Annotated in this window: 49 protein-coding genes; 21 read left to right on the forward strand and 28 right to left on the reverse strand. The window is 69.1% G+C overall.

All coding sequences use genetic code 11. From position 1 onward, the window contains the following. The first annotated feature begins 510 nt into the window (after nt 1–510). Nucleotides 511–1275 carry a methyltransferase gene (locus IZR01_RS16125; protein WP_228559603.1) on the forward strand — a complete coding sequence of 255 codons (765 nt, stop codon included), beginning with the start codon at nt 511–513 and terminating at the stop codon, nt 1273–1275. 83 nt (nt 1276–1358) lie between these two features. Here the strand turns inward: IZR01_RS16125 and IZR01_RS16130 are convergent, their stop codons facing one another. Further along, the gene (locus IZR01_RS16130; protein ID WP_194892739.1) at nt 1359–3431 is read right to left on the reverse strand and encodes a LuxR C-terminal-related transcriptional regulator; all 2073 of its coding nucleotides are present in this window, start codon (nt 3429–3431) and stop codon (nt 1359–1361) included. 224 nt (nt 3432–3655) lie between these two features. Next, a complete protein-coding gene (locus IZR01_RS16135; protein ID WP_194892738.1) occupies nt 3656–4201 on the reverse strand; it encodes a GNAT family N-acetyltransferase in 546 nt (181 codons plus the stop codon). A 384-nt stretch (nt 4202–4585) separates the two neighbouring features. On the opposite strand from IZR01_RS16135, the gene fusA reads away from it, so the two are divergent. Further along, nucleotides 4586–6598 carry an elongation factor G gene (fusA, locus tag IZR01_RS16140; protein ID WP_194892737.1) on the forward strand — a complete coding sequence of 671 codons (2013 nt, stop codon included), beginning with the start codon at nt 4586–4588 and terminating at the stop codon, nt 6596–6598. A gap of 80 nt (nt 6599–6678) precedes the next feature. On the opposite strand, the gene IZR01_RS16145 is transcribed toward fusA, so the two are convergent. The 3 genes from IZR01_RS16145 to IZR01_RS16155 all read right to left on the reverse strand — a co-directional run bounded on the left by IZR01_RS16145 (nt 6679) and on the right by IZR01_RS16155 (nt 8434). After that, nucleotides 6679–7212: a hypothetical protein gene (locus IZR01_RS16145; RefSeq protein ID WP_194892736.1), complete on the reverse strand. Its 534-nt coding sequence runs from the start codon at nt 7210–7212 to the stop codon at nt 6679–6681. A gap of 49 nt (nt 7213–7261) precedes the next feature. After that, complete coding sequence (locus tag IZR01_RS16150) at nt 7262–7855, reverse strand: hypothetical protein (protein ID WP_194892735.1); 594 nt, start codon at nt 7853–7855, stop codon at nt 7262–7264. Between the two features lie 174 nt (nt 7856–8029). Continuing rightward, complete coding sequence (locus IZR01_RS16155; RefSeq protein ID WP_194892734.1) at nt 8030–8434, reverse strand: nuclear transport factor 2 family protein; 405 nt, start codon at nt 8432–8434, stop codon at nt 8030–8032. Nucleotides 8435–8726: 292 nt separating this feature from the next. Between IZR01_RS16155 and IZR01_RS16160 the strand changes: the two genes are divergently transcribed. After that, nucleotides 8727–9578 carry a terpene synthase family protein gene (locus tag IZR01_RS16160; protein WP_194892733.1) on the forward strand — a complete coding sequence of 284 codons (852 nt, stop codon included), beginning with the start codon at nt 8727–8729 and terminating at the stop codon, nt 9576–9578. On the opposite strand, the gene IZR01_RS53285 is transcribed toward IZR01_RS16160, so the two are convergent. The 4 genes from IZR01_RS53285 to IZR01_RS16180 all read right to left on the reverse strand — a co-directional run bounded on the left by IZR01_RS53285 (nt 9550) and on the right by IZR01_RS16180 (nt 14965). Beyond that, complete coding sequence (locus tag IZR01_RS53285) at nt 9550–10761, reverse strand: cytochrome P450 (RefSeq protein WP_194892732.1); 1212 nt, start codon at nt 10759–10761, stop codon at nt 9550–9552. The genes IZR01_RS16160 and IZR01_RS53285 overlap by 29 nt on opposite strands. Next, complete coding sequence (locus IZR01_RS16170) at nt 10758–12320, reverse strand: prenyltransferase/squalene oxidase repeat-containing protein (RefSeq protein WP_228554145.1); 1563 nt, start codon at nt 12318–12320, stop codon at nt 10758–10760. The genes IZR01_RS53285 and IZR01_RS16170 overlap by 4 nt, the downstream gene beginning before the upstream one ends. A 67-nt stretch (nt 12321–12387) precedes the next feature. Further along, the gene (locus tag IZR01_RS16175) at nt 12388–13422 is read right to left on the reverse strand and encodes a family 2 encapsulin nanocompartment cargo protein polyprenyl transferase (protein WP_194892731.1); all 1035 of its coding nucleotides are present in this window, start codon (nt 13420–13422) and stop codon (nt 12388–12390) included. Nucleotides 13423–14134: 712 nt separating this feature from the next. Continuing rightward, the gene (locus IZR01_RS16180) at nt 14135–14965 is read right to left on the reverse strand and encodes an oxidoreductase (RefSeq protein ID WP_194892730.1); all 831 of its coding nucleotides are present in this window, start codon (nt 14963–14965) and stop codon (nt 14135–14137) included. Between the two features lie 98 nt (nt 14966–15063). Between IZR01_RS16180 and IZR01_RS16185 the strand changes: the two genes are divergently transcribed. Then, on the forward strand, nt 15064–15636 hold the full coding sequence (locus tag IZR01_RS16185; protein ID WP_194892729.1) for a TetR/AcrR family transcriptional regulator: 573 nt from the start codon (nt 15064–15066) through the stop codon (nt 15634–15636). Between the two features lie 134 nt (nt 15637–15770). Then, nucleotides 15771–16331 (forward strand): GNAT family N-acetyltransferase, encoded by a 561-nt coding sequence (locus tag IZR01_RS16190; RefSeq protein WP_194892744.1) that lies wholly within the window; start codon nt 15771–15773, stop codon nt 16329–16331. Between the two features lie 49 nt (nt 16332–16380). Here IZR01_RS16190 and IZR01_RS53290 read toward each other — a convergent pair whose 3' ends face one another. Further along, complete coding sequence (locus IZR01_RS53290; RefSeq protein WP_323747023.1) at nt 16381–17388, reverse strand: PDR/VanB family oxidoreductase; 1008 nt, start codon at nt 17386–17388, stop codon at nt 16381–16383. A gap of 284 nt (nt 17389–17672) precedes the next feature. Here IZR01_RS53290 and IZR01_RS16200 point away from each other — a divergent pair, with 284 nt between their 5' ends. The 5 genes from IZR01_RS16200 to IZR01_RS16220 all read left to right on the forward strand — a co-directional run bounded on the left by IZR01_RS16200 (nt 17673) and on the right by IZR01_RS16220 (nt 23385). Then, on the forward strand, nt 17673–18851 hold the full coding sequence (locus tag IZR01_RS16200; RefSeq protein ID WP_194892728.1) for a Rieske 2Fe-2S domain-containing protein: 1179 nt from the start codon (nt 17673–17675) through the stop codon (nt 18849–18851). Nucleotides 18852–18900: 49 nt separating this feature from the next. Next, nucleotides 18901–20013: an ABC transporter substrate-binding protein gene (locus IZR01_RS16205; RefSeq protein WP_194892727.1), complete on the forward strand. Its 1113-nt coding sequence runs from the start codon at nt 18901–18903 to the stop codon at nt 20011–20013. A gap of 45 nt (nt 20014–20058) precedes the next feature. Beyond that, complete coding sequence (locus tag IZR01_RS16210) at nt 20059–21843, forward strand: ABC transporter permease (RefSeq protein WP_194924336.1); 1785 nt, start codon at nt 20059–20061, stop codon at nt 21841–21843. Between the two features lie 21 nt (nt 21844–21864). Next, nucleotides 21865–22572, forward strand: a complete 708-nt coding sequence (locus tag IZR01_RS16215) for a class II aldolase/adducin family protein (RefSeq protein WP_194892725.1) — start codon at nt 21865–21867, stop codon at nt 22570–22572. A 75-nt stretch (nt 22573–22647) separates the two neighbouring features. Then, nucleotides 22648–23385, forward strand: a complete 738-nt coding sequence (locus tag IZR01_RS16220; protein ID WP_194892724.1) for a class II aldolase/adducin family protein — start codon at nt 22648–22650, stop codon at nt 23383–23385. A gap of 119 nt (nt 23386–23504) precedes the next feature. Here IZR01_RS16220 and IZR01_RS16225 read toward each other — a convergent pair whose 3' ends face one another. The 3 genes from IZR01_RS16225 to IZR01_RS16235 form a co-directional block, all read right to left on the reverse strand. Continuing rightward, nucleotides 23505–24317 carry an IclR family transcriptional regulator domain-containing protein gene (locus IZR01_RS16225; RefSeq protein WP_194892723.1) on the reverse strand — a complete coding sequence of 271 codons (813 nt, stop codon included), beginning with the start codon at nt 24315–24317 and terminating at the stop codon, nt 23505–23507. 116 nt (nt 24318–24433) lie between these two features. After that, entirely contained in the window at nt 24434–25630 is a 1197-nt protein-coding gene (locus IZR01_RS16230) for an ABC transporter ATP-binding protein (RefSeq protein WP_194892722.1), read from the reverse strand. Nucleotides 25631–25734: 104 nt separating this feature from the next. Next, a complete protein-coding gene (locus IZR01_RS16235) occupies nt 25735–26889 on the reverse strand; it encodes a DODA-type extradiol aromatic ring-opening family dioxygenase (RefSeq protein WP_194892721.1) in 1155 nt (384 codons plus the stop codon). 236 nt (nt 26890–27125) lie between these two features. Here IZR01_RS16235 and IZR01_RS16240 point away from each other — a divergent pair, with 236 nt between their 5' ends. From IZR01_RS16240 to IZR01_RS16250, 3 genes are read left to right on the forward strand one after another with little or no spacing between them, the layout of a single operon-like run. Beyond that, nucleotides 27126–27821: an alpha/beta fold hydrolase gene (locus IZR01_RS16240; protein WP_194892720.1), complete on the forward strand. Its 696-nt coding sequence runs from the start codon at nt 27126–27128 to the stop codon at nt 27819–27821. Nucleotides 27822–27866: 45 nt separating this feature from the next. After that, nucleotides 27867–28226: a muconolactone Delta-isomerase gene (locus IZR01_RS16245; RefSeq protein ID WP_228559605.1), complete on the forward strand. Its 360-nt coding sequence runs from the start codon at nt 27867–27869 to the stop codon at nt 28224–28226. Beyond that, nucleotides 28210–28962, forward strand: coding sequence for a GntR family transcriptional regulator (locus tag IZR01_RS16250; protein ID WP_194924337.1), 753 nt, complete (start codon nt 28210–28212; stop codon nt 28960–28962). The genes IZR01_RS16245 and IZR01_RS16250 overlap by 17 nt, the downstream gene beginning before the upstream one ends. A gap of 17 nt (nt 28963–28979) precedes the next feature. On the opposite strand, the gene IZR01_RS16255 is transcribed toward IZR01_RS16250, so the two are convergent. Genes IZR01_RS16255 through IZR01_RS16275 form a run of 5 tightly spaced genes read right to left on the reverse strand, consistent with a single transcriptional unit; the run spans nt 28980 to nt 33249 of the window. Then, the gene (locus tag IZR01_RS16255; RefSeq protein ID WP_194924338.1) at nt 28980–29744 is read right to left on the reverse strand and encodes a DUF1932 domain-containing protein; all 765 of its coding nucleotides are present in this window, start codon (nt 29742–29744) and stop codon (nt 28980–28982) included. A 39-nt stretch (nt 29745–29783) separates the two neighbouring features. Continuing rightward, nucleotides 29784–30764: a VOC family protein gene (locus IZR01_RS16260; RefSeq protein WP_194892716.1), complete on the reverse strand. Its 981-nt coding sequence runs from the start codon at nt 30762–30764 to the stop codon at nt 29784–29786. 19 nt (nt 30765–30783) lie between these two features. After that, on the reverse strand, nt 30784–31812 hold the full coding sequence (locus tag IZR01_RS16265) for a PrpF domain-containing protein (protein ID WP_194892715.1): 1029 nt from the start codon (nt 31810–31812) through the stop codon (nt 30784–30786). Further along, nucleotides 31805–32518 (reverse strand): 4-carboxy-4-hydroxy-2-oxoadipate aldolase/oxaloacetate decarboxylase, encoded by a 714-nt coding sequence (locus tag IZR01_RS16270; RefSeq protein WP_194892714.1) that lies wholly within the window; start codon nt 32516–32518, stop codon nt 31805–31807. The genes IZR01_RS16265 and IZR01_RS16270 overlap by 8 nt, the downstream gene beginning before the upstream one ends. Beyond that, nucleotides 32515–33249 carry a PIG-L deacetylase family protein gene (locus IZR01_RS16275; RefSeq protein WP_194892713.1) on the reverse strand — a complete coding sequence of 245 codons (735 nt, stop codon included), beginning with the start codon at nt 33247–33249 and terminating at the stop codon, nt 32515–32517. The genes IZR01_RS16270 and IZR01_RS16275 overlap by 4 nt, the downstream gene beginning before the upstream one ends. 176 nt (nt 33250–33425) lie before the next feature. Here IZR01_RS16275 and IZR01_RS16280 point away from each other — a divergent pair, with 176 nt between their 5' ends. Then, a complete protein-coding gene (locus tag IZR01_RS16280; protein WP_228554142.1) occupies nt 33426–34730 on the forward strand; it encodes an ROK family transcriptional regulator in 1305 nt (434 codons plus the stop codon). Nucleotides 34731–34771: 41 nt separating this feature from the next. Here the strand turns inward: IZR01_RS16280 and IZR01_RS16285 are convergent, their stop codons facing one another. Next, nucleotides 34772–38413 (reverse strand): discoidin domain-containing protein, encoded by a 3642-nt coding sequence (locus IZR01_RS16285; protein ID WP_194892712.1) that lies wholly within the window; start codon nt 38411–38413, stop codon nt 34772–34774. Between the two features lie 284 nt (nt 38414–38697). Here IZR01_RS16285 and IZR01_RS16290 point away from each other — a divergent pair, with 284 nt between their 5' ends. Continuing rightward, on the forward strand, nt 38698–39912 hold the full coding sequence (locus tag IZR01_RS16290; protein WP_194892711.1) for a cytochrome P450: 1215 nt from the start codon (nt 38698–38700) through the stop codon (nt 39910–39912). A 109-nt stretch (nt 39913–40021) separates the two neighbouring features. Here IZR01_RS16290 and IZR01_RS16295 read toward each other — a convergent pair whose 3' ends face one another. The 6 genes from IZR01_RS16295 to IZR01_RS16320 form a co-directional block, all read right to left on the reverse strand. Next, the gene (locus tag IZR01_RS16295; protein WP_194924339.1) at nt 40022–40669 is read right to left on the reverse strand and encodes an MBL fold metallo-hydrolase; all 648 of its coding nucleotides are present in this window, start codon (nt 40667–40669) and stop codon (nt 40022–40024) included. Nucleotides 40670–40693: 24 nt separating this feature from the next. Next, nucleotides 40694–41794: an alcohol dehydrogenase catalytic domain-containing protein gene (locus IZR01_RS16300; protein WP_194892709.1), complete on the reverse strand. Its 1101-nt coding sequence runs from the start codon at nt 41792–41794 to the stop codon at nt 40694–40696. Beyond that, complete coding sequence (locus IZR01_RS16305) at nt 41791–42783, reverse strand: hypothetical protein (protein WP_194924340.1); 993 nt, start codon at nt 42781–42783, stop codon at nt 41791–41793. Before IZR01_RS16305 ends, IZR01_RS16300 begins: the two co-directional genes overlap by 4 nt. Nucleotides 42784–42888: 105 nt before the next feature. Beyond that, nucleotides 42889–43851: a TAXI family TRAP transporter solute-binding subunit gene (locus IZR01_RS16310; RefSeq protein ID WP_194924341.1), complete on the reverse strand. Its 963-nt coding sequence runs from the start codon at nt 43849–43851 to the stop codon at nt 42889–42891. After that, nucleotides 43848–44693 (reverse strand): fumarylacetoacetate hydrolase family protein, encoded by an 846-nt coding sequence (locus IZR01_RS16315; protein WP_194892706.1) that lies wholly within the window; start codon nt 44691–44693, stop codon nt 43848–43850. Before IZR01_RS16315 ends, IZR01_RS16310 begins: the two co-directional genes overlap by 4 nt. Before the next feature lie 54 nt (nt 44694–44747). Continuing rightward, on the reverse strand, nt 44748–46358 hold the full coding sequence (locus IZR01_RS16320) for an FAD-dependent monooxygenase (RefSeq protein ID WP_194924342.1): 1611 nt from the start codon (nt 46356–46358) through the stop codon (nt 44748–44750). Between the two features lie 132 nt (nt 46359–46490). On the opposite strand from IZR01_RS16320, the gene IZR01_RS16325 reads away from it, so the two are divergent. The 4 genes from IZR01_RS16325 to IZR01_RS16340 all read left to right on the forward strand — a co-directional run bounded on the left by IZR01_RS16325 (nt 46491) and on the right by IZR01_RS16340 (nt 50052). Further along, nucleotides 46491–47279: an IclR family transcriptional regulator gene (locus tag IZR01_RS16325; RefSeq protein ID WP_194892704.1), complete on the forward strand. Its 789-nt coding sequence runs from the start codon at nt 46491–46493 to the stop codon at nt 47277–47279. A gap of 186 nt (nt 47280–47465) precedes the next feature. Next, complete coding sequence (locus tag IZR01_RS16330; RefSeq protein ID WP_194924343.1) at nt 47466–47687, forward strand: ferredoxin; 222 nt, start codon at nt 47466–47468, stop codon at nt 47685–47687. Next, nucleotides 47687–48868: an NAD(P)/FAD-dependent oxidoreductase gene (locus IZR01_RS16335; RefSeq protein ID WP_194924344.1), complete on the forward strand. Its 1182-nt coding sequence runs from the start codon at nt 47687–47689 to the stop codon at nt 48866–48868. Before IZR01_RS16330 ends, IZR01_RS16335 begins: the two co-directional genes overlap by 1 nt. Further along, entirely contained in the window at nt 48868–50052 is a 1185-nt protein-coding gene (locus IZR01_RS16340) for a cytochrome P450 (RefSeq protein WP_194924345.1), read from the forward strand. The genes IZR01_RS16335 and IZR01_RS16340 overlap by 1 nt, the downstream gene beginning before the upstream one ends. Nucleotides 50053–50104: 52 nt before the next feature. On the opposite strand, the gene IZR01_RS16345 is transcribed toward IZR01_RS16340, so the two are convergent. The 3 genes from IZR01_RS16345 to IZR01_RS16355 all read right to left on the reverse strand — a co-directional run bounded on the left by IZR01_RS16345 (nt 50105) and on the right by IZR01_RS16355 (nt 52319). Further along, entirely contained in the window at nt 50105–50908 is an 804-nt protein-coding gene (locus tag IZR01_RS16345) for an IclR family transcriptional regulator (protein WP_194924346.1), read from the reverse strand. A gap of 72 nt (nt 50909–50980) precedes the next feature. Further along, the gene (locus IZR01_RS16350; protein ID WP_194924347.1) at nt 50981–51475 is read right to left on the reverse strand and encodes a VOC family protein; all 495 of its coding nucleotides are present in this window, start codon (nt 51473–51475) and stop codon (nt 50981–50983) included. A 157-nt stretch (nt 51476–51632) separates the two neighbouring features. After that, nucleotides 51633–52319, reverse strand: coding sequence for a TetR/AcrR family transcriptional regulator (locus IZR01_RS16355; RefSeq protein WP_194924348.1), 687 nt, complete (start codon nt 52317–52319; stop codon nt 51633–51635). Nucleotides 52320–52516: 197 nt separating this feature from the next. On the opposite strand from IZR01_RS16355, the gene IZR01_RS16360 reads away from it, so the two are divergent. Further along, nucleotides 52517–53953, forward strand: a complete 1437-nt coding sequence (locus IZR01_RS16360; RefSeq protein ID WP_194892697.1) for an MFS transporter — start codon at nt 52517–52519, stop codon at nt 53951–53953. A 160-nt stretch (nt 53954–54113) separates the two neighbouring features. Continuing rightward, complete coding sequence (locus tag IZR01_RS16365) at nt 54114–54554, forward strand: SRPBCC domain-containing protein (protein WP_194892696.1); 441 nt, start codon at nt 54114–54116, stop codon at nt 54552–54554. The last annotated feature ends 12 nt before the right edge of the window (nt 54555–54566 follow it).

Below are 54566 nucleotides of genomic sequence, written 5' to 3' on the forward strand. Positions count from 1 at the left end.
ATGCAAACGCCAGCGGTTATCCACTCATTCGCGCGCGTGCGACGATCAGTGACGTGACCGCGGTGACTAGAGTGATGGTGCGATGAGCACGCGTGGCAAGCTGCGCGTATACCTGGGTGCGGCCACCTGGTCCTGCCGACGCACCGCGGCGTGGGGTTTCCGGCCTACGTCCGGCGGGAGAACGGATCCGCGGAGGGCGAGCCGCTGGTCCACGTCCCGCTGCCGGGGCGCCAAGGTGCGGAGTCGCTCTGTGACGACCGGCTCGTCGCCCCGGAGTTCGTGGCGGGTCTCCGGACTTACTGTTCAGCGGGGTGGCGTTCTTCGCTGAGCGCGGCGGCGAGCTGGTCAACAACATAGCTGGCCGACGAGGCGACTGCCGTGTGGGGCGGCGAGTCGCTTGCGAGCGGCCAAACCTGGGCGCCGGCCGTACGGGCCGGCGCCCAGGCATACATACCGGGACCGAGCGCCTGAGGGCGTCCGCGCCCACCCCCACGAAACGAGGTCGAGACGATGTGTGATCGGACCAGGTTCGCCGAAGCGGTGCGGACGGTCCAGACGGTACGGACGGTACGGATCACCGAGCCGATCGGCTACAGCCCGCCGATGGCCGCCGGTGCCGCCCTGAGCGACCGGCACGCCGCCGTCGAGGGCCGGCCGGAGCAGTTCGACCTGCTGGGCCGCACCTGGACCCTGCTACCCGGGGTGTTCGCCCCCATCCACACCACCACGACGGAACTATTCTCCAGCTGGCTGCCATTCCCGGTCGGCGGCTCGTTCCTGGAGATCGGCTCCGGCGCCGGGGTCACGGCCGTGACCGCCGCGCTCACCGGCTGCGCGCGGGTCACCGCCCTGGACATCTCCTCGGCGGCGGTCCGGAACACGGCGGCGAACGCCGAGCGGCACGGCGTGGCCGACCGCGTCCGGGTCCTGCGCAGCGATCTGTTCGACGCCCTGGACACCGACGGGCAGTACGACGTCATCTACTGGAACTCCAACGTCATCGACGCACCGCCGGAGTTCGAGTACCTGGACGAGCTCCAATGGGCCTTCTTCGACCGCGACTACGCCATCCACAGCAGATTCCTGAGCCAGGGCCCGAAGCTACTCACCCCGCACGGCCGCATGTTCCTGGGCTTCAACACCCTCGGCAACAAGGAACGGCTGCGGGTCATGGCCGACGGGCTCGGCCTGGAGCTGACCACGTTCCGGCGGCAGGCCGGCGAGGTCGGCGGGATCGGGGTCGAGCTGTGTCTGCTGGAGGTTTTGGTCGGCTGACGGCGGCGGGTCCTTTGCGCCGGGGCCCTTGTGCGCAACGGTTTCGAGCCTTGCCCCTACCTCGGTGCCTCCACCTCGGCGTCCTACCTCGGCCCGCTGGACACGAGTACGAACCGGGCGATCTCCACGCGCGACCCGATGGCCAGCTTGCGGAAGATGTTCCGCAGGTGGAACTTCACCGTCTCCGGCGAGCACCGGATCCGCTTGGCGATCTGCTGGTTGGTCAGGCCTTGCACCACGAGCCGGGCCACGGTCTGTTCGCGGCGGCTGAGGACCGACCACTTCTTGGCCGCCGCGGCGTCGGGTTCGGGCATGGGCACGGCGGGCGAGCCGGGTTGTGCCTCGCCCTGCGGCTGCTCGGCGGTCAGGAGCGCGGCGTCGGCGTCCAGGCGTTGCTCCAGTGTTTCATTGAGATCAGCCCACAGCGACAGGTACTTCTCCGACGTCGCGGTGTCCCCGAGGGCCAGCGCGATCCCGGCCAGGCAGCGATAGGCCGCGGCCTCTATCTCCTGCCAGCCCGCGTTCAGGCCGAGCGCGACAGTGCGCTGATAGTGGTCCTCGGCCTCGGCGAGCCGGTCGGAGGCGAAGGCGGCCATGCCCAGGCTCAGGTGCATCGCGGCCTGGGCCCGCAGGTTCCGCGCGCCCTGTGCGGCGGCCAGCCCGATCTCGGCCATCCGGATCCAGTCGCGCAGGCGGCGGCGTTGCTGGTAGTAGCCGCGCAGGGCGTCCGGGACGGTCCAGCACACGGCCGGGTCGCCGAAGCGGCGGTGGTGCCGGACCAGGGCGAGCAGGTTGTGGCGCTCGGCGTCCAGCCAGGCCAGGGCGGCTTCGCGGTGGGCCGGGGCTGGGGTCGGGACCGGGACGGTGTCGCGAGGGCTTCTGGTCGTCCGGCGGTGGTCGGCGATCGACGGTGTGGCGGTGTGTCCAGTCACGGTCGCAATCGCGGTCTCGCCGGTCCGCTCGGTCTCGCGAGCCTCGCCGACGCCGTCGGGCCCAGCGCCTTCGCCAGAGGCCGCGAGCGCGCCGGCGTCACCGATCTCGGCGGCCGGCAAGCGGACCATGGCCGGATCCACCAGATCCGCCGCGGCCCGCACCCGGCCCAGCAGCCAACGCAGATGCCCGGCCTCGGCGGCGCGGACCGTATCAGCGTCCTCATCGGCGGCCAGCCGGTCGGCGGCGAACAGCCGGGCCAGCGAGTGCAGGCTGTAGCGGCCGGGCTCGGATTCGGCGCGGACCACGCTGCGGTCGGCCATCCGGTCCAGCGCCTCCTGCGCCTCCTCCCGGGTGATCCCGGCGACCCGCGCCGCGGCCTCCGGGCAGAAGTCGTAGCCGCGCAGCAGCGCCAGGCGCCGGAACACCTCGCGGTCGGGGCCGTCCAGGGCTTCGTAGGAGGAGGTCAGGACGCCCTGCACGGTGATGTCGCCGGCGGTGAGCCGCTTGAGCCGGCGGCGCTCGTCGCGGAGTTGGTCGCAGAGGTCGTCGACGCTCATCTGCGGCCGGGACAGCAGGCGCGCGGCCGCGATGCGGATCGCCAGCGGCAGGTATCCGCACAGCGCCAGCAGGCCGTCCACGTCCTCCTTGCCGGTCCAGCGCGGACCCAGCGCCCGGGCCAGCATGGCCGCCGCCTCGGCGTCCGGCATCGGCCCGAGCCGCAGCGGCAGCGCCCCGGCCAGGCCGCCGAGCCAGTTGCGGCTGGTGACGATGGCCAGCGCGTCCGGGCCGGCCGGCAGCAGCGGCCGGACCTGCGCCTCGTCGGCGGCGTCGTCCAGGACCACCAGGCAGCGCTGTCCGGCCAGCGCGGTGCGGAACATCCCGACCAACTCGTCCTGGTCCTCCGGCAGCGGGCCGGTGGCGCCCAGGGCGCGCAGGAAGCGGCGCAGCACGTCCGGGACCGGGGTCGGCACGCCGGTGTAGCCGCCGAGGTCGGCGTACAGATGCGCGTCCGGGAAGGAGTCGCCGGCCAGCCGGGCGGCGCGCACCGCCAGCGCGGTCTTGCCGGTGCCGCCCGAGCCGGTCAGCACGAACAACGCGGCGGCGTGAGAGGGGAACGTCGCAGGGTTGGTGAGCGCGGCCAGCTCGCAGAGCCGTCCGGTGAAGTCGGTGGTGTCCGGCGGCAACAACCGGGCGCGCGTCGGCGCCCAGTCGAGAGCTCGCATGCTCCCCCCTGGCAAGAGGTCTGATTTCACCTCGTTTTGCCGAGGCGGTGCTTTGGGAACCAATGTTCAGTTCTTGTGAAGAGTATCGCACAGGGGGTTATCGGTGGCTACTGAGAATGATCTGAGAATCGCTCACTGTTGCCGAATCGGCCGCCGGCTGGCGGGTTTGTCGCAATCGTCCGAGGAAAGGCTCTGATCAGGCCAAGATCAGGGAACTGTCATGCTCAGCCGATGACGATTGTGGCGGGGATCACCTTTCGCGCGCCCTCGTGCGGCCCGACGGTGCGGTTGCCCGCCCCACCCGGCACCGCGGGTTGGGAGAAGGTGGCGCCGAGCGCGGCCAGGAACTTGCGGCCGGGAACCCAGCCCTCGACGACGTGCGTGCTGATCTGCGCGATGTCCTGCTCGACCGCCGCCGCCGAAAGCGCCCCGGCCACCGCCCGCCCGATCCCGAGCCGCCGGTACTCCGGGCGGATCAGGAACGTCCCGATCCCGACCGAGGCGGTGTGCGGGTACTGACGCAGGGCGTCGACGAACCCGACCACTTCCCGCGCCGCCTCGATGACCAGCAGCACCTTGTCTTCGAAGTCGCACCCCTCCGGTAGCGAGTAGTAGGCGCTCTGCACGTCGCCGGGTGCGGACGGCTGGCCGGTCGCGGCCAGGAACCAGTCGTCGGAGGCGGCGAAGACGGCCAGCACCGCCGGCTCGTCGGCGGGCTCCAGGTCACGGATGACGACCGGGTGGCCGTCCACGGAGAGATCGATGCGCATGAAACCAGTTTCCCCCGTCCCGCCGATCAGCTAGCCTCGCGGCAACACGTTCGCACGTTCCGATGATGGGGAGGGATCATGACCCGCGGCACTTCCGCCATCCTCGCCTCCCGGCACCCCTTCGACGTGATCCTGGTGTCTTCGCCGGCTCGGCGCCGGCTGCGCGGCCTGCGCTGAGACCTCTCCCGGACTTCATCCGGCCTCTGACAGAGTTGATGTTCAGGGTCTGATTCGGCTGCCTTTCTCGCTTTTCCCGCCTTCCTCGGGCTTTCGCCCGCGGCTGTGCGGCGGCCGAGTCCGGGCATCGCGCTGTCCTGATCCACCGCGACCGCCGGGCGACCGGCGCCGCGGATCGCACAGCGAAATCCGAAGGATCGATCCATCATGCGGGCAAACCTGACCCGGCGTTCCCTGTCCCTGGTCCGCAACCTGGGCATCCTGGCGCACGTGGACGCCGGGAAGACCACCGTCACCGAACGCGTGCTGTTCCTGACCGGCGCCGTGCACAAGCGCGGCGAGGTGCACGACGGCACCACCGTCACCGACTTCGACCCGCAGGAGCGCAAGCGCGGCATCACGATCTTCGCCGCGGCCGTCAGCTGCGACTGGGCCGGGCACCGGCTGAACCTCATCGACACCCCCGGGCACGTCGACTTCTCCGCCGAGGTGGAGCGGGCGCTGCGGGTGCTGGACGGCGCCGTCGCGGTGTTCGACGCGGTGGCCGGGGTCGAGCCGCAGAGCGAGGCGGTGTGGCGGCTGGCCGACCGGTACGGCGTGCCCCGGATCGCCTTCGTGAACAAGATGGACCGGACCGGCGCCGATCTCGACGCGGCGGTGGAGTCCATCCGCCAGCGGCTGCACGCGGTGCCGCTGGCGGTGCAGCTGCCGATCGGGAGCGAGGGGGAGTTCGAGGGTGTCGTCGACCTGGTCCGAATGCGGGCTCTGACATGGGCTGACGGCACCATGGCCGAAGGCGTGGTTCCTGAGGCGCTGGCGGACGAGGCCGGCCGGCGTCGGCGGAGGCTGGAGGAGGCTGTCGCCGAGCGGCATGCGGCGGCGCTGGAGGAGTTCGCCGAGCGGTCGCAGCTCTCTGCGGAGACGTTGGGAGCGGCGCTGCGCGATCTGACTGCTTCCGGTGAGGTCGTCGTCGTGCTGTGCGGTGCGGCGTACAAGGACCGGGGGATCGAGCCGCTGCTGGACGCGGTGGTCGACTACCTGCCTTCGCCTCTGGACCGGTCGGATGCCGATCCGGAGCAGCCTTTGGCGGCGCTGGTGTTCAAGGTGCAGGCGACTGGCACTGGCCGGCTGACGTTCGTGCGGCTGTACTCCGGGACCCTGCGCAAGGGCGATTCGGTCCTGGACGTCGGCGCCGGGCGGACCGAGCGGGTCGGGCGGATCCTGCGGGTGCAGGCCGACCGGCACAGCGAGGTCGACCAGGCGGTGGCCGGTGACATCGTCGCCCTGGTCGGGCCGAAGCACGCGGTGACCGGCGCGACGTTGGCCGCGCCCGAAGCCCCGGTCCTGCTGGAGTCTTCGGGTTCGGGTTCGGGCGAGCCGGTGGTGTCGGTCGCGGTCGAGGCGGACCGCAACGCCGACACCGGCCGGTTGGCGGCGGCGCTGGCGCGGGCGGTCGAGGAGGATCCGTCCCTGTCGGTCCGCACCGACCCCGAGACCGGCCAGACATTGTTGTCAGGACTGGGCGAGCTGCACTTGGAGGTGGCAGTGGAGAAGATCAGGCAGGAGAAGGAGATCGCCGTGACCGTCGGGCGCCCGCAGGTGGCGCTGCGCGAAGCGGTGGTGTCGGGCGTGACCGGCTTCGTCTACCGGCACGTCAAACAGGAAGGCGGCTCCGGCCAGTGGGCACACGTGGTCCTGGAAGTCAGCCCCCTGACCGACACCCTCGGCGCCACGGGCTTCACCTTCGAATCCCGCGTCACCGGCGGCCGCGTCCCCCGCGAGTACATCCGCGCGGTCGAAGCCGGCTGCCGCGACGCCCTGACCACCGGCCCCCTGGCCGGCCACCCGGTGACGGGCCTGCGCGTGGTGCTCCTCGACGGGGCCACCCACGTGAAGGACTCCTCGGAGATGGCCTTCCGCACAGCAGGGCTGATGGGCCTGCGCGCAGCGCTGCGAGCCAGCACCCTGACGGTGCTGGAACCGGTGGCGGAGCTGACGGTCACCACCCCGGACGACACGGTCGGCACCGTCCTCGGCGACCTGGCCGCCCGCCGAGGCCGCGTCACGGACTCCACGAGCCGGGGCACCACGGCGGTGGTCACCGCGACCATCCCGCTGGCGCAGGTCTTCGGCTACGCCACGCGCCTGCGCAGCCGCACACAAGGCCGCGGGGCCTTCACGATGCGGTCGGCGGGGTACGCGCCGGTGGCCGGTGGGTGAGGCTGGGAGCCGGGCCCGGCCGGCCTGTCCTTCGGGACGGGTCGGCTGGACCCCGGCCCGGACCGGGGCCGCTCGGCCGATCAGCGCTTTCGCGCCGCCTTACGCGCCGCCTTGTCCCGCGATTCGAAGTCGTGCACCACAACTTGCATGACCCTCGCCAATGCCCGCCTCGCCGCGTTGGCCTCCTTGTTTACCGCATGCCGTTCGACCTGGCCTTGCAGGGCTGCGATATGCGCTTCGAATGCTGTGGCCGCCATCAGGCAGCGAAGACGTAGTATCTCGGGGCCGTCGCGCAGCTCGGAGCCGATCAGCAGGACCACAAGCAGGGCCTGCACGATCTCGTCGTAACGAACGTCCACATCGGCTTCGGGAACCAGCGCCTCCACATCCGCATGCTCGGCGATGATCCGCAGCGCGGCGTCCAGGTCCGCCTCGCGTTCCGACGGCTCGGCCGCCACCGCTCGCCTGAGCAGCGGCCCCGCGTCCTCGGCGCCGACCGCGTCGAGCAGCGCCAGCACCTCGAGTGCGTGCGAGCCGAGCAGGGCGTCGAGGCCTGCGGACGCGGTCGGGACTCCGTCGAGCGCCGATTCGAAGGTCGACCAGGCCATGGGCATGTGGCGGTCCTATCAGTCCCCGTCGAAGCCGGGCAAGCCACGACTGGCGTCAGGATCCGGCGGCCCGGACCTTCCGCAGCGCGCGCACCTGCGCCCGCGACGTGACCCGGATCAGCTTCTCCGGGTACTCGTCCTCGGCGATCGCCAAGCTGGTCGGCTTCATCGCGGTCCGGCTGGCGGTGGCGAGCGGCAGAAGGTCGAGCGCGCTGCGGTGCCGACGTTTATCCCGCGCGCTGCGGATCCACTTCCAGACCCTGTCGAGATCGAGGCGCGGGGGCCGGGGCCGGCGCGGGCCGGCGATGAAGTCGATCCAGTCGGTCTCGACCGAGACGACCGCTTCGGCGCGTGCCAGGAAGTACTCGGCCCAGACTTCCCCTTCGGCGATCCAGCGGTCGGCGGCGGCCGGCCTCGTGGCTTCGGCGGCTAGTTCGGCCAGTTCCAGTTCGTCCCGCGTCGCGTTGCGGGCGAAGCGGCGGACCGGCGGCAAGCCGAGGCCCTGCGGGAAGTAGAGGTCCAGCATGCTCTGACCGATGAGCGGGCTGAGAACCACGACCCTGGCGCAGCCCCCGCCGATCAACCGCTCCCGCAACTCCGCATCGTGGTGCAGCGGGTAGTTCGCCTCTTCCCACGGATCGTCGTACATGAGCGGCACAGTTTCCGCTCACACGTTCAGCTCCCGATTCCCTCCCACCTGCCGGCGAGATGTGGGCGAGATGGCGCGGTTCATGGTGCCGGCCCACGAGGCCGGTTCCCGCGCAGGCCCCTGAGCGTGTGCTCGGGGGCCTGCGCGGCGGACGGTTTCCTCGGTGCGTGTATGTCAGGCGAAGAAGTCGTCCTTGGCCTTCTGGTCGCCGGCGTAGTTGGTGATCTGCGTGATTTTTCCGTCGGTGACGGTGAAGGCCTGCGCCTCGCGGATGTCGAGCGAGCGGCCGGGCGCGCCGGCACTGTGGCGTTGCACCCGGATCACGGCGAGCACCTGGTCTCCGGAGGCGGCGACGGTTTCGGGCTCGATCGTGATGCCGTCGGCGAGACTCTGGATGGAGGAGAAGTAGGACGCGACGTTCTGCTTGCCCTTGTGCTCGCGGGCGTGCGCGTGGTGGCTGCCGGAGACGTTCAGGCGCACGCGGTCGCCGAGCAGCGTCTCGGCGACGTGCGCCGTGTCCCCCTTGCTCAGCGCGGCGTAGAGCTCCCGGACGATCGCGATGTTGGACTGTTCGGACATGGTGCCCCTCCCTGGGTCACACATACCTGGCGCGCAAGGGCGTGAAGCCCCGTCGGCAAAGCCTGGCCGGAATCCGGGACTGCCCGTCAGATGGTTACACAGGAGATCGAGACGGATACCGTGCGCTTACGGGCCATCCTCCTCGCACCCCGGGTGCGACGCAAGGGTGGTTGGCGCCAAGTTGCTCAGAACCCTGATTTACGTCACCGCACGCAGAACCCTTACTGTCGGAACCCCGCGAGTTCGGCCGAAGTGGAGGCGCGCCGTGGACTTCTCACTCAGGATGGGGCGTATGGCGACCATGAGCCTGCCAGACCCGGTTGCGAGCGCGGTTGCCGGAGCGGCCACGTTGCAGGTGACTCGGTCACTCCAGCGATGGGCGACGCGTTTTCCGGCGGTTGTCGATCCGGATCTGGTACTGCCTGTGGCCCTCACTCACACCTTCTGTAGCCCTTGGCTCAAGCCGCATGAACTGCTTCCGGGTTGCCGTACCGCCTTGTGGGTCTTCCATATCGACGACATCGTGGAAAGGGCCCCGCTCGACGTACCCCGCCTCCTCGATATCGCCACGGGTGCTGCCCCCGACCCAGGCTCTTCCACAGAAATCGTCCTTGCCGAACTGCGCGAGGAGCTGGCCGCGCGGCCATTGTTCGAGACTGTGGGCGGCCTGTGGAGCAGCACACTTGACCGCCTGTTGACGGGGTTGATGTGGGAGCGTGACACCGCGCTCGCCCGGGCGGCCGGAGCGCCTGAACCCAGCGTCGCTGAGTACCTTGAGCATGCATTCACCATCGGCAGTGCCTTTGTCCGCTCGTCCATCTGGCTCGCATCCGAATCAACCGACCTTCTTCCCCAGCTTGAGGCACTCACGGCGGCGATGTCCGAAGCTGTGGTCGCCGTCCGATTGGCAAACGACCTCGCGACCTATAAGCGGGAGCTGGGCGAACCGGCGTCTCTCAATATTCTGATGCTCCAAGGAATCGATGAGCCGTGGGTGCACAGCGAGATTCGGCAGCGCCGCGCCCGGTGCGCGAAGATCCTGGCGCCGGTGATCCAGGAGAGCAACGCGGCAGCGGGAGTGCTGCGCCTCATCGACTACACGACGACCTTCTACCTCAATACCGACTACCGTCCCAGCGAGTAGGCATCGGCCAGGTGAGCGGTAGCTGTTCTAGGTAGCGCAGGGTTCCGCCGAGGCGGAAGTCCAGTGAGTGGCCGGCCGCCAGGGTGTACTCGGGGATTCGTCGGTGCCATTCCTGAAGGACGGTTCTCAGTTCCATCCGAGCCAGATGAGCGCCCAGGCAGCGGTGGGCGCCGGCACCGAAGGCGATGTGCTGGTTCGGGGTGCGGTGCAGGTCGACTTCGAAGGCGTCCGGGGTGTGGCCGTCGTCGGTGTTGGCGGAGGCCAGGACGACGTTCACCCGCTGTCCGGCGCTCATGGGGCAGCCGCCCAGCTCGGTGTCGGTCAGAAGATAGCGGCGCACGCTGCTGGTCGGGGACTCCCATCGCAGGAGTTCCTCGACGGCGGTGGGGACGATGCCCGGTTCGTCGACGATCTGCCGGCGGTGCTCGGGGTGGGTGGCGAGGAAGGCGAACGCGCACTCCAGGGCGTCGCTGGTGGTGTCCATGCCGCCGAGCAGCAGCATGTAGCACATGTCGAGGAGTTCTTCGCGGCTTGGCCGGCGTCCGTCGACCGTCGCGTTCAGGAGGTGGGTGAGCAGGTCGTCGCGAGGCGTCCGGGCTCGTTCGTCCAGCGCCTGGGAGAACAGGGCGTAGCACCGTTCGCCGGCTTGGGCGGCGCTGCGCCCGGCCGAGTCCTGCGGGCCGGGGCGCACGATGTCGTCGACGATCGACATCAGCGCCGGGTGCTCGTGGCGCGGCAGGCCGAGCAGGTCGCCGAAGACCAGGAACGGCAGCGGGACGGCGAGGTCGGCGCTGAAGTCGCAGTGTCCTTGCGCGATCACGGCGTCGATGAGCTCGGTGACCCGGGTGGTGATGACGGGTGCCAGGTGAGCGATGTTCTTGGGGCTGAATAAGGGGTCCAGGACGCGTCGGTACTGGGCGTGGTCGGGCGGGTCGATCTGGAGCGGGATCAGCGGCCGGGCGTTGCCCAGATCGACGGCGTCCATGCGTGAGGAGAAGGTGTGCGGTGCCCGCAGCGCGCTTTCCACCTCGCTTCGGCCCAGCACAGTGAGGCGTCCGTTGAGGTCCGCCACGGCCCCTGCCGCGGCGCGAAGGTCGCGGTAGTACTCCTGGGGGCGGTTCGCAGGGCTCGGAGCGGCGGTGCCGGTGGTGCTGTCGGCCGGTGTGGATGCTTCGGAGTTCACAGGCGGGCCGCCGCTCGGACCACTGCGGGGTGGGTCTCGGCGAGGTGGGTGGAGGCGAGAACGGCTGCCTCGACGATGGCCTGGGGAGCGTAGAGATCCTTGTCATGCCACAAGGCCTCGTGGCCGGTTTTGGCGCTTTTCTGAAGGAAGCGGTGCCCGCGAGCCGCGGCGTGCGCGACGGTGTCGGTGAGCTCCTGGCTGCCGGTGAGCAGCAGGATCTGTAGCGCGTAGGCGGTTTCCTCGGCGGTGCTGTTCCAGCGGCCCCAGGAGCCGTCGGGGCGTTGGGTGGCCAGGACCCAGCTCACCGCCTTGCCGACGGCGGAGGCGGCAGTCGGGGCGCCCGTGCGGGCCAGCGCGAGGGTGCAGCACTGGGTGGCGTAGAGCGGTGAGGCGTGCCATCTGTCCTGCCAGCTGCCGTCGTCCCGCTGCTGTTCCAGGAGCCAGGACGTGAGCTTGGCTCCGGCTTCGCCGTAGCGTCGTACCTGGTTTGCGGTGATGGTCGGCGGGTGGTCGGCGGCCGCGAGGATTTCCAGGACGTGGGCGTTGGCGCTGGGGGACGGGTTGTCCTCGCCGGGCCAGGTGCAGAAGTGAGTCGAGAGCTCATAGGGCCACAGGCACTCCAGGTCCGGCTCGGCGCCCAGCTGGGACAGAGCGAACAAGAGGATGGAGGAGGTGTCGGCGTCCGGCGGCAAGCCCGCTCCGCCGGGGGAGCCGCTGGGGCCGAGCAGGGCGGTGAGGCCGGCTCTGAGGGTGGTGGAGACCTTCACGGGGATGCCGGCTCGGGAGAAGGTGGCGATTACCTGGGCCCGCTCGAAGACGTCGAGCGGGACGGCGCAGGGAACCGGGCCGCCATACTCGTCCGCGACGCTCTCCAGGTAGCGCACCGGGGCCCGGCCGGAGTCAGCAGGCTGCTTGGTGCCGAGCCAGGCAGCGGTGGCCGCCGGTGAGGCACCGACAGTGCCCTGAGGTAGCGTCGGTCGGACTCCGAGCGCCCCGTCTGCCGCGGACCCTGCCACCTCCAAGGCGTGCAGCAGCTTGGTCGGGAGCTCGCTGCCGGTCTCGAGTAGCGAGCGCATTCGCGTCAGGACGGTGTCGTCCACGCCGGACGGTAGGTGCAGCCGTCCGTTGCCGCGCCAGGCGTCCAAGCCGCTCACCGCAGAGTGCGGGAGCCGATCCAGGGCGTTGTTGAGCGCGGACACCAGGGAAGCCACGATGATCTCGATCGCCGGTGTGTCGGGGATTGGCAGCACAGCGCCCGGCCTCAGGACGGCGAACAGGTTCGCCAGAGCGCGACGCACCGTTAGTAAGACAGAAGCCTGATCCGCGACGGAGGCGACGGCTGGGTCGGCGAGGAGCGTGTTCAGGAGCGCCTCGGCGGCACTCAGTGTGGGCACCAGGCCGTAGCCGTCCGCGGATTGCCCCCAGCCTCCGTCGGGGCGCTGGGACTCCAGAAGGTAGGCGATCCGGGCGCGGTGGCCGGTCAGCCATGGCGCCAGGGACACCAGTCGCCCGGTCTCGTAGACCGAGGGGGATAAGTCGCTCCAGGGGCGGTCCGTCAACCCGTCGAGCAGATCCTGTGCGTGCGGTGCACGGATGTCGGCGCTCCTCTCGCGAGACGAACAAGGATCAGTTGACTCGGCGGGTGAGCAAGTCGGCCAGCGTCAACAGATCCCGTGACTGCTCGGCATCGGGGACCACGGTCCTGAGCTGCGCCAGGGCCGCGGCGCGGCGCTCAGCCGCCCGGTTCCGGGCCCAGTCGCGTCCGCCCGCCCGCTCCACCAGGTCCGCGACGCGTTCGAGCCCGGCGTCGTCCAAAGGCAGGTCGGTGTTGTAGACGGCCGCGAGTTCCTCCCCGGCGGCGGTGCCGGAGGTCAGGGCGGCGACGACCGGCAGTGATTTCTTGCGCGCCAGCAGATCGGCGCCCGCCGGCTTGCCGGTGACCGCCGGGTCGCCCCAGATCCCCAGTAGGTCGTCGACGAGTTGGAACGCCAGGCCCAGCTGGCGCCCGAACTCGTCCAGCGCGTCCACCGCGCTGGGTGCCGCACCCGCGTACAGAGCGCCTATGGCGCAGGCACTGCCGAACAAGGAACCGGTCTTCCCCATCGCCATCGCCTCGCACTGCCCCAGGGTGATGTCGGTCCGGTGCTCGAAGGCGCAGTCGGCGCTCTGCCCCTGGCAAAGCTCGATCATGCAACCGGCCAGGCGACCCATCGCGGGCAGCGCCGCGGCATGAGGGTCCTGTGCCAGGACGCTGACGGCCAGTGCCTGCAACGCATCACCGATGAGGATCGCGTCGGCGATGCCGAACACGGCCCACACAGTCGGACGATGCCGCCGCGTCGCATCCCGGTCCATCACGTCGTCGTGCACCAGTGTGAAGTTGTGGACCAGCTCGACCGCGACGGCCCCGCTCAGCGCGGCGTCGCCGCCCATAGCGCGGTTGGCCGCCAGCACCAGGGCACCCCGAACAGCCTTGCCCCCCGTCCCAGACTCCGGACTTCCCCGCTCGTCCCACCACCCCAGGTGGTAGCCGCCGATGTGCCGCAACCCGGCCGGGAGCCGGCCGATCGCGGCGCGGATCCCCGGCTCGACGTCATCACGCATACGCCTCAGCAGGGACGCGTCACGGTGATCCTCCACCGTCAGGGCGCCGGCAGCCATCAATTCCCAACTCCTACTCACTCACCTGAACAACCGGACAGCGGCATCCCCGGCGAATCGCGAATGGTGCGCAGGCATCTCCTGCCTGCGGGGCGCGTGTCGCAGAGGACTGAATGGACTGACCGCGAGGCAGGAGGCTGGTCGGGCCGGATCGCTATGCCGGCTCTCATGGACTCGGCAGCTGCCGGGACCCGAGGCCGGGAACGTGTCGTGATCCCGAGAGCGCGACCCAGTGTGACGGCTCGATCACTTGTAAGTGCTCTGCGATAGCTTCCCATGCCCGATTCTCGAGCACAAGCGTTCCTATTTGGACCGATGTCGGCCTCTCGACGGCCGAACCGGTGAAGCGGCTTCCGATGGGCTCCATGGACCGCAGATGCGGACCCTGTGCTGCTCGCATGTGGGACGGCTTGGCCTGAGCGGTCGGCGCCCAGGCCACAGCCATCGGCGGCGTCAGCGTCAGCGCCGCGAGCCCGGCCGATCGGTGTGCCGTTAGGGACTTGACCCCCGAGCCCGCCGATTAGAAGTCCCGGTGCCGGTCAGGGCGCCGTCGATGAGCCAGGGCCGGCACTGAACCTCGCGTAGTTCGCGATGGACAGCGGCGATCAGGTGTTCCGGGCTGGCGAACGCGGTGACGCTGTAGCAGGTAGTGCACGCCCTGGACGGTGTCGGGCTTGTGGAACCGGCGCCCGATCACCGTCTTGATCCTCTCTCATGAACGGATGCCGCTGGCACGGGAGATGACCGCATCGAAGGCCCGGTCGGGTAGGAATCGACGCAGCAGCAGGCTGGGCTTGCCGGCGAAGCCCGCGACGTAGCGGGTCTTGGGCCGGCGAGAGGTGACGGCTTTGCCGATCAAGTCGGCGATGACCGACGGGTCGGAACTTCGCTTGATTACCGTCGGCGAGTTCAAGGTGTGGCCCATGGCGGCGGCCGGTCCGGAGTAGGCGCCGTGACCGGATACCTTCGCCAGATTCTCTGCGGCGATGGCGCCCCATTCGGTTTTGATGCTGCCGGGCTCGATGACGATGACGTTGACGCCGAAGGGCTTCGTTTCGATGCGCAGGCAGTCGCTGAGGACTTCGAGGGCGTGCTTCGTCGCGTGATACCAGCCGCCGAGCGGTGTGTAGATCTTCCCGCCGACGGAGGTGACGTTGACGATCGTGCCGCCGCGCTGCGTGCGCATGTACGGAAGAACGAGTTGGATCAGGCGGACGGCGCCGAGGACGTTGACCTCGAACTGGCGCCTGGCCTCGTCCGCGGGCACGTCCTCAAGGGCGCCGTAGGCGCCGTAGCCCGCACAGTTGACCAGCAGGTCGATCCGTCCCGTCTCGGCGACGATCTTCTCGACCCCCGCGCGCAGGGACGCGTCATCGGTCAGGTCCATCTCCAGGACCCGAATGTCGCGCTCAGTCAGAGCTCGCAGACGCTCGGCACGGCGTGCAGCGCCGTACACGGTGAACCCCAGATCCTGGAGTTTGCGGCTCGTGGCGGCGCCGATGCCGGAGGACGCACCGGTGACAAGGGCGGTTCTGGCTGTCATGTCGGCTCCCGGTAAACTAAGGTGAACCATGGTTCATCTACTATAGTGAACCACGGTTCACACTGATGCAACTCCGGTCGCCCACGGAAGGAACGCTGATGAGCCCGGCTGCCCGGCCCCCGCGTGCTGACGCGGCCCGCAACCGGCAGAAGATCCTCGAGGCGGCTCGCGGGCAGATCGCCGCGTACGGTCCCGATGCCGGGATGGATGAGATCGCGGCTGCCGCGGGCGTCGCCGTAGGCACCCTGTACCGGCACTTTCCGAACAAGACCGAGCTCGTCACGGCCGTCGTCGCGCAAAGTGTCGGGGCGTTGGCCGACGAGACCGAAGCCGCACTCGCGCGGATAAAGGCAGGAGCCCGTGCCGTCGACGAACTCTCGGCGTTCCTCCACCGTGTCGTGGAAGCGGCCGTGACCGACAAGGCCGTGAAAGCTGCGGCGCGCGCCCTGGGCGCCGACGTGAGCGGCATGGGTGCGGAGGAACGCGGCATCGCCGCACTGAACGCGATCATCAGCGCGGGGCAGGCCGAGGGCGACCTGAATCCCGACGTGACCGTCGAGGACATGTACCTGATCTTCGCCTCCGCCCCGACAGACCAGCCGCCCCACGCCCGCGCCCGGTGGCTCAGCCTGATCCTGTCCGGCCTGACCGCCACGCGTACCGCCGGCTGACCTCGGAGGCGATTCCTCAGATTCCGTTCGGCGACGCCGCCCAATGGCTGGGCACCGGCGCGCGCCGCAGCGCGCAGCGCCGCGCGGCAGTGGAGGATGGGCATCATGGAGACTGCCGAAGAACGGAGCGGGCAATGAACATGCCCCTGACCACCGAGCGGCTCATCATCCGCGACTGGACGGCCGATGACGCCGAGGCCGCTCTGGCGGTCTACGGCTCCGGGGATGTCGCGCACTGGCTGACGCCCGCGATGGATCGGGTCGGCGACGCGGCAGCGATGCGTTCGGTGTTGCAGGCCTGGACCGAGGCCCAGCCGAATCTGGCCGCGCCGCGGGGACGGTGGGCGGTGCAGCGCAGGAAGGACGGTGCGGTGATCGGCGGCCTGGGTATCCGGCTGCTGCCTCCCTATGAGGAGGACCTTGAGATCAGCTGGCAGCTCAACCCCCAGGTGTGGGGTGAGGGCTATGCGACCGAGGCTGCCCGCGCGCTGATCGCCTGGGCCTTCACCCAACACACCGACGAACTGTTCGCCGTGACCCGGCCGAACAATCACCGGGCCATCGCCACCACGGAGCGTCTGGGTTTGCAGTGGGTCGGCGAAACCGACAAGTACTACGGACTCCACCTACAGGTCTATCGCATCCGCGCCGGCGACCCCGGCGCGAAGGGCGAGGACGTCACTTCTGGCCTGTGACGGTGGGCCCCACGCGGAGAGCCGGGTGAGTTTCACAGGTCGGTGAGGCTCACAGGTCGAGGACGATGTTGTCGGCGCGGGAGCGGCTGACGCAGATCATCATGGTGTCGTTCGCCTCACGCTCCTGTGGTGTGAGGATGTCGTCGGCATGGTCGGGGATGCCGCTGAGTACCCGGGTCTCGCACGATCCGCAGTAGCCCTCCTCACACGAGTACGACACGTCCGGCATGACATCGCGGACGACGTCCAGAATGCTCCGGTCGGGCGGGACGACGAGCTCGGCACCGGAGCGGCGGAGCGTGACGGTGAACCCGGTCCGCTCCCGCACGCTGGTGGGTTGGTCAGGCGTCGGTGTGGAGCCGGCGGCGAACCGCTCGGTGTGGAGTGCGCGAGGGGGCACGACGGATGCGCAGGCTTCGGCCACGGCGTTCATGAGGGCATCCGGCCCGCAGCAGTAGACGGCTGTGTCCGGGCCGGCGGCTGCGATGGCCGCGTCGATGTCGAGACGATCAACCTCGTCCCTCGGGAAGATCTGCACGGAGCGGCCGCCCAAGGCGTGTAACTCGCGGCTGAAGGCCATTCCAGTGCGCGTGCGGCCGAGATAGAGAAGGCTCCAGGGCGCCGACCCGGCGGCCAGTCGTCGGACCATCGGAATCATCGGCGTGACTCCGATGCCGCCCGCGACCAGGAGATAGCTCGGGCTGTCGCCCAACTGGAAGTGGTTCCGCAGAGCTCGAACGGTGAGTGTGCGTCCAACCAGCGGCAGGCTGTGAAGCTCGGCTGATCCACCTCGGCCGTCTTCCTCAAGGAGAACAGCGAACGTGTAGCTGGTTCGGTCCGTCGGATCACCGCACAGCGAGTACTGGCGTATCAGCCCACTCGGCAACTGCAAGTCCAAGTGCGCTCCGGGCGACCAAGCAGAGAGCTCACGGCCCTCAGGATGCTCGAGCCGGATGGAAATGACACGGTCGGCTTCATACGACACCTGCGTGACACGTAAAGGGCCCGGATCAGTGCGCGCTGCATAGAGCGCAGACGGGGAAGTCGCGACAGTCACTGAGTCTCACCTTCGTCGAACCAGGCCCGGCTCCGAACCGGGTGCGAGCCGCTTCGCCGCTTCGCCACACGCCTTTCGCCAGGGCTCCCAGTTGTACGTATAGCGTACGCGAACCTCTATGCGTACATCTGATCGCAGCAGCGAGGCGCCGTCAAGACTGTGCCCGTCGGGTTACCAACTTCGCGCGATCTCTTGACGTCGTCCTCCTCCTGGGGTCCGATGTACGCATACAGGAGTGCGTACGGAATGCGTACAGACTTCACGCAGCCGAGGAGGATCCGTCTGTGACCGCGATCGCCAACAAGATGACCAACGATGAGGCCACGGGGGCCGAGGAGGAAGTCAAAGACCCGGTCTACACCGGACCCGGCACGGTTGCGGGTCGCCTGATGCGCAGTTACTGGCAGCCGGTCAAGAAATCGCAGGACGTTCCGAACGGGACCGCGCATCCGCTGACCGTCATGGGGGAGCAGTTCACGCTCTACCGCGGCCGGGACGGCCAGGCCGCCGTGCTGGCCCCGCGGTGTGCGCACCGGCTCACCGTCCTGTCCGTGGGGACGGTTGAAGACGGCGGCCTGCGATGCATGTTCCACGGCTGGAAGTTCGGGCCCGACGGACGGTGTCTTGAGGCTCCCGGCGAGTCGGAGGCGCTGGTGCGGAAGGCATCGGTGCGCTCGTACCCGACGCGTGAGGCCTACGGGCTGATCTTCGTCTTCCTGGGCCGGGGTGCGGAGCCGCCGTTCCCGGATCTCGCGGGGTTCTCCCGCGAGCACGGACATGACTTCGAGTCAGCTGCTGTCATCGAGCCCCTCGAGTACACGCGACGCTGCAACTTCTTCTCCAATGTGGAGAACGGCGTCGACCACGCACACGTGCCCTTCACTCATCGGCTCTCGTCCGATCCGAATCGGACCAAGGAGGGTTTCTCACCGGCCGCGGCGCACCAGACGCCCATCACCGTGCACCGGGGGAGGTCCCTGATCCACACCCGCGAGATCGACCAGGACAGCCCTTACCGAGCCACCTTCCTCATGCCCAACGCACTCCACCTCGTCGTGGCCGGCCGCAACGGCCTGCTCGAACAGTTCGCCTGGCGCGTCCCGATCGACGACGAGGTTCACATGAGCTTCGGCGTCATGGGCCACTTCCTCACTCCGGAAGGCGTAGCAGCACACGTGCGCAGGCGGGAGGAGGTAGCCGCACGACGGGAACCCTTTATATCGGCGATCGACGCCGCCGAGCTCATCATCGCCGGCAAGGCGCCCATCACCGACTTCCTGGACCACCCGGACCTGGTCAATCTCGAAGACCACGTCGCGCAGGTCGGCATGGGCCGGCTGGCCGATCGGGAAAACGAGCGGCTCGGCGAATCGGACAAGGGAGTCGTGCAAGTCCGGCGGATGTGGCGGCGGCATCTTGACGCGTTCGACCGCGGCGAGCCGCTCGACACGACCTGGGCCTAGCCCCTTACAGAGCCGTCTCCAATCGATGCAGAACGGAGTGTTCCTGTTGATGAACAGACGAGTCCGGTCCACCGTCACTCTGGTTGTCCTCGCGATGGTCATGGCCACCGCGGCATGCTCCTCCTCCGTGGGGTCCGCGGGCGGAGGCGCCAAATTCACCGCCTCGAGTCTGAGCCAGGTGGTCCAGCAAGCCAAGCAGGAGGGGCAGCTGAACCTCGTGTGGGGCGAAGGGGTTCTGGGCGGGACAAAGGGCCTGCCCAAACTGGCCGAGGGTTTCCGGAAGCACTTCGGACTGCCCGCCGACTTCAAGGTGAGCTTCACTCCCGGGCCCTCGCAGGCGCAGATGGCCGCATCCCTGGACCAGGAGGTCCAGGCTGGCCAGAACTCGACGAGCGACATCATGATCGCCTATCCGGCGGTCTTCCGGATGCTGCTCGGGGCCGGAGTGACCGTCTTCAAACCCGAGGACTGGTCGTGGGCGACCGACATCCCCAAACCGGCGGTGCAAGGCGGCGGGGTCGCCGTCGCCGTGGTGACCAGCATCCCGGTCATCACGTACAACTCGAAGAAGGTCACCGACCCGCCGAAGTCGATGCAAGACCTCCTCGCGCCGCGGTGGAAGGGACGCGTCGCCAGCACGCCGTACGCGTCGAACTTCCCCAACTTCGCCGCGACGATCGGCCAGGACCAGGCCCTTTCCTACATCACCGCGTTCTCCAAGCAGCTCGGTGGTCTCATTCCGTGCACCGAGGACAACCGGGTGCTCAGCGGTGAGTTCGACGCCCTCGCCTTCGACTGCGATCAGAGCACCACGCTGGAGAACATGCGCGCGGGCGGGGCCCTGCGCTACGTGATCCCGTCCGACGCGGCGATGCTGACGCAGTACATGCTGGGGACCCCGGTGAATTCGGCACACCCGGCAGCCGCTCAACTCTTCATCGACTACCTGATGACCCGTGAAGCACAGGACACGCTGTGGAACGTCGCGGCGGGGGATTCGGTCTTCGTCAAGGGTTCGAATATAGAGAAGTTGGTCGCCGCGAGCCAGGCCGACGGTGTCACGTTCCACGACTGGGATCTCGATGCTGTCCTGGCTGACAAGGACTGGCCCAGTTCCGAATACCTTCAGAACCAGGTCTCGATCCTGACCAAGACGAAATAGCGGTGGGGACGTGCGGGCGATGAACCACCTCACTAAGGAGGATCGATGACCCTGACCAGAACCCCGCCGGACGACGTCCTCGCCGCGCCACCGGATGAGACGCGAGCACGTCGAGAACGGTCGATCGGGCCGGCCGGTCTGCTCCTGGCCGCATCGGCCGTCGCGCTGGCCATCCTGTCGCTGCTCGGGCTGATCGTCGTCGTCGCCTTCAACACGAATGGCATCCGCGGCACCGCGACCTGGACGAACTTCCACGACCTGTTTCAGAGCTCGTTCGCGGTGCAGTCGATCGGCAACACCCTGATCTACATGGCGGTCGCGACCGTGACCTCGGTGCTGATCGGCGTGCCGGCCGCGTGGATCATCGAGCGGACGGACCTTCCCGGCAAGTCGATGGTTCACGCGTTCTTCGTCGTGGGCATGCTGATCCCCGGCTTCTTCGTCGCGATGGGGTGGCTCATCATGTTCCACCCGCACGTGGGACTGGTGAACGAGCTCTTCGCCTCGGTGTTCCACACCAAGTCCGGCCCCTTCAACGTCGTGACGATTCCAGGGATGGGATTCGTTCAGGGTCTGAGCCTGGCGCCGGTCGTGTTCGCCATGACCTCGGCGACCTTCAAGACCATGGATCAGTCCCTGGAGGAGGCCGCGCGTACCGCCGGCGGCACCTTCCTGCAGCAGATGCGCCGAGTGACCCTGCCGCTGTCGTGGCCGAGCATTCTCGCCGCCACGCTATACGTGGCCATCATCGCGTTCGGGGCCTTCGACATTCCCGCCATCATCGGCCTGTCCGCGCGCAAGTTCACGTTCAGCACCTTCCTCTTCTACAACGTGAACCCCCAGGCGGGCTTTCCCCGGTACGGGCTGGTCGCCGCTTTCAGCACCTTCATGATCGTGATCGGCGGCTTGCTGAGCTGGTCCTACTCACGTGTGCTGCGGAGAGCGAATCAGTATCGGGTGATCACCGGGAAGAACTACAAGCCCTCTGTCGTCGCACTGGGGCGCTGGACCTGGGGAGCCTGGGCCTTTCTCGGCTCCTACATCCTCATCGCGACGGTCATGCCGCTGCTGGGTGTTCTCTGGTCGGCGCTGTCGCCTCAGCAGCAGCCCCTCTCGGTGTCCGCGCTCTCCTCGATCAACCTGGACAATCTCACGCAATTGCCGTGGCCTTTGGTGCGCAGCGCCCTTCTCCATACCGTGATCATCATGCTCGCGGTGCCGACGCTCACGTTGATCTGGAGCACCGTCTTCTCCTGGATCACTGTCCGCTCGAAGTACAGATTTCGCGCAGTCTTCGACTACGTCGCGTTCGTCCCGCACGCCGTGCCCAGCCTGATCCTCGGAATGGGGGCGTTCCTGTTCTCGCTGTTCGTTCTCCCCAAGTCCTGGGGGCTCTACGGTTCGCTCCTGCTGCTGGTGGTACTCATGTCGCTGGTCGCGGTGAGTTTCGGCTCGCGAATGACGAACTCCGCTCTGATGCAGATTCATCCGGAGCTGGAGGAGGCGGCAGCCGTCTCCGGGGCCAGTCTTCTGACAACCTTTCGGCGGGTACTCGCGCCGCTGCTCCGGCCGACATTCCAGAACGCGTGGCTATGGCTCGCGGTCCTGTCGTTCCGGGACTTGACGGTCCCTCTCATAATGTTCTCGCGAGACAACATGACGCTCTCCGTCACCGTCTGGAACCTCTGGTCGGGCGGCAACCCGGGACAGGCTGCGATGATAACCGTGCTGATGCTCATTGTCGTTTCCCCGCTCGCGCTACTCTACCTGCGGCTTTCGCGGGGAAATCCGAGCCCTCAGGTGGGCGCACAGGTAGGAAAGGAAGGGTGAATGACGACAGTCACGGATATCGTGGCCGCGAATCGGATCCTGGCGCACCATGGGGTGCTCAACGCCTACGGGCACATCAGCGCACGGGACCCGGATGACGCCGAAGCCTTCTATCTGTCGCGGTCGTTGAGTGCCAGTCAAGTCGGCGAAGGCGACATCATGCGTTTCGACCTCGAAGGCGACGCCATGGCCGACGATAGGCGGGCGCCGTATGTCGAGCGCTTTATTCACGCAGCCATCTACGCCGCCCGCCCGGATGTGCATTGTGTCTTGCACGCGCACACCGAGGAGATCCTTCCCTTCACCATCACCAGCGAGCCCTTTCGGGCGGTGATCCGGAGCGTGAGCGATATCGGTGTGGAGGTGCCGAGGTGGGACATCCGCACCGGATTCGGCGACGCGACGAACCTGCTGGTCTCCACGATCGAGCATGGGCGTGATCTGGCGGCGACTCTCGGCGGGCACTCGATGGTGCTCATGCGCGGGCACGGTTTCACCTCCTGCGGGCCTTCGGTCTTGAGGACCGTGAGCACCGCGGTGAACCTGCCTCGAAATGCCCGGGTACTGCTCGCGGCCCGGCAGATGCGGGGACCCGTCGTCGCGATGTCCGCGGCGGAAATGGCCAGTGTGAGCGGTGTCAGCGGGCGCGACCTCGGCCCCGACAGCCCGGCGGCCCGACGCGGCTGGAACCTGTGGCTTGCCGAAGTCGGGCTCGACGGCGCCGAGTGAGCGGCGAACATGCGGCTGGCAACCGAATAGCTGCTGTTCGAATACAGGAGGAACTGTGAGACCTGAGGAGGAGTCATGACACCGGTGGAGAAGGCACGCCGCCAAGCGGTCCTAGCGTCCCGGGCCCTGGCTGCATCAGGACAGGGCGACATGATCTGGGGGCATGCCGCGGTGCGCGATCCGGAAGGGCGAGGCATCTGGATCAAGGCCCCGGGCTGGGGGCTCGAGGAGGTGCGGGACGAGCGACTGCAACTCGTCTCCTTCGATGGCGAAGTCCTGGCCGGATCGGGGACGCCCCACAAGGAGTGCCCGATCCATCTGGAACTGCTCAGTGCCCGAAGCGCATTGCAGTGCTCGGTGCATACTCACGCCCGAGCCGCTGTGGCCTTCGCGTCCCTGGGCACACCGTTACTGGCCGTCTCTCACGAGGGTGCCCTGTTCGGCGGTGAGGATGTGCCTCGTTTCCGCGATACCGGCAGCCTCATCGCGAGCCCGGAACTGGGGCGGCGACTCGCCGCCGCGATCGGTGACGCGCCCGCCGCTCTCATGCCCAAGCACGGCCTGGTCGCCGCGGGCAACACTGTGGGCGCCGCCGTCATGCACGCCGTGCTCCTGGAGCAGGCCTGCCGTACTCAGCTCGATGCGATGGCGGCCGGCCACGTGACCGTGCATTCCGATCCCGCCGAGGCCTTGGCCAAACGCGCACTGTGCTGGCCCCCGCACCAACTCGAAGCCGGCTGGCGCTATCTGTTGCGCAAGTCCGTCGGCGCCGGTGAGCCGCCCGACTGGAAGGACGAGGAGTACCTCCCATGAGCAATTACGAGGCGGGCGCCGCGTCCGCGGCCTGGGAACGAACCTGGTCCTTCCTCGACCGCCATCTGCCTGCCGGCTGATTTTCTGTTCGGGGCAGGCTTTCCGTTCCGGTCGGGCTTTCAGGTCAGGCGAGAAATCCGGTCGGCATGCTCCAGGAGGGCGGGAAGGAACTCACTGAGTGCCTTCTCGCTGCCCACCTGCGGGTTGGTGACATTCACCGAGAGCGCGGCGATGGTCTTGCCGTTCGAGTCCAGGACCGGGGCCGCGATCACGAGGTAGCCGAGCTCGATCTCACTGTCGACCAGCGCGTAGCCGTCGGTTCGCGCCTCGTCGACGGCTCGCAGAATGGCCTCGGGGTCGGTGAGGGTGAGATGGGTGTGCGCCTGGGGTTGGCGGTCGGCCAGGGCGGCGGCTGCCTCCTCGGGCGTCATCGCCGCCATGAACACGCGTCCAGAGGCTGTGCAGTAGGCGGGAAGCCGCCTGCCCAGCCTGCCGAGCAGACCGCCGACGGCGAGCACGCGGTCTGCGTCTGCGCGTGCGACGACGACCGTCTCGCCCTCGTCCCACACCGTCAGGGCGACTGTCTCGCGGAGCAGGTCGCGAAGACTCTCGAGGTACGGCTGGGCGATCGAACTCAGCGAATCGGACCCGATGTAGGCCGAGCCGAGTCGAAGCACCCTTCTGGTCGGGGTGAAGCGCTTGCCGTCGAACCGGAGGTAGCCCAGCTCGGTGAGGGTCAGCAGGCACCGCCTCGCGGTGGGCCGGCTCAGATCGGTCAACCTGGCGGTCTCGGCGATGGTCAACGGCAGCCTGGCAGCGGCGAACGCCTCCAGTACCGCGATGCCCTTCGCCAGCCCGGCCAGGCCATCACCGCCGCCCCGTGGCCGGGCATCCTTGACTTCCGCCGCCGCGACACCGTCAGACGCACCCATCCATGCTCCCCTGTACGCATCTGCCACTCTGTACGATATGCGTACATCCTAGTCCAGGGAGAGGGGCGACTTCAATGTGGTCACGCCTGGGTCGGTTCGTGGGCTGATGGGCGCGGTCAGCGGGGGAGTAGCCACGTGGCGTCGGCGGCGAAGGCGACCGTGACGGTCGACTCGCGGCTGAAGCGGACGTCGGCCTCGGCTCGGACGAGCAGGGCGGTGTCGTTGACGCACACGGTGTACTCGGTCAACTCGCCGAGGAACTGTGCTGAGAGCACGCGGCCGGTCATGGAGTGCGCGGTGGTCTGCTCGGCGGGGGCGGTCAGGCGGATGTTCTCCGGTCGTACGCACAGGGTGACCGCGGTACCGGCGGGAGTGGGCGTCGCGCTTCGTGCGGGCAGTGGGACGCCGAGTGCGGACTGGACGAGGTGGGTACTCACGCCCGGTTGAGGGCTCTGCAGGACCTCCGCCTCGACGAAGTTCGTTCGCCCTATGAAGCCGGCGACGAACGCGTTGGCCGGGTGCTCGTAGATCTCCCGTGGTGCACCGATCTGCTGGATGACGCCGGCTTGCATGACGGCGATCCGGGTCGACATCGCCAGGGCCTCGGTCTGGTCGTGGGTCACGTAGACGGCGGTGAAATCGGACTCGGCCTGCAACCGTTTCAGCTCCACCCGCATGGTGTCGCGGAGCTTGGCGTCCAGGTTGGACAGCGGTTCGTCCAAGAGCATGATCTCCGGCTGGGCCACCATGGCCCGGGCCAGTGCCAGGCGCTGCTGCTGGCCGCCGGACAGTTGGGTGGCCGACCGCTTGGCGTAGGCGTCGAGTTCGACGGTCTCAAGGGCCTGGTGCACGGCCGTTCTGAGCTCCGCTGCCGAACTCCGGCTCTCGCGGCCGCGTACTCGCAGGGGGAACGCGACGTTCTCGAAGACCGACATGTGCGGCCAGATGGCGTATGACTGGAACACCATGCCGATGCCGCGCTTGTTGCTGGGGACGTTGATCCCGGCGGACGAGCCGTACACGGTCCGCCCCGCCAGCGAGATCTCGCCGGAGTCCGGCGTCTCCAGTCCCGCGATGGAGCGCAGGGTGGTGGTCTTCCCGCACCCAGAGGGTCCCAGGAGGGTGAAGAACTCGCCTGGCTCGATCGTCAGCGACAGGTCGTCGACAGCTCGCGGATTCCTGCCCTGCTTCGGCTCGGACGCATAGGTCTTGACGATGTGGTCGAGGACGATCGCGGGCTTCGTCCCGGCAGCCGAGTCATCCGACTCCGCGTCCGCGACCCCCTTCAGTGCCGCCGATGGTGTCCCGGACATGTTTCATCCCTTCTTTCCTGTGACTGTACGTATAGCGTACGTGAGCCTCTATGCGTACATCTGATAGCAGCGAGGAAGCCGCGTCAATAGATCGTGCGAAGGCGTCAACCCGCCGCGGCGAGGTCGTTCTTCACGACCTGCCAGGCGGACAGCGCCAGCAGCGGGTGCGCGCCGAGTTCGACCAGGCGGTCGAACCCGTCGGCGGCCAGCGCCTCGCGTTCGCCGGCGCCGAGGCCGCTGGTCGCGATGGCACCGTCTCGGTCCGCCACGAACGCGGAACGGAAGTCCGTCTGCGTGACGATCTGTCGCAGGAACCGGTTGAGCGGCAGGCTTCGCGGTTCGGGGAAGCGGTAGTAGACGTAGTCCTCTTGGCGGAAGACGTGGCCTCCGTAGCGGGCGATCCGCTCTGGCTCCGGCTGCTCGAACTTCTCGGACCTCTCGGACTGCTCAGTCGTCGGGCCAAGTCCGGGAACGAACTGGATCACCCCGTGGCCGTGGTGGGACAGCTCCTGGTAGGAGAGCAGATGGCCAGGCAGTTCGCCGCCGGTGATGCCGAGCAGAACGCACCAGGTCAGCAGTTCGCTCTCGCCGACCTCGTCGAGGTTGACCGAGGTGAGACCGAGCAGGTCGTCATAGCGGCCGGCCGCGGTCTCCTGGATCAGCCACTTGTCGAACGCGTAGTTGGGCGCGGTGTAGCGGGACGTGCCGGGGAAGTGGGACATGCCGCCGCTGGCGATCACCGCGATGCGCTCGGGCCGGTCCGCCAGTGCGTCCGCGATGGCCTTCCCCAGCGCGTAGCAGCGGTGGGGGCTGGGGATCGGTGGCAGGTAGGTATTGACCAGCAGCGGTATGACGGGGACGTCGCTGTCGCCGAGGATGTGCTCGAACGGGGTCAAGAACGCGTGCCCCAACTCGGCCTGCTGTGAGTAGGTCACGTCGAAGTCCCGCGCGATCACGCCTTTGAGCAGGTCCACCGCGAGCGAGGTGTGGATCTCCTTGCGCCGGCGCCATCGGGTGTAGACAGCCTCGCACTCCTGCGAGACGACCAGGGTGAAGGCGGGGACCGCCTCCAGCCAGAAAGTCTCCAGGTGGTCGATGCCGATGACGAGCACGGCGTCGGGCCTGGCCGCGTCCAGAACCCGGCCGAAAGCGTGCAGGGCGGCGGTGCTGTTGTCGAGTTTGTCGATCTCCTCGTACGGGGGGCGGCTGAGCAATTGCGGGGCGTGCACGGCCGCGGCCGCGGCGACGATCTCGGCCATCTCACGACTCCCTGGGGGTTCCGGTGTGCGGCTGACGGGTTCATGGTCGGGGACGTTAATCGTTAACAATTTTGTCGTCAAGGCAGGGCTGCGATGCAGGCTCGACCAATTCTTTGCAGCTTTTACCAGCATTTGATATTATTTGGAGCTGGATCTGACCCTGGACAATGGTCAACAAGATTGGCAACAATATGTAGCGAGCGACGAACTGAAGCGCCGGCGAAGGGTTGCGGACTGTGAAATACGTGTTGATCTCCGGTGCCTGGCACGGCGGCTGGTGCTGGGAACGCGTCGCACCCTTGCTGCGCGCCGCGGGGCACGAGGTCCACACCCCGACGCTGACCGGGGTGAGCGACCGGGCACACACCCTCACCCCGCAGGTGGGGCTGAACACGCACGTCGAGGATGTGGTGCGGCTGCTCGACAGCTACGACCTCACCGACGTCTGCCTGGTCGGACACAGTTACGCCGGCCAGGTCGTCGCCGGCGTCGCGCAGCTCCGGCCGGAACGGCTCGCCCTGAGGGTCCACCTGGACGCCTTCGTGCCCGAGGACGGCGAGGCCGCCATCGATCTGCTGCCCGGTGAGATCGCCCAGCACTACCGCGAGTCGGTGCGCGACGCCGGGTTCGGCTGGCTCATCCCGACGCGCTCGCTGACCGTCCTGGGGGTGACCGGCGAGGCGGACCTCGCCTGGCTGACCCCGCGGCTGACCCCGCACCCCTGGCTCACCTACACGGAGCCGGTGCGGACCGGCTCGGCGGCGGCGAGCATCCCGGCGCGGTACCTCGACTGCACGGACTGGATAGGCGTGTTCGCGCCACACGCCGAACGGGCCCGCAAGCTCGGCTGGGACGTCAGGGCACTGGCCACCGGCCACGAAGCCATGGTGACCGCACCCGGGGACCTGGCGACATTGCTTCTCGCGGACTGAGGCAGTACCGGGCAGGCCCGCTCCGGCTACACGCCTCCGACGGACATGGACCTTGAAATGGAATGGTTGGTACGTACGCACAACCGGCTGCCGGCGGACACACCCGTCGCTGAGCGCGAAGGATTGCGCGCCGCCGAGCGCGAGCGGGCCCTGGAGTTGCGGGCCCAAGGAGTTCTCAGGAAGCTTTGGCGTACGCCCGGCAGCGCGGGCACAGTTGCTCTCTATGAATGCCGGGACGCTACGCATTTGCACGAGGCGTTGTCGTCGCTGCCGATGTTCCCCTGGCTTGAGGTGAGCGTCGAGCCACTGGCCGACCACCCGCAGGAAGCTCAGGCCGCTGCGCTGGCCGCGGCACGTGCCGAAGCCCTGGACCACCCCGAAGGACACGATGAACAACCCGTCTGAGAACAACCCCTCGGATCAGACCAAACCCGCACCGGCCACAGCGCTCGTCGATCTCGTCGACCGGGTGAGACTGGCCATCGCGCACGGCGAACTCCTGCCGGGCCGGCATCTGGTGGAAGCCGACCTCGCCGCGATGTTCGGCGCCTCGCGCGGCGCGGTGCGGTCGGCGCTGACGGTCCTGGACACGGACGGGCTGATCACCCGCACCCCCAACCGTGGCGCGCGGGTGCGCCCGGTCTCCCTCGCGGAGGCCGTCGAGATCACCGAGTTGCGCGCTGTCATCGAGGGGATGTGCGCGGCGAAGGCGGCGCGGCGGGCCACCGCTCAGGAGCGAGCCGACCTGCGGCGTCTGGACGACCAGATGCGTGCCGCTGTCGAGGCGGGCGACACCGCGGCTTACAGCCGGCTCAGCGAGAACGTGCACGAGCACATCCGCGAGCTCGCCGGGCACGCGGCGGCCGTCGACGTCCTCGACCGGCTGCGCTACCGCAGCGTGCGGTACCAGTTCAGTGTGGCGCGGCTGCCGGGCCGACCGAGCCGGGGCGTCGAGGAGCACTCGGCGATCATCCACGCCGTGGTCGCCGCGATGCCGGACGACGCCGAACGGGAGATGCGCTCGCATCTTCAGAGCGTGATCGGTGCGCTGTACGAACTTCAGGCGCAGGGCGGCCTTTCCATCCCCGTGCCGGCTGCTGTGTCCGCGCCGCTGGCGGAAGGCATGACGAACCAGGGTTGAACGGGCGCGCGCCGACATCAACCCTCCACGAGCGCACGGAGCCAAGCCTGCGTCGCATCGCACACCGGATGGGACGCGCCGAGCTCGTCGAGGTAGTCCCGGCACGCCCGCACCTCGTGCGCGCGCCGGGCGGCGTGCTCCCGGGTCCCGTCGATCAGCCGTGCCACCAGGGCGGTCCCGTTGCCGCCCAGTTCGCCGGCGATCTGGTCGCGCACCCACTGCTCGCACCCCGCCGCCGCACCGGCCGACACCGCTTCGAGCACTGTGGCCGCCATTCCCTTCATGAACACGCTGCGCAGCAGCTTGCGCCCGGCGGCGGCGCCGACCGGTTCGTCGAGCACGTCGACCACCGCCCCAGCGGCCCGGAACGCCTGGGCGAGGCGGCCCGCACCGGGTCCGGAGGCCAGAAGGGGCGTCGCCGCACCTCGGCGCGGGACCGGGGCGAGTACCGCGACGTCGGCCATCACAGCTCCGGTGCCGACCAGAGCCCGCTCGGCCGCCCGCTTCTCGGCCGGAGAGCCGGTGTTGAAGTCCGCGTAGCAGGCACCGGGTGTCAGTGCCTCGGCGGCTTGGGCCGCGGCGTGTGTGGCGAACCGGGCTCCGGTCAGCCCGAGTACGACGTCGGCCCGTTTGACGGCCTCGGCGATCGACGACGCCCGGCGCAGACCAGGCGGCGTCGGCACCGGTGCGGGATCGAACGCCCAGACCTGCCAGCCGATGGCGATCAGATCCGAGGCGTACAGCCGGCCGGCTTCTCCGAGGCCGAGTATGGCGATCCGCATGATGATGTCCTCCCGGTTGTGGATCAGTCCGGTTGTGGATCAGTGGATCGCCAGGTCTGCGACATCGACCGGTGGGGTGCCGTGCGTGTGGAAGGACTCGATGGTCCTCAAGCCCCAGGCCTGGCCTTTCGCGCGTTCCGCCGCGGTCCAGGTGACGGTCTCCCAGTCGGGGGCGAGTAGGAGCCGGGACACCGGGTTGCACAGTTCGATGCGGTTTCCGCCGGGCTCGTAGACGTACAGGAAGAAGGTCTGCTGGATCGCGTGCTTGTGCGGGCCGGTTTCGATGAAGACGCCCGCATCCAGGCAGATGTCGGCGGCGCGCAGGATCTCCTCGCGGGTGTCGGTGGCGAAGGCGATGTGGTGGAGCCGGCCGTGACTGCCGGTCCAGTCCTCGGTGTAGACCAGGTCGTAGGACTTGTTGCCGAAGTGGTGCCACTGCGCGCTGATCCGGCCGTCGTCCATGCGGATCTGCTCGCTGGTGCGGGCGCCCAGGACATCCCGCTGGAACGTCCCGTTCGTCGATACCTCGGCGGCCAGGAAGTTGACGTGGTCCAGGCGGCGTACGCCGATGCCGTGCGCCGGCTTGGCCTCGGCCTGGTTCTTCAGGGCCGGGCGCGTGGCCGGCGGTGCCTGGTAGTGCTCGGAGTCCCAGTAGAGCTCGAACTCGTGGCCGTCCGGGTCGCGGAACAGGTAGCTCGGTCCCACGCCGAACCCGCCGTCCTGCCAGCCGGCGCCCAGGCCGCGGGCCTCGATCGCGGCGACCCGGCGCTTGAGGGCGTCCGCGCTCCAGGTGCGCAGCGCGGTGCGGCGGATGCCCGAGGTCTCGTGGCCGGTGAGGATCAGGCTGTGGTGTTCGTAGTCGTCGAAGGTGCGCAGGTACACCGAGTCGCCCACGCGTCCGCAGATGCGAAGGCCGAGGATCTCGGTGAAGAAGTGCAGGCTCGCGTCGAGGTCGGGGGTGAGCAGTTCGGCGTGGCCGAGGTGGGCGATCTCATGGAGGGGCGAGGGCGTCGCGGGCATGAGGCTCCTTGATCCGGTGTCAGGCGGGCCGGGGGAAGACGGTGCCTTCGAACAGCTTGCGAGCCGTGCGCGCCAGAGCCGAACGCGCGGTGCGCGGGCGGTCGGCGGGCGCGTCCGGGTCGAGCTCGACGACGATGTCGAGGAAGCCACTGGGGTGCTCCAGGCGCAGCGGCCGCCCGGGGGAAACGGCGGCGAGCTCGGCCCCGACGGCTCCGGGCAACAACAGCGCGGCGGCGACGCCGGCCGCGCCGAGCACCCCGATCGCCTCGTGACAGCGCACCGGGATGAAAGTCCGGGTGCTGATGGTGCCGCCGTCGCGCGGCGGTGAGAGCAGGGATATCTTCGGCAGCGACGGCGCCTCACCCAGGCCCATCAGCTTCAGCGCCGCGGTGCGGATCCGCCGGACGCGGTCGGCGAGCGCTTCGTCGGCTTCCAGCTCGGCCGGGGTCTGCTCACCGGTCACGCCCAGGTCGGCCGCCCTGACCACGACGACGGGCATGCCGTTGTCGACGCAGGTCGCCTCGATGCCGTCGAGCACGTCGAGGATGCGGCCGGTGGGCAGCAGGGGCTTGTCGGTCGGCGAGGCGAACTCCAGCAGGACCGGCTCGCGGTAGTCGACCGTTCCGCCGACAGCCGTGAAGGTGGCTGTCGCCGACTCGCCGGTGTTGACCAGATGAATGCGGATACTGACATGCTCCCCGGCAGAGGCGAACAGAGCGCGCTCGACGGCGAACGGTCCGACCCCGGCCAACAGGTTGCCGCAGTTCTGCCGGTCGGTGACGAACGCCTCGTCGACTCCGGCCTGCAGGAACAGGTAGTCGACGTCCGCGTCCGCCCGGCTGGACGGCGACACCACGGCGACCTTGCTGGTCAGCGGGTGCCCGCCGCCGATCCCGTCGATCTGCCGAGGGTCGGGGGTGCCCAGGACGCGCAGCAGGACGTCGTCGCGTTCGGCGGGGTCGGCCGGCAGGTCCGAGGCGAGGAAGTACGCGCCCTTCGACGTGCCGCCGCGCATCTGGATGCAGGGGATGCCGGCCGGCTCAGACATTCCTGCGCTCCCCGGCGAGGTACTGCTCATACGGCACGTACTCCACACCGAGCTCGCCGAGCAGAGCTCTGAGGCCGTACCGGTCCAGCCCGAGCTGGCCGGCGGCGAGCACGTCCCGGGTGATCTGTTCCTTGGCCTCGCGGGCCCGGGAGGCTTCGATGGCGCGCGGCAGCTCGTGCGCCGGCACGGTGAGCACTCCGTCGTCGTCGGCGACGATCACCGAACCCGGGAGCACGCTCTGGCCGCCGACGACCAGTGGAACGTTGACCGCCCCAGCCGTGGCCTTGACCGAGCCCTGAGCGCTGACGTGCCGGGTCCAGATCGGGAATCCCATCGCGCGCAGCTCCGCGGTGTCGCGCACCCCGGCGTCCATCACCAGGCCGCGGATGCCGCGCGCGGCGAGCGAGGTGGCGAGCAATTCGCCGAACAGGCCGTCGGTGCACGGCGAGGCGGTAGAGACCACGAGGACGTCGCCGGGACCGCATTGCTCGACCGCGGCATGGATCATCAGGTTGTCGCCCGGCCAGCACAGCGCGGTCACCGCCGAGCCAGCGATGCGCGTCCCCTGCTGGATCGGGCGGATCCGCGGGCCCAGATACCCGATCCGGCCCAGTGCCTCGTGCACGGTGGCCACGCCGAAGCGCGCGAGTTCGTCGAGCTGGTCCAGTGGCGGGCGCGGCACGCCGGTGACGACGACGTTCCTCACGCGAGCTCCTTGGCCGTCTGCGGGTAGTGACGCTGGAACGCTTCGGCGCGGGTGTCGTGGGCGAGCCCGAGGTTCGGGCCGGCGTTGCGCTGCAACTGCACGCCACGCCGCTTAGCGAGATCGGTGTAGTAGTCCCACATGTGCTGCTGCGCAGGCAGGCACTGCATGGCCTTCTGCTTGCGTTCGAAGACCGGCGTGATGTCGAGCAGGACGTCCGGCTTGAAGTCGCACTGCTCGCTCTGGTGCGGCTCGAAGGAGAACACCGGAGGCGCGCCGAGCACGTCGCCCGGCGCCTGGTAGCCGATGGCCTGCGCGAGGATCCGCGCCTGCATGGCCATCCGCGCGGCGGCCGGATGATCGCCGTTGTACGGATCGGCCAGGGTGTGGGTGAGCACAACCGTGGGCTGTACGTCCCGGTAGATGTGTACGAGCCGGTCCACCAGTTCGGCGTTCTCCGACAGCGGGTAGTCGCCGGCATCGAAGAACTCGATCTCGGCGCCGAGGGCCGAGGCCGCGGCCTCGGCCTCCGCACGCCGGATCGCCTTGATCTCCTCGAGCGGCTTGCCGGCCAGCCATGCCTTCGCCGATTCGCCGCGCTCGCCGTAGGACAGACAGACGACCTTGGCGCGCTCTCCGCGCTCGGCCGCCAGGGCTATCGCGCCGGCCGAGCGCCAGACGAAGTCACCGGCGTGCGCGCTGACGACCAGCAGTGCGTCACGGGATTCAGCCATGGTCCGTACTCCTTGCTCGATGGTTGTGCGGGCTGCTGGGCCCAGTCGAGTATCGACCGAGGGGCTATTTACTTCAAGCCTTGAGTTATTACGCTCTTATAACGGGCACAAGTGAGCCGATAGATCATCGCGCCGCCCTCGATGGATCGAGCGCCGGGTGGGTTATATTTTTCGGCATGCGAGATTTAAACCTGCCGCCCCGGCTGCCGCCGGCGTCGGGCCGGCCGGCCGGATCGGCGAGAATCGACGCCGTGGACACTCCGGCCGACTCCTCCGACGTGCGACGCCGCAATCTCGCGCTGGTGCTGCGGCACATCGCCGCCCACGGTCCGTGCGCACGCACCGAATTGGCAGCGGCGACCGGCCTGGTGTCGGCCTCGATCACCGCGTTGGCCGCGGAACTGATCGGCAGCGGTCTGGTGCGCGAGGCCGGCCTGGCGTCCTCCGGCAGCCGCGGCCGGCCGCGCAAGCTGCTGGAACTGCGCGCGGGCCGGGTGCAGACCGTCGCGGTCGAGGTGATGCCGGACCGGCTCGCCGGTGCGGTCTGCGACCTCAGCGGCACGGTCACGTGGCGCGGGGAGCGCGTGCTCGCCGCGCCAGGTGACCCGCGGCCGGTGGCCGAGCAGATCGCCGGGCTCGTTCAAGAGGCCCTGGAGGCGACCGCGACGCCAGGGCGCACTCAGGTGCACACTGCCCGCCTAGTGCTCGCCGTTCCGGGCGCGGTGATCGAGGACGACCTGATCGCCGACTCGATCCTGCTCGGCTGGCGCCGCATCGACCTCGCCGCACTGGTGCGCGCCGCGCTGCCGGCCGGCTCGTGCCCGGTGAGCGTGGTCAACGAGGCGAACATGGCTGCGTTCGCCGAGTACCACGCGTTGGCGAGCCGCACCGGTACGGCACCGCGTGCCTTCGCCTACCTGCGCGTCGGCCCCGGCATAGGCGGAGGCCTGGTGGTGGACGGGCAGATCCAGACCGGCGGGCACGGCATGGCGGGGGAGTTCGGCCACATCCCTGTCGCCTTCGACGGACCGGCGTGCAAATGCGGCGACCACGGCTGCCTGGTCACCTACCTTGGCCTCGAAGCCCTGATGCGCGCGGCCGGCCTCGACCCGGACCTCCACGATCAGGACCCTGAGCGGGCCCGGGCCGACTTCGACCGCCGGCTACGAGCCGGAGATCCCGGCCCGGCGCGCGCGCTCGAAGCCGGCGCCCGTGCTCTGGCGACCGCGTTGACCGCCGTCTCCCGCGTCGCCGATCCGGAACAGGTGGTTCTCGGAGGGCACCTGGCGGCTTGGTCGGACTGGCTCGTGCCCACGGTCCTGCGCCACTTCGCCGGCCGCCGCGCCATCACCCCGACGGACGAGCCGGTGCTGAGCACCGAGCTGCTCGGCCGGCACGCGACGATCGTCGGCGCCCTGCGCCATGGCTGCGAGACCGTCTTCAACGACCCGGCGAGCGTGCCATCGCTCACAAGGCCCTGATTCGTGGACGGAGTCGCCGTGGGGAGATGGTGCCTGCGCGGTCAGCTCGTTGTGATGGGCACGTTGTAGCCCTCGACGACGAGTCGCGGGGCCACCTCGGCAGTGGTCTGCCAGGACATCGTGACCTCGCGTGATTCGCCGGGCAGCAGCCAGAAATAGTTGTCCGAGTAGCGGGTGGGCAGAACGCGGTCGCCGGTGTTCTCGTCGCGCAGCGAGAGCCGAAGCATCGCGGCCACGGTCGGGCCGGAGTTGCGCAGCGTCGCGGTGAGCGTGTCGTTCGTGCCGTGGCCGCTGGTCGTCACCGTCACGCGAGTGGGCGCCAGTTGGTTGAGCGCCTGCATGTCGGTGTCGGCGTGGTAACGCCAATAGGTGTTCTCCGACAGCAGTTCGCCCGAGTCGTTCGTCAGTTGGAGACGGAGCAGGTGTAGCGCGGGCAGCGAGTCGTCGAACGCGACGGTGAACGCGGGAGTGGACGACGACGCCGCGATCTCAAGGGTCTGCTTGGTCGCTGTGCCCAGCGTCGTGCCGTCTAGCTTGTAGAGCTGCGCGGTGACGGTGAGCGCGTCGCGGGCGGTGGGCGTGTGGTTGACGGCGAGGACCGACCAGTCGGCCAGGCTGGCCTGTACGTGCAGCGCTTCGCATCCCTTGCGGGCGCCGTAGTAGCTGCCGTTGACATCGAGGTCGTAGTCATATGTCTGCCAGACCGTGCTGTGCCAGGCCGGGTTGGACATCCACAGCAGGACGCCGGTGGCGTTGTGCCACAGACGGGAGTTCCAGGCCTCGAAGATCGCCCGCATGCTCTCGTAGTTGACGAACTGTGCCTTGCGGCAGAAGTCCTCAAGGCTGTCGGACGTGCCGAGGCGCGCCTGGATCGCGGCCTGGTAGGTCTGCGGCGCCTGGTTGCCCTGGCTGGACCAGTCGTGCAGGTACCACGGCGCGCCGATCGGCCAGCCGGGGTCGTCCGAGCCGACCAGATTGCGCATGCTCTCCACGACCGGGACCGTGGGAAGCCCGATCTCGCTGTGGAACCCGATGCTGCCGCCGGTGGCGTCGCCGGTGAAGTAGCCGGTCGGATCGAGCCAGTGGTACGGCCCGTCCCCGGTGATGACGCCGGTGTTGGAGTCCGGCTGGTACAGCAGGTCCGTCTCGGCGGCCACCAATGCGGCGATGTCGGAGGCGATGTCGGCGGGCGGATCACCCTCGTTGCAGCCGAACCAGACCACGATGCAGGGATGCGTGCGGTATCGCAGAACCGTGTCACGCGCCGCCGCGATGTAGGCGGCGGCGTCCGGCGGGTCCTCCGAGAAGCCGTCCCAGAACTCGTTCCACACCAGCAGGCCGCACTCGTCGGCCGCGGCGAAGAACTCCTCGCGGTGGCAGGTGCCGATCCAGTTGCGGACCATGGTGAAGTTCATGTCGCGCTGGAGGGCCATCAGCGAGTTCATCCGGTCGGGCGACACCCGGCGCAGCAGCTCGTCCCAGCCCCAGCTGCCGCCCCGGCAGAACACCGGCACGCCGTTGACGATGATCTTCAGTGGAGTTGGCGTGTTGTCGACCGCGAGCACGTCGGTCCAGTTCGAGGCGTCGTTCGAGGTCTGGATCGCGTAGGTCGCGGCGTAGGCCTGCTCCCACACGATGACGACCTGGTCGAACGGCACGGCGGATCCCAGGTCGACCTGGATCCACTGGTCGTCCTCGTAGGCGGAGGACCAGCGGGTGTTCGGATCGCCGTCGACAGCGTTCTGCGGCCCGTCGCTGGAGTTGTCGACCGAGGAAGCGGTGGCCGTCTTGTTCAGCGCGAGATCCGTGCCGGGCGCGGAGGAGTCGTACACGGACAGCTGCCACATCGAGTCGCCCCAGCTGGTGGCGCGGGTGCCGCACTGGATCCGGAGGTAGCGCGCCGTCCGCGCTGGGAAGTTCTCGGTCTGCGTCGCGCGGTCTTGCGAGTTGATGACGATCGGGACGTTCGCGACGTAGTCGAACTGCCGGATGCCGAAGCGAAGTGTGCGCCGGTCGCTCTCGGCGGCGCCGACCGCGGTGGTCAGCGTGAGCTCGTGCAGGAACGGAACGCCGTAGCCGTTCGGCCACCAGAGTTTCGGCTCGCTGATCCGCAGTGCGCCGTACGCCGACGGCGCGAAGACTACGTCGGCCTCCTTCCCCGCGGCCACGGTGACGGTGTCGGTGAGCCGCACGTCGTCGAACGCCGCCGTCACGGTGACCGTCACGGCGCCGGCGCCGGCATTCCGGACCGGCACGGTGATCGTCACCTCGGCCACGTCGGTGCTCGGCAGGTTCGGCAGCGTGGTGCTCACACGCGGATCGCCGATGACCGCGTCGCCGGTTGAGCGCAGCCGCACGTGGTTCCAGATCCCCGCGCCGCGGTCGCGTACCGCGGGCATCCAGTCCCAGCCGGAGGCCGCGAGGTAGGTCGGGGAGTTCAGGTAGAGCATGTCGGAGTTGACGAACGACTCGCCGTCCGGGCCCTTGTCACCCGGGCTGCCGGGCTGGGGGATCGGAGTGACCCGGAGGGCGAGCGCCTGTTCGCCTGCGCGGTGCAGCACGTTCGTGACGTCGTACACGCCGCGGGTGAAAGCATTGGCGACCTGGCCGACCCGCGTGCCGTTGAGCCAGACCTCGGCCTGGTCGTCGACCCCGTCGAACTCCAGCCAGAGGTGTCGGCCCGGGCCCGCGTCCAGCCCGCGTGGCAGCTCGAAGGCGCGCCGGTACCACCAGGCGTGCCGGGACAGGGCCTCGGGAATCGCCAGGTTGTTCATGCCGTACGCGGGATCGGGCAGGTGGCCCTGTTCCACCAGCGAGCCCAGCACCGTGCCCGGTACGGTCGCCGGAAGCCAGTCGCCGGTGTCAGTGCCGGCGCTTGAGAGCGTGGCGCCGCTTGAACTCGGCGCCCAGTCGTCGAGCGTGAGATTCCAGCCCGACTCGATCGGCACCGTGCCGTCGGCGGCCACCGTCAGCGGCGGAGCCGGCCGCCGGTTCGGGCCCCAGCTGCTCCAGCCGTGCGCCGGCGGTCGCGCCTGGCGACAGGTTCCGTACACCTCGAAGCCGTTGAGGCCCAGCGGGTTCGTGTTCGAATTCTGCGTCGCGCTCAGCCGTACCCAGCGCGCCGTGACCGGCCGCGGCAGTGTCACGGTCGTGACTCCGCCGGCTCCCGAGGCCGTCTGGTAGGCCGTGGCCCACGCCGAGCCGTCGGCGGACACGTCGATCGTGAACGCCACGGCACAGCTGGACATGATCTCCTCGCCGGTCGTGTTCGCGTACGGATTCCCGCCGCCGGCCGGGACGAAAGGCGGGGTGTCGGCGTCCGCCTCGAACGTCAGGATGATCGACTGGATCGCGCAGGGGGCCTGCAAATCCACTGCGATCCACTGCGGATCGCCCGTCGCGGCGCGCCATCCGGTGCCCTTGACGCCGGTTTCGGCGAGCCGGTCGACGGCGAAGGCCGCGGGCGTCGCCGCGTACGCCGTCGAGGACGCCGATACCGGTCGGTACTGGGCCAGATCGGTGACTTCGTTCGCGGCCGTACCGGCGGCGCCGCCCGCCGGCGACGGCTCGGCCGCGAACGCGCGGGCGGCGGGCAGCGTCGCGCTCACCCCGAAGCCGCCGAGCAGCGTGGCACCGGAGGCCAGCAAGCTGCGCCGCGAGACCGACAGGTGGTCCTCAGTCATCGACAACACGTCCTGGAGTTTGGTGGAAAGACGCCATCGGACGCGAGCGCCACGCGGGCCGTGGCTGTGGCCATGGCCGTGGACGCCTTCGCCGATGACAAGGTCGCCATTGGACCATCGGGATCAATCCCGCTGTTGTCAAGGCTTGTCCTGTGGTGCAGGACTTTGATTACTCCGTGGCGCGCGCAGCTGTGGCGTGCGTTGACACTACCTCGCCCGAGACTTAGCCTAGTCTCGTTATACCGGACTGCTGACCTGATATACAGGACATGGAGGGCGGACCGTTGAGCACCGCCGAACAGGGCGCCGCCGCCGACGCGGTCGCGGCGTTCGACCCGATGAGCTTGGCCGACCATCACCACGCGGAGCAGCGGCTGACCGAGGTGCGGGCCTGCTGCCCGGTCTCCCAGCCGCACCCGCGCATGCACTTCCTCGCCGCGTATGCCGACGTCGAGCAGGTCCTCGTCGACAACACCCGCTTCTCGGCGCGCAGCAACTTCCGTCTCGACGCCACCGAGGGGGCGCGGCCTTTCCGCACCGGCAGTGGTGCGCTGCCCAGCAGCGATCCGCCGGCGCACACCGCGTTGCGGCTCCGGCTGCGCCGCTGGTTCGCCCCCCGCGCGTTGCGCCGGCTCCAGCCCCGGGTCGAGGAGCTGGCCCGCGCGGCGGTGGCCGATCTGCCGATCGGCGTCGACTTCAACCTGATCACGGTGAGCAAGGGGCTCGCCGCTCAGGTCGTCTACGCTCTCATCGGTCTGCCGGAGCAGGACTGGTCCCAGTTGCAGGCATGGAGCGACGCCCTGCATGAGACGTTGCCCGCGCCGCTGAACGGAACGCCGGAATACCAGGCCATGATGGCGCGCCTTCAGGCCCTCATCGAGGCCCGCCGGCGCCGGGACGTGCCACCGGACGAGTCGGTGATCTCCGGGTTGGCCGAGGCCGTCGAGGCCGGTGATCTGTCGGCGGCCGAGGCCGTCATCCACGTGTGGCAGCTGATCCAGGCCGGCACCGAGACCACCAGCAGCCTGATCGCGAACCTGCTCCACACCCTGTTGTCCGACCGCGACCGGTGGCGGCTGCTCCAGCACCGGCCCGAGCTCGTCGAGGCGGCGATCGAGGAGTCCCTCCGGCGTGACGCGCCGATCCAGTACGTGATGCGCACGCCTTATGAGCCGACCGCTGTGAGCGGATGCCCCATCGACGTCGACGAGCAGATCGTGATCGGGCTCCAGTCAGCGAACTGGGACCGGGAGGTCTGGGGCGCGGACGCGCTGGAATTCGACATCGAGCGCGACCGTTCGGCGGGCCACCTCGCCTTCGGCCGTGGGGCCCACGCCTGCTTGGGGGCCCCACTGGCCCGGATGGAAGCCGAGGCGTTCCTCAGCGAACTGCTCCGGCGCCGTCCGGAGATCATGCTCGCCGACGGCTACGTCCATGAGCTCGCCCCCGAGCTCATGGTGCGTCGGCCCACGCACCTGCTGCTGCACATCCCGAACTGATCGGCGGGGCCGCACGCCGCCTCACGGCAGCAGGACCACCTTGCCGATCTGCCGATGATCGGCGAGGCCTTCATCGACTTCGTCATGTCGCTCTCCGCGCGCGTTGGACTCACAGGGTGTGCGGCTCGGCGTGTTCCAGGATGACCACCTCGGTCTGCGCCGGTGTCAGGTCGCGCAGCAACTGGTAATGCAGCTGCTGGTGGATCGAGGCCAGACCCGCCTGGTGGATCGGGATCGCGAAGCGCGGCGCGACGGCACGGACGTAGTCGATGCCTTCACCGATCTTCATCCATGGTCCGCCGACCGGAACGAGGAGCACCTCGACGGCGGCTGACAACTGGTCCAGGGCGTCGCCGGGGTGCAGCACACGGCCGTTGATCAGGTAGCCGTTGTTGTCCGAGCCCGGCAGGTCTGGATGGATGCATGCGTGCCCCCCACTGCCGGTCACGGCGATCTCGACGCCGGCGATCACGAGTTCGTCACCCGGGACGGCGGCGGTGGTGGCCAGTCCGGCGAGGGCGCCGCGAGCGCCCGGGCTGTGCACGATCGTCGCGTTCGGGTTGTGCGCGGCCAGGGCGCGCAGGCGGTCGGCGTCCAGGTGGTCGGGGTGGGCGTGGGTGAGAAGGATCAGGTCCAGGTCTCGGAGTTCCTCGAAGCCGGTGGAGTAGGTACCCGGATCGATCAGGATCCGGGTCGCCGTCTGCGGTGCGGGGATCTCGACCAGCATGCAGGCGTGGCCGAAGTGTGTCAGTCGCATACGTGTGCTGTTCCTTTGCTCGGATCAGGGGTTGACTACTGCCATCCAGATCGGTTCGGTGCGGTTCTGCATGGCGTCGACGGCTTTCAGCGCGTCGGCGAGCGGGAACCGGTGGCTGATCAGCTCGTCGGCGGTGAGCACGCCGCTTCCCAGCATGCTCAGCACTTCCCGGGCGTCGTTGCGGGTGCAGGCGCGGGTGCCGACGAAACGCCAGCACCTGGCCATCATCGCGGCCGGCGGCAGCGAGAGCGGGGTCGAGTTGGATCCCATGTGGACCAGGGTGCCGCCGGTGGCCATCGCGCCCATGGCCTGCTCGGTGGTCGGCCCGCCGGGGACGTAGTCGATGACGGCGTGCGCGCCCTCGGGGGCCAGTTCGCGCAGCCGCCTGGTGAGCCCGCCGGTGGCCGACCAGTCGGCCGGCAGTTCGTCGAGGGCGACCACGCTGGTCGGGACGGACCCGGCGAGCCGCACGACCGCGCGGGTGCGGTCGCCGTCGCGGCCGACGACGATCAGGTTGGCGATGCCGTGGGCCGCGGCGAGTTTGATGGTCGCGGTGCCCATGGTGCCGGTCGCGGCGGTGACGATCACCGTGGCGGCCGATGGCAGGTCCGCGCATTTCAGCGCTCGTACGGCGTTGGCCACATCGTGCACCTTGGCGGCGACGTCGAACCCGACGCCGTCGGGCAGGCGGTCGATCAGCCAGTGCGGTACCCGCACGTACTCCGCGAGCCCGCCGTCGTGGTACTCGTCGTAGAGCGGCGTCACCTGGTTGCCGAACGCCGCGTGGCCGAGCATGGCCTGCTGCGCGCACATCATGTCGCGGTCGCTGCGGCAGTAGACACAGTCGCGGCAGTTGAGGTTCGGATGCACCCGGACCCGGTCGCCGACCGAGACGTCGCTGACGCGCTCGCCGACGGCCCAGACTGTGCCGGCGGCCTCGTGGCCGACGGTCGTGGGCAGATGCTTGAAAGAGCCCTTCTCCAGCAGCCGCATCATGCCCGGTGCCAGGCCCGCCGCCGCGACCTGGACCACCACGTCGTGCGGGCCCGGCTGCGGAACCGGGATGCGCTCCAGGGTCAGTGTGTTCGAGCCCCGGTGTGCTCGGACTGCGAGCATCGTCGTCATGAACGGACCTCCGCGTCCAGGGCCTCGAGCCGTTCGGGCGAATAGGCTTCGGCCACGCGCGTGGTCTCGGCTACCTGGGGCAGTTCCCGGTGTGAGCGCAGGCTGATGTACTGGCCGGGCTCGGCTGTGGCGTCGGCTTGGGACACCCCCAGCGGCACGCGCACGAAGTCGCCCGGCTCCAGGTCGGCGATCCCGCGCTGGGTGATCAGCGTGCGCCGGCCGCTGATCTGGTACTGGACCTCGTCGGCGTCCAGGATCCGGCGATAGCCGCGCGCACCGCCCGGCGTGGTGTTGACGACGCCGAGCCTGATGCCCTGGGTTTCGTACAGCCAGGTGACGGCGCGGCCGGGGTCGGCGCGCAGCACCTTCATCCGGGTGTCCTCGACGTGCACCTGCTCAAGCAGCCGCTGCTCATCCACACCGAAGATCACGATGTCGTGGCCCGGGCTGCCCATGCACTGGGTGACGGCCTCGTTGATCTCGCTCGGCTGCCAGCCCGGGAAGGGCGGGAACACCGGCGCCGACTCCCGCTCGGCCGGTTCGAGCTCGGCGACCGGGGCGGGCAGGTAGAACAGCAGGTGGCTTTCGCAGCGGCCGTAGTTGTCGTGCGCGACGCCGCGCGGGATGCGGGAGAACTCGCCCGGCCGGTGCTCGATCACGCCGAGTTCGGTCATCAGCGTACGTTCGCCTGCGATCTGGTAGGAGAGCTCGTCCACGTCGCAGTTGCGGTGATAGAACGGCTGCCGGTTGTCCATGGTCTGCCACTCGACCCGGATCTGGTCGTTCTCGTAGACACCGCGCGGCGGCGCGAACGGCTGCGCCTGGAATTCCCGCGGATAGTGCACCACGGCCAGCGGCTCGTGCTCGCGCCACGGCCGGGTCTTCAGTTTCGGCGGATACGGCGGGGCCAGAAGCAGGTTCTCGTCGCGCTCCACACTGCGCAGCGGCGACTGCGATCCGATGACCACCAACTCTTCGGTGACACTCATGGAGACCTCCTTGTCTCTTGTTGTGGAACGGCCTCTTGCCCTTGGAGCGGTCTGTTGTTCTTGGAATGGAGCCGGCTGTTCCTGGAATGGAGCCGGCCGCGCGGATCAGGTGGTGGTAGGCAGGGCCTCGTAGTAGCGCGCGGCGCCAGGGTGCAGCGGGACCGGTGTCTTGCCCATCGTCACGGGATCCAACGGATAGGTGATGGGGCTGCGCGCCGCCGGCAGGTGCCGGTACTGCTTCTCGATGACCTCGCGAGTCTCGCCGAGAACCCAGGCCACCGCGTAGGCGATGTCCTCGTCGAGCTCGGTCGTGGTGAGCATGACGAAGTCCGAGAAGTCGAGCGTGCGGAAGCCGCCCGCGCCCGCGAAGAAGCCGTCCTCGACGGTCGCGGAAGGCCAGCTGTAGTCGGCCTCGAGCCCGGCCAGCACATCCTGCTCGACCGACAGGAAGCGGTAGTCCGGCGCGAACCGCTGCCACTCGGGGAGCATCACGGCCTCGTGGATGATGGCGTTCGCCCGCCCGGCCAGCACATGGCCGAGCGATTCGAAGGGCCGCTCGTCCTCCAGGAAGCGTCCGCCCCAACCGGTCACGTCGATCCCGGAGCGCTCCAGCAGGGCGTGCGCGCCGATCCCGACGTGGTTGACGCCGTCGCGCACGGAGGTGGCCAGCCGTAGCTCCGGTGTGCGTTGCCGCAGTTCGGCGATGGTGGTGACGTTCAGATCGCGGTGTACGGCCAGCACCAGCCGGTCCCGTTGCGGGACCACGCCGAGCGCGCGCAGGTGTGGGAACTCCTGCCCGGCGTAGACGCCTCGGCCGTCGAGGGCCGCGGTGGTGAACGCGGCGGGCGTGGCCATCGCGATGTCGACCTCGTGGTCACCGACCGCGCGGACGGCGTCGGCGAAGCCGCGGCTGTTCCAGATCGCGATCCGGGTGTCAGGCCCGGAGCGGCCGGCCAGCTCCTGGGTGACCCAGCCGCACACCCGGTGCAGGTTGGCCGAGCCCCAGTCGCCGCGAAGGTGCAAGGTGAAGCTCCGGTCGAGCTTCGGCTCCGTGGGCCGGCCGGTCATCGGGCACCCCCGTCGGCCGGCCCGGGCGCGCGAACGGTGTTGCCGATGGCGCCCACGCCGTCGACCTCGACCCTGATCTCGTCGCCGGCGCGCAGGAACCGCTGCGGGTCGCGCCGGAAGCCGACGCCGCCGGGGGTGCCGGTCAGAATCACGTCGCCGGGCGTGAGCGCGGTGAAGGTGGAGATCGTCGCGATCAGCTTCGGGATGGAGAAGATCAGCCTGGACAAGTCGGACTCCTGCACGGTTTCGCCGTTGAGCACGGTGCGGATGCCGGCGTGGTCGATGTCGACCTCGTCGGGCGTGACGAGGTACGGGCCGAGCGGCGTGCTGTCGTCCCAGGCCTTGCCCTGCATCCACTGGTGTGTCCGGTACTGGTAGTCGCGCATGGTCACGTCGTTCGCCACGGCGTAGCCGAGCACGTGCTCGCCGGCGTCGGCCTCGGCGATCCGCCGGCCGGGACGTCCGATCAGCACGGCGAGTTCGCCCTCGTAGTCCACCTGCGTCGATTCCGCGGGCAGGACGATCTCGTCATAGGGGCCGAGCAGGCTGGCGGCGAATTTCGGGAACAGTACCGGATAGTCGGGCAGGTCCCGCCGGGTTTCGGTGACGTGGTCGAGATAGTTGAGACCGACGCAGAAGATCTTCGACGGTCGGGGCACCACCGGCAGCAGCCTTACTCGGTCGGCCGGAACGGCCCGCGTCCGGTCGCGCGGTGCGGCCCGCAGAATCCGGGGTGTGGTCGCCGCGCCGAGCTCGGTCACCCCGAGCAGCGGTACGAGCGTCGTGCCCTGCACCTCCCCGACGTGACGCTGTCCGTCGTCCTCGTATGTCGCATAGCGCACGGCTCGGCTCACCTGCCTTTGCCGGTGCGAGGCCGGGCGTCCGGCGGCTGTGGGTCATCCATGGGTCAGTACCCTTTCCGTTGCGGCGGCCGTCGTCGCCGGAGTCCAGGCCAGCACGCGCTCGACGAACTCAGGGCTCTGCGCCGGCCGCCAAGAAGCCGCCACGACCCGGTCCGGCCGCAGCAGCACGAAGGATTCGCGGTAGGGGGCGAATTCCCGGTTTAGTGCGCCGTCGACGTCCAGGAGCAGACGGCGTGACGTCCGCGGCAGGTGCTCGTCCGGACCGATCTCGACCGTGGTCGCGGCCAGTGCGGTCGCGATGGGTTCGGCCGCCGGCCAACAGGTTTCGCCGACCTCGACGCCGAGCAGCACCCAGCCCGTTCCCAGCGCCTCGTCGAGCCGGCGGATGCGGTGGTCGGCGGTGTCGAAGACCAGCGGCTGCCCGATCGCGACGCCGCGGGGCCCGCTGCCGTCCGGCAGGACCAGGCCCTCGGTGTAGCGCTGCGCCGGTCGATAGCGCATCTGCTCCAGATAGTCACGGCCGGCCGCGGTGGACAGCGCATGAGTCACGGCGGCATCCCGGGCCCGGGCCAGGCCGGGCTCGGTCGTCATCATCCAGCGGCCCAGCCGCTCGGACATCCGAACGGTGGCCAGCGCGTGCGGGAAGCGTTCGCGCTGATAGCTGGCGAGCACGGCCGGGTCCAGCCGGCCGGCCAGCACGTCGGCGATCTTCCAGGTCAGATTGATCGCGTCGCGTATTCCCGAGTTCAGCCCTTGGCCGGCGAAGGGCGGCATCATGTGCGCGGCGTCGCCGAGCAGGAACGAGCGCCCGATCATCCACTCGTCGGCGACCACCGCGTGGAAGCGGTAGTTGACCGCGCGCTCGACCTGCTTCGCGGTGATGGGCCGGTAGCGGGACACCAGCGTCTCGATGAGCGCGAAGGACGGCTGCTCGCCGGCGGCGCCCTCGCCGTCGAACAGGCGGAATTCGTAGCGGCACCGTCCGTCTCGGCCCGGCACGATGACGTGCGGCCGGCCGGGCTCTCCGTGGTGCATGGCGAAGCGCTCGGTGTGCGGGTCCTCCAGGGTGTCCACGACCAGCCAGACGTCGTCGTAGCTGCGTCCGGTCATCCGTCCGCCCTGCAACAGCCGGGTGGCCGACCTTCCGCCGTCGCAACCGAGCACGTATGCGGCCTCGACGGTGATCTCGCCGTCCGTCGTCAGGGCCCGCACACCGATGTGATCCGGCGTCTGCTCGAAGCCCACCACCCGGGTCTGGAACGCGAGCCGCACGTTCGGCATCTCGCCCAGCGCACCGGCCAGGACACGTTCCAGATCAGGCTGGGCGAACGGGTTCTTGAACGGATACCCGAGCCGCAGCGGCTCGGGGCCGCGCGCGTGGAACAACTCCCGTCCGTGCCGGTCGTAGTAGCGGGTCCCGCTGCCCGGCAGTACCACCGGAAGCACTCGCTCGACGATCCCAGCCTGCTGGAACCCGCGCAGTGCCTCGTCGTCGACGCTGATCGCCTTCGGTTCGTCGCTGGTGGTCGCGTGCTGCTCCAGAACCGCGACGCGGACGCCGCGCGCGGCCAGCAGGGCGGCGGCGGCCAAGCCCACCGGGCCGGCACCGCAGACCACCACGTCGAAGGAGCCCTTGAGCGTCATGGCTTCCTTCCCGAAGGCCGTTGAGCCCTCGCCGTCGTGTTCCAGCCTGAGGTCAGTCTAGGTACGCGATCCTGCTATCCGCATATAAGATCCTGCTATACAGGACAAGCTGAATCCTCCTAGGGTGGGGCCATGACCGGACACACCCGCGGCACCAGCACCTACCGCGAACGCAATTCGACTGCCGATCGGGCGCTGGACATCCTGCTGCTCTACTCGGCCGACAAGCCGGTGTGGACCGGCGCGGAGATCGCCGCGCGACTCGGTGTGGCCCGCTCCACCGGCTACCGCTACCTCCAGAGTCTGGTCACGGCCGGCTTCCTCGAAGAGGCCGCCGGCGGCTACCGGCTCGGTCCGCGGATCTTCGAGCTGGCCCGGTCGGCCAGGGCCGGTTTCGGCCTTTCCGAGCTCGCCCTGCCGGTGATGCGCTCGCTGGCCGCCCGGATCAATGAGACGGTGCTGCTCACGAGGCGTTCGGGCCGTTCGGTGGTGTGTCTGGACCTGGTCGAGGCCCGGCAGGCGGTCCGGCTGAGCTACGAGCGCGGCCACGTTCTGCCGATCAACGCCGGCGCCGCGGCGGAGGTGCTGCTGGCCTGGTCTGATCCGCACGAGGTTACCTCCGTGCTCGAACGTGAGCCGCTGGAGCGGTTCACCGCCCGCACGCTCACCGACCCCGACCAACTGCGCGCCCGCTTCGCCGACATCCGCAAACGCGGCGTCGCCGTTTCCCAAGGCGAGTTGGACGAGCACATTCTCGGCGTGGCCGCTCCGATCCGGGACAGCGCCGGCCAGGTCTGCGCGGCGATCAGCATCGCCGCGCTGGCCGGCCGGATCTCCCGCTCGGAGTTGCCGAACGTACAGAGTGCGGTCCGCGACGCCGCCGCGACCATCACCCGGGAGCTCGAGGCCCGCGACGGCTGACGAGGGGCCGTGCTCAGAAGGGGCCGTGCTGAGAAGGGGCCGTGCATAAGTCCTGATTAGCAGGACCTGGTGTTTGACAGTCGAGATTCGGCTCCATAATTTCCCAGGGAAGACGGTGCCGGGCGAACCATCCGGCGCTGAGGCGATCCGACCGCACCTGGTCGGCAAGCAGCTGTGGGAGTCGCAATGGAGCACGCGGGTATCGAGCGGTTGCTGGTCGACCGGAACCGGTGCGAGGGCTATGGAATGTGCCAACAGGCCGCACCGGACCTGATCCACCTGGACGACGAGGATGAACCGGTCATCGACGTCGCGGAGCTCTCGGCGGCCCACAAGCCCCTGGCCAACGCGGCGGTGCGCGCCTGCCCGGTGGCGGCGTTGACGTTGTCCGGCCCGACGGCCCACTGATGACCGGCCTGGAGCGCATCGTCGTCGTCGGCGCGTCCCAGGCCGGTTGCGGCGCGGCGAGCGCACTGCGCGGTCTGGGGTTCGACGGCGAGATCACCGTGATCGGCGACGAGCCGCACCGGCCGTACACCCGGCCCCCGCTGTCGAAGGGGGTGCTGACCGGCGTCGAACCCGAGCACAGCGTGTTCCTGCCGGCCCCGGACGACGTCCGGCTGCGCACCGGCGTCACCGCGGTCGGCCTGGACCGGGAGAAGAGCGCGGTCGAACTCGCAGACGGCGAACACCTGCCCTACGACGGCCTGGTCATCGCCACCGGTGCCCGCGCGCGCCGCCTGGGCACAGCCGTCGGCACCGGCGTCGGCAACGGCGAGACCACGTTGCGCGGGCTGGACGACGCGGTCGGCCTGCGCGGACGCCTCGCCGACTCGCGCGACGTCGCGGTGGCCGGTGCCGGCTTCCTCGGCCTGGAGATAGCCTCGGCGGCCGTCGGCCTCGGCAAGGCGGTCACCGTCGTCGACCAGTTCCCTGCGCTGCTCGGCAGGCTCGGCCCGCTGCTCGCCGACCTCGTGCTGGCCGCGGCCGCCGAGCACGGCGTGCGGGTGTCGGTCGCGCCCGCCGGGGTGCGGATCGACCGGTCCGGCCGGCTGCTGACGACGGACGGCGCGCTGCTCGCCGAAGCAGACCTCGTCGTCACCGCGGCGGGCGACGTACCCAACACCGAGTGGCTGCACGGCAGCGGCATCCGGCTGGACGGTGGAGTCGTGATCGACAACGCCTGCCGGGTCGCGCCGAACATCGTCGCCGCCGGCGACGTGGTGTCCGCACCCGGGCGGGACGGCCGGATGACGCGCAGCCCGCACTGGTGGAGCGCGCTGTCGCAGGCGAAGATCGCCGCGGCCACCCTGCTCGGCCGGGAACCGGCCGATCTGGTCGGCGGCAGGCCGCCGTTCTTCTGGACCGAGATGTTCGGGCTGAAGATCCGGATGGCCGGCCGGCTGCCTCCGGTCGGCGAGCCGACGGTGCTGGACGGATCGATCGCGCAACGGCGGGCGCTGCTCCTGTGGCCGGGCGCCGGACCGGGGGATGCCTTCGGCACGGCGGTGTCGGTGAACCTCCCCATCTCAGCGCCGAAGCTCACAAGACTCGCTCAGCGGTCTCCCGCTCATCAAAGGACTCTGTGATGTCGTTGATCACCACCGCCCCGCGCTCGGATGTGGACATCTTCTCCGACGAGATCATGGCCGAGCCGTACCCCGCGTTCCGGGAACTGCGTGACGCCGGACCCGTGGTCCATCTGGACCGGTTCGACATGTACGCGGTGCCGCGGTACCGGGAGGTGCGCCACGTACTCGGCGACTGGGAATCGTTCTCGTCGGCCGATATCGCGTTCAATGACAAGTTCAACCGCTACATGAGCGACTTCTCCGTGCTGCGGGCCGATCCTCCGCTGCACGACGCCATGCGCAGCACCCTCGCGGCCCGACTGGCCCGCCGGGCACTGCGCGAACAGGAGCCTGAGATCCGCCGGCGCGCGGCGCGGTTGGTGCGCGGCCTGATCGAGCGGGGCTCCTTCGACGCGGTGGCCGATCTCGCGCGCCGGTTCCCGGTCGAGATCGTCGGTGACCTGATCGGTCTGCGCGAGGAGGGGCGTGAAGATCTGCTGCGGATGATCGACGCCAACTTCAACTGCTTCGGCCCGGACAACGAACGCACCCGGGATTCGTTTCCGAAGCTGGCGAAGGTGGCCGACTACGTGCTGGTCGGCGCGACCCGGGAGAATCTGGCCGAGGGCAGTATGGGCCGCGCGGTGTTCGAGGCCGCGGACGCCGGCGCGATCCCCGTGCAGGCCGCGCCCTGGCTGGTGATGGCCTACGTCACGGCCGGGATGGACACCACGGTGAACGCACTCGGGCACTGCCTCTGGCTCATGGCCGAGCACCCCGATCAGTGGCAGCTGCTGCGGGCGGACAGGTCACTGGTGCCGCAGGCGTTTCGCGAGATCCTGCGCTACGAATCGCCTGTGCAGGCGTTCGGGCGGACGGTGCGGACCGACTGGACGGTTGAGGACGTCACGCTGCCGGCGGGGGCGAAACTGGCCGTCCTGTACGGATCCGCCAACCGCGACGAGCGCCGCTGGGCCGACCCCAACCGGTTCGACATCACCCGCGACAACCTCGAACATCTCACCTTCGGCTACGGCCTGCATGCCTGCGCCGGGCAGGCCCTTGCGCGGTTGGAGGGCGAGGCCGTCTTGTCCGCGTTGCTGGACGGCGTCTCGCACATCCAGGCCGGCACACCGGTACGGCACTTCAACAACATCCTGCGCGGCCTGGAATCGCTGCCGGTCACTGTCGTTCCGAACTGAGCCGGCGTGAGCAGTACCTTGCCTACGATCTGAAGCGCCTGCGCCTGCGCGCTTACAAACCGGAGAGCCGGGCCTGGTGCGTGAGATCGTCCGCGGCTTTGCGGACCGCGCCCGACAATGCGGGAACCCGGTCGTCCGGCACGCGGTGGGCCAGTGCCGCGATGCTCACGGCGGCGATCACGCCGCCGTCTGAGCCGCGCACGGGCGCCGCGATACCCAGCACGTCGGGGTCGAGCTCACCGCGGCCGAGGGCGACGCCCGACGCGCGGATCTCCGCCAGACGAGAACGCAGAGCCTCCGGGTCGGTCAGTGTGGCCTCGGTGAAACGCGCGAGTGGACGGCTCAGAATCTCGTCGCGCTCGGCCGCCGGAGCCCAGGCGAGTAGGGCCAGGGCCGCGGCGCCGGCGTTCACCGGAAGGATCTGGCCCCGCTCGTAGGACAGCCGGATCGCGGTCGGAGCCTCGACGCGCTCCAGGCACACCACCGAGGCACCCGTGCGACGGGTCAGGAGTGCGGCCTGGCCGGTGGTGTCGACGAGGTCGCGCATCACCGGCAGCGCGAGATCGGACAGCCCGATCCCCTTGCGCGCCAGCCGAGCCAGTTCCAGGACGCGAGGGCCGATGCGGAACCCGCTCCCGCCGTCGTTCTCCTCCAGGAAACTCATGGTGGTCAGGCTCTGTAGGTACCGGTAAGCGGTGGAACGGGCCACCCCGAGGTGCTCGGCGACCTGCTGTGCGGAAAGGACCAGCCGGTCATCGTCGAACAGCAGCAAGATGTCCAGCGCGCGGTCCGCGGTGGAGTTGCGCCCGCGGTAGCCGGCCGTGCCCTCCGCTGCCGCGTTCACAGTTCCCGACATGCAGGACACCCTACCGGGATCTCAGCTCACCTGGGCTCACGGGGCTCACGGGGCTGACCTGGCTCACCGGGCTTACTGGACCGGCTGATAGGCGACCGTGCCGTCGTTCAACAGCGCCTCGGCTTGCGCGTAGATCAGCTCCGGCTCCTGGTCGAGGTCGAGGCTCTTGCGGAACGGCTGGCGCACGTCCCGATCAATGCGCAGGTAGACCTCGTTCCGGTTGCCTTCCGGGTCGAAGAAGTAGATGCCTATGGCGTTGCCGTGGGTCACCTCTTGCTGCACGGGCACGCCTTCGCGGCGGAACTGACGATGGAATTCGAGGACGTCCTCAAGGCTCTCCACCCGCCATGAGATCTGGTGCTGCTGCTTGTCTCCTACTGCGGCGGTGCGTCCGGTCTGCAGGACGAACTCGTGGTGCTCCACCTGTGGGCGAGAGCTGAGGAACACGATGCCCAACTTCTCGTCCTCGTCGGTGACGCGGAGGCCGAGCAGCCGCGTGTAGAAGTCCTTCATCAGCGGCAGGTCGTAGACCCACAGGCCGGTGTGTCCCAGTTCAGCGATGGCCATGGCGCACCGCTCCTTCCTGTCTCGTCTTACAGGAATGCTATCCCGTAAAACAGGACACCGCCAGAGACGTGTTTTTCCCGGGGGGATGCCTGCAAGGAAACCGGATGACGTCGGCCCTCCCCGGGGTGGCACAAAGCGTGCCCCTCTGAGGTGGCGTCTACTCCGGCAGGGACGTGTGCTTCATGCCGTCGAGAAGTACCCGGATGGCCCACTTCCGGCGCGACTGAGCGGTTCCGGACATCAGCTGCGTTCCGAGCGCGGCTACCCGTGGGGTACCGGCGGGCGACGCGTCCGCCAACGCCTCGGCGAGAGAATCCCACTCTTCGCCGACGCTGTCCGAACCCTCCCAGCCGGGATGCTCCACCACGCTCGCAGTGGCGTTCTGGAGCAGCAAGTCCAAGCCCCAGGCCGCCTGTGCGTCCGGAATCCCGCCTTCGTTCAGCAGGGTGAGCAACGCCTCGACGAGGTTGAGGTAGTTCGCGCCCGACGGCCGCGCGACAAGCGCCGAGCGCGCCAGGCCTGGGTTCTCGACGAGCACGCGACCGTAGGAACCCAGGACGGCATCGATGCGGTCGCGCCAGTCTCCGGCCGCGCCAACGGGTCCGAGGTCGACCTCTCCGAGCATCGCCTCAAGAATCTCCGCGTGTAGCTCGGTGGTATTGGCCACGTACACGTACAGCGAGGCCGGACCGGTGTCGAGTTCCGCCGCGAGGCGCCGCATCGTGACCCGCTCGAGCCCTTCGGAGCGCATCACGCGCACCGCGGTCGCGACGATCCCCGCCCGGGTCAGCGCCGGCTTGGCCGGGCGCTCCCGCCGGCTCACCGGCTCGGGGCGTCTGGGCATGCGGCGAACCTACCGACTCTGTTCGTTGCGAACAAGTTCATGCGCGTTTCCGTGCGTTCGGTGCGTGAGCACGCCTGGACTGGCAGGCGAGTGGCGATCATGTTCGCCACGAACATGCATCTAACGAACATGTTCGTTAGACTACCGGTGAGATCGGCGCCGCGCACCCGTCGGACGGGCACGAGAGGAGTTCCGCGATGGACACGACGACAGAGGTGGAGCCGGCCGAGCAGCCGACCCTGCCGACCTGGGCACTCTGGGGGATTCTGCTGGTGGTCATGTTGGCCAGCGCGCTCGACCTGATCGACTCCACGATCACGAACATCGCCGCGCCGACCATCACCGGCGAACTGCACGGGGGCAACGCGCTGATCAAGTGGCTCGGGGCGGCCTACTCCCTGGCCATGGGCGTCCTCCTGGTCGCGGGCGGCCGCCTCGGTGACAAGTTCGGACAGCGGCGGATGTTCCTTATCGGTATGGCCGGATTCACCGTCGCCTCCGCGCTGGCCGGCTTCTCTCCCGACTCCGCCCTGCTGGTCGTCGCCCGCGTGCTTCAGGGCGGGTTCGGTGCGCTGATGATCCCGCAGGGCGTGGCGATCATGACGAAGACGTTTCCGCCGAAGATGAAGACGACGGCCTTCAGCATCTACGGACCCGTTCTGGGCCTGGCCGGCGTGGGAGGCCCGATCCTCGCGGGGTTCCTGATCGACGCGAACATCGCCGGGGCCACCTGGCGGCCCATCTTCCTGATCAACCTCGCCCTCGGCGCGGCGGGACTGGCCGCCGCCTACCGGCTGCTGCCCCGCACCACCGCGGCTGATCAGGACAACAGCGTCGTCGTGGACGGATGGGGTGCGAGCTTGCTGGCGGTGGCGATGTTCGGGTCACTGTTCGGACTGATCGAAGGCTCGACCAACGGCTGGGACGAACTCCCGATTGTCGCCGTGTGCGCGGGGGCCGTGTTCTTCGTCTTCTTCGCCTACCGCCAGAAGACCGCGCCTGAGCCGTTGATCCGCCCCAGCTTGTTGCGCAACAAGCGCTTCACCTCCGGCGTCCTCGTGGGCCTGGCCGTGTTCGCCTCCACCAGCGGACTCCTCTATGTCCTGTCACTGTTCATGCAGGAAGGGATGCACGAATCCCCACGCGGAGCCGCACTCGGCCTGGTTCCCATGACCGTCGGCATCATCGCCGCATCCGGGGCGTGCGTGGGGCTGCTTCCCAAGCTCGGACGCAACCTGGTGTTCATCGGAATCCTCATGCTCCTGGGCGGATGCATCTGGTTCTACGTGCTTATCCACCACTCGGGCACCGACCTGGGCCTGTGGAACCTCGCGGGCCCGATGTTCGCCACCGGGCTCGGCATGGGAGCCTGCTACACCACCGTCTTCAACGTCGCACTCGGCGATGTCAGCGCCGCCGAAGCCGGCAGTGCCAGCGGCTCGATCGCCTCCATCCAGCAACTCGCCAACGGCATCGGCTCGGCTGTGGTGACCACCGTGTTCTTCCAGACGATCTCAGGGGGATTGGCCCACGCGGCCCAGTCCAGCCTGATCGTCGTACTCATCGTCGCCGGCGTCGCCTTCCCCGTCGTCGCCCTCATGCCCAGAAAGGCGGCCGCCGAGCTCGAACACTGAGCTGTGCGCTGCGCGCCCGCGCTGCTGGCCCCGACGACAAATCTGTCCGGCGCAACCTCGCGGCCCCGGTAATGTGCAACCTATGGGTTGCGCGTCCGGTATCCATGTGCAACTCTGGGGTTGCACGTTAGATCCGCTAGTGAGAACAAGGGAGTACGCAATGACCACCGACCTACAGGACAGCATCGAGCGCGAGACCCTGATCGCCGCCTCCCAGGACCGGGTCTGGTCGCTGGTGACCGAGCCCGGCTTCTGGGTCGGCCCGACCGGCGCCGAGGCCGTGACCGGGGAGACCACCGTCGCGCACAGCGATCAGTACGGCGACTACCCGGTGCGGGTGGAGAAGATCGACCCGAAGAGCTACGTGGCCTACCGTTGGGCCAGCGCCTACTCGGGTCAGGGGCTGCGCGAGGGGATCACGACCCTGATCGAGTTCACGCTCACGCCCGAGGGCGACGGCACCCGGCTGCGGGTGGTCGAGAGCGGGTTCACGGCGCTGGAGGGGGACGAGGAGCTGCGGCGCGGCGCGTTCAAGGACAACGCGGGCGGGTGGCGCGAGGTGATGGACGAGTTCAAGAAGCGGGCTGAAGAGGCGGCGTGAGGCAGGAGGGGG

Origin of the sequence: Catenulispora pinisilvae, assembly GCF_015356865.1 — a bacterium.
In the GTDB taxonomy this organism is placed as follows: domain Bacteria; phylum Actinomycetota; class Actinomycetes; order Streptomycetales; family Catenulisporaceae; genus Catenulispora; species Catenulispora pinisilvae.

Bases quoted from the DNA above. Each gene is read 5' to 3' on its own strand.
- IZR01_RS16125 (WP_228559603.1), top strand. From the start codon at position 511: ATGTGTGATCGGACCAGGTTCGCCGAAGCGGTGCGGACGGTCCAGACG.
- IZR01_RS16130 (WP_194892739.1), bottom strand. From the start codon at position 3,431: ATGCGAGCTCTCGACTGGGCGCCGACGCGCGCCCGGTTGTTGCCGCCG.
- IZR01_RS16135 (WP_194892738.1), bottom strand. From the start codon at position 4,201: ATGCGCATCGATCTCTCCGTGGACGGCCACCCGGTCGTCATCCGTGAC.
- fusA (WP_194892737.1), top strand. From the start codon at position 4,586: ATGCGGGCAAACCTGACCCGGCGTTCCCTGTCCCTGGTCCGCAACCTG.
- IZR01_RS16145 (WP_194892736.1), bottom strand. From the start codon at position 7,212: ATGCCCATGGCCTGGTCGACCTTCGAATCGGCGCTCGACGGAGTCCCG.
- IZR01_RS16150 (WP_194892735.1), bottom strand. From the start codon at position 7,855: ATGTACGACGATCCGTGGGAAGAGGCGAACTACCCGCTGCACCACGAT.
- IZR01_RS16155 (WP_194892734.1), bottom strand. From the start codon at position 8,434: ATGTCCGAACAGTCCAACATCGCGATCGTCCGGGAGCTCTACGCCGCG.
- IZR01_RS16160 (WP_194892733.1), top strand. From the start codon at position 8,727: ATGGCGACCATGAGCCTGCCAGACCCGGTTGCGAGCGCGGTTGCCGGA.
- IZR01_RS16175 (WP_194892731.1), bottom strand. From the start codon at position 13,422: ATGGCTGCCGGCGCCCTGACGGTGGAGGATCACCGTGACGCGTCCCTG.
- IZR01_RS16180 (WP_194892730.1), bottom strand. From the start codon at position 14,965: ATGACAGCCAGAACCGCCCTTGTCACCGGTGCGTCCTCCGGCATCGGC.
- IZR01_RS16185 (WP_194892729.1), top strand. From the start codon at position 15,064: ATGAGCCCGGCTGCCCGGCCCCCGCGTGCTGACGCGGCCCGCAACCGG.
- IZR01_RS16190 (WP_194892744.1), top strand. From the start codon at position 15,771: ATGAACATGCCCCTGACCACCGAGCGGCTCATCATCCGCGACTGGACG.
- IZR01_RS16205 (WP_194892727.1), top strand. From the start codon at position 18,901: ATGAACAGACGAGTCCGGTCCACCGTCACTCTGGTTGTCCTCGCGATG.
- IZR01_RS16210 (WP_194924336.1), top strand. From the start codon at position 20,059: ATGACCCTGACCAGAACCCCGCCGGACGACGTCCTCGCCGCGCCACCG.
- IZR01_RS16220 (WP_194892724.1), top strand. From the start codon at position 22,648: ATGACACCGGTGGAGAAGGCACGCCGCCAAGCGGTCCTAGCGTCCCGG.
- IZR01_RS16225 (WP_194892723.1), bottom strand. From the start codon at position 24,317: ATGGGTGCGTCTGACGGTGTCGCGGCGGCGGAAGTCAAGGATGCCCGG.
- IZR01_RS16230 (WP_194892722.1), bottom strand. From the start codon at position 25,630: ATGTCCGGGACACCATCGGCGGCACTGAAGGGGGTCGCGGACGCGGAG.
- IZR01_RS16235 (WP_194892721.1), bottom strand. From the start codon at position 26,889: ATGGCCGAGATCGTCGCCGCGGCCGCGGCCGTGCACGCCCCGCAATTG.
- IZR01_RS16245 (WP_228559605.1), top strand. From the start codon at position 27,867: ATGGACCTTGAAATGGAATGGTTGGTACGTACGCACAACCGGCTGCCG.
- IZR01_RS16250 (WP_194924337.1), top strand. From the start codon at position 28,210: ATGAACAACCCGTCTGAGAACAACCCCTCGGATCAGACCAAACCCGCA.
- IZR01_RS16255 (WP_194924338.1), bottom strand. From the start codon at position 29,744: ATGCGGATCGCCATACTCGGCCTCGGAGAAGCCGGCCGGCTGTACGCC.
- IZR01_RS16260 (WP_194892716.1), bottom strand. From the start codon at position 30,764: ATGCCCGCGACGCCCTCGCCCCTCCATGAGATCGCCCACCTCGGCCAC.
- IZR01_RS16265 (WP_194892715.1), bottom strand. From the start codon at position 31,812: ATGTCTGAGCCGGCCGGCATCCCCTGCATCCAGATGCGCGGCGGCACG.
- IZR01_RS16275 (WP_194892713.1), bottom strand. From the start codon at position 33,249: ATGGCTGAATCCCGTGACGCACTGCTGGTCGTCAGCGCGCACGCCGGT.
- IZR01_RS16280 (WP_228554142.1), top strand. From the start codon at position 33,426: ATGCGAGATTTAAACCTGCCGCCCCGGCTGCCGCCGGCGTCGGGCCGG.
- IZR01_RS16285 (WP_194892712.1), bottom strand. From the start codon at position 38,413: ATGACTGAGGACCACCTGTCGGTCTCGCGGCGCAGCTTGCTGGCCTCC.
- IZR01_RS16295 (WP_194924339.1), bottom strand. From the start codon at position 40,669: ATGCGACTGACACACTTCGGCCACGCCTGCATGCTGGTCGAGATCCCC.
- IZR01_RS16300 (WP_194892709.1), bottom strand. From the start codon at position 41,794: ATGACGACGATGCTCGCAGTCCGAGCACACCGGGGCTCGAACACACTG.
- IZR01_RS16305 (WP_194924340.1), bottom strand. From the start codon at position 42,783: ATGAGTGTCACCGAAGAGTTGGTGGTCATCGGATCGCAGTCGCCGCTG.
- IZR01_RS16310 (WP_194924341.1), bottom strand. From the start codon at position 43,851: ATGACCGGCCGGCCCACGGAGCCGAAGCTCGACCGGAGCTTCACCTTG.
- IZR01_RS16320 (WP_194924342.1), bottom strand. From the start codon at position 46,358: ATGACGCTCAAGGGCTCCTTCGACGTGGTGGTCTGCGGTGCCGGCCCG.
- IZR01_RS16325 (WP_194892704.1), top strand. From the start codon at position 46,491: ATGACCGGACACACCCGCGGCACCAGCACCTACCGCGAACGCAATTCG.
- IZR01_RS16330 (WP_194924343.1), top strand. From the start codon at position 47,466: ATGGAGCACGCGGGTATCGAGCGGTTGCTGGTCGACCGGAACCGGTGC.
- IZR01_RS16335 (WP_194924344.1), top strand. From the start codon at position 47,687: ATGACCGGCCTGGAGCGCATCGTCGTCGTCGGCGCGTCCCAGGCCGGT.
- IZR01_RS16340 (WP_194924345.1), top strand. From the start codon at position 48,868: ATGTCGTTGATCACCACCGCCCCGCGCTCGGATGTGGACATCTTCTCC.
- IZR01_RS16345 (WP_194924346.1), bottom strand. From the start codon at position 50,908: ATGTCGGGAACTGTGAACGCGGCAGCGGAGGGCACGGCCGGCTACCGC.
- IZR01_RS16350 (WP_194924347.1), bottom strand. From the start codon at position 51,475: ATGGCCATCGCTGAACTGGGACACACCGGCCTGTGGGTCTACGACCTG.
- IZR01_RS16355 (WP_194924348.1), bottom strand. From the start codon at position 52,319: ATGCCCAGACGCCCCGAGCCGGTGAGCCGGCGGGAGCGCCCGGCCAAG.
- IZR01_RS16360 (WP_194892697.1), top strand. From the start codon at position 52,517: ATGGACACGACGACAGAGGTGGAGCCGGCCGAGCAGCCGACCCTGCCG.
- IZR01_RS16365 (WP_194892696.1), top strand. From the start codon at position 54,114: ATGACCACCGACCTACAGGACAGCATCGAGCGCGAGACCCTGATCGCC.